The organism is Serratia odorifera (assembly GCF_041448735.1).
In the GTDB taxonomy this organism is placed as follows: domain Bacteria; phylum Pseudomonadota; class Gammaproteobacteria; order Enterobacterales; family Enterobacteriaceae; genus Serratia_F; species Serratia_F odorifera.
In genome coordinates this window covers 115343-173013 of record NZ_JBGMUT010000006.1, presented here as the reverse complement: position 1 = coordinate 173013, position 57671 = coordinate 115343, and the positions used below count along the sequence as shown (strand labels likewise).

The window sequence follows — 57671 nt, the reverse complement described above, 5'->3', positions numbered from 1 at the left end:
GGAAGCACGCAGAATAACCTGCGGCAAACAGCTGTTCCGGGTTGGTGACCTCGCCGCCGGCGCCGCCCATTTCCTTCGGTACGCCGAGTTTGACATCCAACACGCCGTCAGATGACGTCGCACGACCGTCACGGCCACCGGTGGCTTTTGCATGAGCGCGGTAAACGACTTTTTCAATAGACATGCTTGATTCCTTCTTTCGAGTGGGTGGTTACCGTCGACGGGAAAAAGCCCGCGCCGGTCATTAAATTTGTCACGATTAAATCGCGCGCTATATATATCCAGAGCCTATTTCAGTGTAGACGACGATTGACCATCGTGCGTTCTACACCGGCGGTTAGCTCAAAGCTGGTTGATTAACCTGTTGCGCAGCTTTTCCAACTGCTGCTTGATGCTGTTCACTTCGTCCAGACTGCAGTCGGTGGCACACATCACCGCTTCCGGTACCGCATGGGCCTTTTCGCGCAGCGCGCGCCCAGCGTCAGTCAGCGCGATGATCACCTGCCGTTCGTCGTTAACCGCACGATAGCGCAGCAACAGGCCGGCGGCCTCCAACCGCTTCAACAGCGGCGTCAGGGTGGCGGAATCGAGAAACAGGCGTTCGCCGATATCCGACACCGTGATTTCATCCCGCTCCCACAGCACCAGCATCACCAGATATTGCGGATAGGTGAGATCGAGCGGGTTCAACAGCTTGCGATAAACCTTGTGCAACGCCAAATTGGCGGAGTACAGGGCAAAACACATCTGCTGATCCAGCAGCATGTTTTTCGCCTTGAGTGGGTCGTAGTGATTATCTTTCATGGTTCGACTATAGATAGTGCACTATGTAATCGCAAGCTATTTTTTTGCCACTGTGCTATTTTTTAATCATGGAACCGCAGCGCACGGCGCTAGAGGAGGAAAGGATATGTCGAGCACACTGGTAGAACGCGCGCGCCGCTATGCCACCAAGGCGCATGCGGCCATCGATCAACGGCGTAAATACACTAACGCCCCGTATATCGTCCACCCGCAGGCGGTGGTGGAAATCGTTCGCAGCGTGCCGCACACCGACGAAATGCTGGCGGCAGCCTGGCTGCACGACACGGTAGAAGACACCCCCACCACGCTGGCGGACATCGAAAGCCATTTTGGCCAACCGGTAGCGGAACTGGTTGGCATGCTGACCAACGTCAGCGAAGCCGGCAGTGGTAACCGCTTTGAGCGCAAGAATCGCGATCGCCGCCACAGCGCCAAGGCGTCGCCGCCGGCAAAAACCATCAAACTGGCGGATTTGATCGACAATACCCGTTCGCTGCTGACCTATGACAGCCATTTCGCCCGCACCTACCTGATCGAAAAACAGCGGCTGCTCGACGTCCTCACCGAAGGCGATGCCACGCTGTGGCGGCAGGCCAGCCATATTGTCGAACACGGGCTGGCGATGCTGCGACTGCCACCGCACAACGTGCCCGACAGCTGGTTTGAACATGCGCGTCAGCGTTATCTGGACAGCGAACACGCCGAAAGGGGCTGAGCGTTTAGCCGCCAGATGTCAGACTAGCGCCGTTGCTGCGGATGACATCCCGATACCAGTAAAAACTCTTTTTGCGGCGACGCACCAGACTGCCTGCCCCGCTATCGTCACGATCGACATAGATAAAACCGTAGCGTTTGGACATTTCGGCGGTTGACGCGCTGACCAGATCGATCGGCCCCCAGCTGGTATAGCCCATCACCTCGACGCCATCGTCAATGGCTTCGCCGACCTGCACCAGATGATCGTTGAGATAACGGATGCGATAATCATCGTTGATGCTGCCATCGGCTTCGACCTGGTCTTTGGCGCCCAGACCGTTTTCAACGATAAACAGCGGTTTCTGATAGCGGTCATACAGCTCATTGAGCAAATAACGCAGCCCAAGCGGATCGATCTGCCAACCCCATTGCGAACTGGCCAGATGCGGGTTCGGCACCATCTTGAGAATATTGGCGCGGGCGCTGTGGTTGTGCGCCTGGTCGGCGGTGCTGCAACCGCTCATGTAATAGCTGAAAGAAATGAAATCGACGGTTTCACGCAGCGCCTGGCGATCGTCATCAGTGATCTCCAGCTGGACGCCGTTTTCACGGAAATAGCGCTGCATGTAGGCCGGATAATAGCCGCGTGCCTGCACATCGCCAAAGAACAGCCAATCCCGGTTTTGACGCTGGGTTGCCAGCACGTCCTCTGGCCGGCAGCTCAGGGGATAGACGATACCGCCAAGCAGCATATTGCCGATTTTGCCGTCAGGTATGATGTCATGGCAGGCCTTGACCGCCTTGGCGCTGGCCACCAGCTGATGGTGGATTGCCTGGTAAATCTCGCTTTTACTGCTGTCCTCCGGCAACCCGACGCCGGTGAACGGCGCGTGCAACGACATGTTGATTTCGTTGAACGTCAGCCAGTGCTTGACCTGGTGTTTATAGCGTTCAAACACCGTGCGCGCATAGCGTTCAAAGAAACCTATGGTCTGGCGGCTACCCCAGCCGCCGTATTTTTGCGTCAGGCCATACGGCATTTCGTAATGCGACAGCGTAATCAGCGGCTGAATGCCATATTTCGCCATCTCGTCAAACAGCCGCTGGTAAAACGCCAGCCCTTCTTCGTTCGGCGTATCTTCATCCCCTTGCGGAAAAATGCGCGTCCAGGCGATGGAGGTACGCAGGCAGGTAAAGCCCATTTCGGCAAACAGCGCGATGTCTTCCGGGTAGCGGTGATAAAAATCGATCGCCACGTCTTTAATACCGCTGTCGCCGGCAACGCGCGGCGTAATCCCGCCAAAAATGCCCTGCGGTTGGGCGTCGGAGGTCGACAACCCTTTGCCATGCGCCTGATAGGCGCCTTCTACCTGATTGGCGGCCACCGCGCCGCCCCACAGAAAGTGCTGAGGGAATTTACTGGTCATTGCATTCTCCTGTTAACGTAATAACGTCAGCAACGGTGCCTGTTCCGGCACCGCAGCGGCGTCAGTGGCCAGCACGTCAACGTAGTCATCGCTGTTGCTGATGATGATTGGCGTGGTGGTGTCATAGCCGGCGGCGTGGATCGCCACCTGGTCAAATTCAATTAGCAACTCGCCCTGCCTGACGCGATCTCCCTGCTTCACCCGTACGCTAAAATGCTGCCCATCGAGTTTCACCGTATCGATACCGACGTGGATCAGCACCTCGATACCGTCGTCCGAGGCGATACCGATAGCGTGTCCGGTGCGAAACAGCGAGGCTACCCGCCCGTCAACCGGAGCCACCACCCGCCCGCAATGCGGCACGATAGCCACACCTTTACCCAATAAGCCGCTGGCGAAAGTGGCATCATTGACCTGCTCGAGCGGCAGCACATCACCGGCCAGCGGGCTGGCAACGGTCTGCTTACGCTGCAGCGGCGCGGGATGGAGCGGTGCATCGGCGGTGGCCGGTGGTGGTGTCGGCACGCCAAACAGGTAACTGGCGGTAGCGGCAATCATGAACGACAGCAGCGAACCGATGATTGCCCCCCACACCGTCGCATCCAGGCCGCCGCTCGGGATGATTTGCGCAAAGGTAAAAACGCTCACCAGTCCGAACGAATAGGTCGCGGTATGGAAATAACCCACCACCGCACCACCGATCGCGCCGCCGACGCAGCCAAAAATGAACGGGCGTCGGTTCGGCAGGTTAACGCCATACACTGCCGGTTCGGTGATGCCGAAAATACCGGCGCTGACCGCCGATCCTGCCAGCACCCGCAGCCTGGCGTCACGAGTGCGCAGCATCACGCCAAGCGCTGCGCCGGTTTGCCCCATCACCGCCGGTAGCAGCAACGGAGCCAGCGTATCGCGGCCCAGCACGCTCAGGTTGTTGATCATCAACGGCACCAATCCCCAATGCAGACCAAAGATCACGCACACCTGCCACAGCGCCCCCATCAATGCACCGGCCACCAGCGGGTTAACCGCGTACAGGCTTTGATAACCATTGGCCAGCAGGTGGCTGAGCCCGGTCGCTACCGGCCCGATCAGCAGAAACGTCAGCGGCACGACGATCGCCAGACAGAGCATCGGCGTGGTGAAATTGCGCAGCGAACTGAACACCAGCCGGTTGAACCACGGCTCCAGCTTGCACGATACCCAGGCGGCAAAAATGATCGGGATCACCGACGAGCTGTAGTTGATAAAGGTAATCGGCACGCCAAAGAAATATTCCCGGGCAGCACCAGGCAACTGGCTGCCCTCAAACGCGGCGAGCATCAACGGGTGAGTCAAGGCTCCACCAATCGCCATGGTGATGAACGGATTACCGCCAAATTTTTTACCGGCGGTATACCCCAGCATGATCGGGAAGAAGTAAAACAGCGCGTCGCTGGCGGCAAACAGCAGGCGATAGCTGCCGCCGTCGGCCTGTAACCAGCCGACGGTCAGCGTCAGTGCCAATAAGCCTTTGAGGATGCCAGACGCCGCCATGACGCCGATTAACGGGGTAAAAATGCCGGACACCACGTCGATAAAGCGGCTGAACAGACCGTCCTTTTTCTCCTTCGGTGCCGCTGTGGCGTCGCCATCGAGGCCCGCAGCCTGCTCCAGTGCGGCGTAAACCTCGCTGACGTGATTGCCGATCACCACCTGAAACTGGCCGCCGCTCTCCACCACCATGATCACCCCGCTATTGTTCTTCAGCGTCGCCGCGTCCGCCTTGTCGCGTTGGTGCAGTTTGAAGCGCAACCGTGTCGCACAGTGTTCCAGGCTTTTCACATTGTCGCGGCCACCGACACCGGCCAAAATCTCACTGGCTAACTGTTGATATTTCATAAGGTTATTCCTTGATTTCTGATATCACCCGGCCGCCAATACGCTGTTGGCCAAACACGGCGGCGGAATTCGGCGCAAAAAAAAACCTAAACCTCGTCGCCTCTGCGCCCATTCAAAGGGCAACAGAAGCACGAGATTTAGGTTTTGCCTGCCGAAGCAGTAACAACCCTAACGCGGCTGAAAAATGACGTTAACACCGTGTTTTTGCCGCGACAAGCGTTTGTGGCGGCAAAGCGCAAAAATGTGATCCGCTATGCAAAACGCCGGTTAATGGGCGAAATAGTGCATGCCGCCGTCCACCGGGATCACCGTGCCGGTAATGTAATGGGCCTGTGGCGAGCACAGGAACGCCGCTAACCAGGCGACGTCTTCGGGTTCACCAAAGTAGCCCATTGGAATGTGTTGCTTGCTATAGGCTTGCCGCGCTGCCTCGGTCGGATACAGCGTTTCGCAGATCTGCTCACTGTTGATCCGCCCCGGCTGCAAGGTATTGACGGTAATGCCCTGCGCCGCCACGTCGCTTGCCAACCCTTTGGCCCACAGGTGGATTGCGCCCTTGGCCGCGCTGGCGGCATTCAGGTTACGGGGTTCCATCGAGCCACTGAGATTGATGATGCGCCCCCAGCCCTGCGCCTGCATCCCCGGCAACAGCGCCTGGGTCAATCGCCGGGCAGGGGTGAAGTTCAAGGCAAAGGCTTCTTCCCAGACGGCATCGCTGGCGTCAAGCGCGGTCGGTCTGGCCCCGCCCATCGCGTTGATCAGAATATCGCAGTGGCCAACCTGCGCCGCCAGAGCGGACAACTGCGCAGCGTCGGTGAGATCGGCGCTTATCACCGACGGCCGTTCAGCGCCCTGCCTTTCGACCTGGTCGGCCAGCGCCAATAGCCTCTCGGTACGCCGTGCGGTGGCGATCACCTTTGCACCCTGCGAGGCAAACACCCGTACCATGCCGGCACCGATGCCAGCGCTGGCGCCGGTGATTAACACGGTGCACCCCTGCAAGCGTAAATTCATAAGATATCCTAATTGAACAACTCACTTTAATGACTGAACAATGGCATTGAACCACACTCCTTTGTGTGTGAATATTCCACAAAACCGCAACGGTATTGTGCAGGAATTCACTGATGATCGATTGGCAGGATTTAAAACATTTTGTGGTACTGGCCCGTAGCGGTTCATTGAGCGCCGCGGCGCGTGAACTGGGCTGCGATCATGCCACCGTCGGGCGTCGGGTGGCGGCGCTGGAAAAATCCCTCGCCCTGCCGCTGATTACCCGCCTGCCGCGCAGTACGCCGCTGACCCAACATGGTCGGGTGATTGCCGGCCTGGCGGCGGAGGTCGAACAACAGACGCAGGCCATCGAACGCTACGTGCGTGCCACGGCGGAAACCCGGCAGGCGACGGTGCGCGTCAGCGCGCCACCGTCGGTGGCCGCCCGGGCGATCGCGCCACGCATGGCCGAATTTCAGCAGGTTTATCCGCATATTACGCTGGCGCTATCCGGTGAGGCCCACCTTGCCGAGCTGGATCGCGGGGCGGCCGATATTGCCGTGCGCATGGTTCGGCCACAGCAGCCGGATCTGCTGACCCAACGCATCGGCATCATGCGCTATGCGCTTTACGCCGCCCCTGACTACGCCAGCTTACCCGAGGCGGCGCACCGTTTTCTCACCTATGACGCCCGCTACCGGCAACAGCCGCATCAGCAGTGGTTGCAGCAGTTAGTGAACGATCGGCCGGTGGTGTTTCAGGCCAGCGATCTGTTTTCCCTGATCGAAGCGGCACGTTCGGGGCTGGGTGCTACCGCTTTGCCGACGTTCGTTGCCGATGACGACCCACTATTGATAAAACTGCCCACCGCCATACCCGCGCCAACGCGCGAACTGTGGCTGGTGACCTACCCCGATCTGGCACGCGCGCCAGCCATTCGGGCGGTGATGACGCTGTTGTCCGACAGCGTAGCGCAGAGTTGCCCAATTTCGCTCTAAAACATCAGAGAAATTAATATTAACTGGACAAGGATAATGCAGCGGGCTAATACTGGGCCTCTGCGTAACTTGTTTAGGATTGAAGCGCCATGGCATTGCGTTCTGAGATGGGCAGGATTTTGATCACCGGCGCGGGTGGCCGCGTTGCTACAGCATACCGGGCGGCAATGGCAGGCCGTTATCCACTGCGGCTGGCGGAGCGGGACATCGGCCTATTGCACGATATCGGTGCCAACGACCAGGTGCTGGCCTTTGACATCACCGATCTGCAAGCCTGCCGCGCCGCCTGCGCCGGCATCGATACCGTGCTGCATCTGGCGGCAGATCCGTCACCGGACGCGAATTTTTGCGACTCGTTGAAAGACAACAACATTCTCGGCACCTTTAATATCTTCCGCGCCGCCAAGGATGCCGGCTGTCGGCGCGTGGTATTTGCCAGCAGCGCCCAGGCGGTAGAAGGCTATCCGCTGGATTATCAGGTACGGCCGGACGATGCACCACGACCAAAGAATCTGTATGGCGTCAGCAAGGCGTTCGGCGAAGGCATCGCCGCCTACTTTGCCCACCAGGAAGGCCTGTCCGCCCTGTCGGTACGCATCGCCAACTTCACCACCCTGTGCGCCGGTCAGCAGCTCAGCGCCCGCGACATGAGCGCCTTTCTCAGCCACCGCGACGCCGCCGATCTGCTCGATCGCTGCATTCGCGTTACCGACGTCTCCTACGCGGTGGTGCACGGCGTTTCCAACAACCGCTATCAGCGCCTGTCGCTGGAAGAAACCCGCCAACTGCTCGATTACCAGCCGCAGGATGATGCCTTTGCCCTGCTCGGTTTTGTCTAAAGCTTGCTGTCGATACGCTGCAACAGGTACGGGAAGAACGGGTTGGAGGCAAGACGCATCAGCGAATCCATATCGACCACCAATACCGAACGCTCCCCACGCGCGGCAATGGTGCCGAGGCTGATGCCAAATTCGGCACGCTGCGCCGGGAAACGGCCGTAAAGCGAATCGTCGATCGGGAACGGCAACGCCACATGCGACAACGAATAGATATCCGCAGGGTAGGCAAGGCCGAGCGGCTGTTGGCGTTCCGCCACCGCTCCGGCCTCGGTAATATGCGCTACCGCCTCGCTGCTTTCCGGCGATCGGTTGGTGATTACCGTGGCGCGGTAACGACGCGGCGGCGGCGGCAACAGCTGGTTTACCGCATCGGCGGCATTGGGCCGCAGCAGCGGCCCGAAATTCACCGTGCGATTGACGTCAAACAGCACCAGTTCGCTGCCGTTGGCCGGCAAGACATTATACAGCGCGCGGATCACCGCCCGGGTACTGACGGTGGAGTCCATCACCGATTGGAAGGTCAGCACCGGTGGCAATGCCGCCAGCTTGCCATCACGGCCAAGCCGGGCGATCTGCTGTTGCAGCGCATTGCTGAGCAAATAGGACTGGCGCGCGCCGTTGACCGGGAACGAGTTGTATTTAAACGGATTGAATTCCGGCAGTATGCCGAGCCACGCCGCTTTGGCGAACGCCGGGAACACCGCCGGCCAACCGGCGATGCCCGCAAAGCGGGCGAAGTGGGTGACGCCTATCATCGGCGAAATCAAAATCAGCCGCTGCGGCGGTGCCAGTTCGGGATCTTCCAGCGCATCCAGCGCATATTTCATCGCCAAGGCACCGCCGTTGGAAAAACCGACGATATGCAGCGGCTTGTCCGCGCCGATACGCTTACGCGCTTCGCGCACCGCCAGTCGGGTGGCCGCCAGCCAGTCCTGCCATTCAATGGCAGTCAACGCGCCCGGTACCGTGCCATGCGCCGGCAAGCGAATGCCAACGGCGACAAAGCCGTGCTGCCGGTAATTGTCGGCAATATGCCGCAGGCTATACGGTGAGTCGGTCAGCCCATGCAACAACACCACCGCGCCACGCGGTTCCCCCGCCGGTAACAGTTGATAAGAACGATTCCAGTCACGGGCAAAATGCGCGGGATAAATCGGGCTGCCGCTAAAATAGCGGTTCAGGGGAATACGTTCGCCAGCCTCCAGCCGATCGCTGACGTTGGTTTTCACCTCGGCAAACACCCGCTGTTCAGCGGCCAGATAGGCCGGCCAGTCGGCACCGTCCACTTCGTCGCCGCTCATTTCGTGTGGCACAAAGGTATGCCACGGTTCCAGCGCCGGACCTCGCTCGGTGTCGTAAACTCGCACGGCAAGCAGCGTGATCAGGATCGTCACCAACACCAGCGTCAGTCGTTTGAGCCATTTAGCGATCGCCTTGGAGGGCATGGGTACTCCTGATACGGGGTTTACGGATATTCGCGCTGATTATATACAAGATTAGCGCCAAGGGGGCGGCGGCGGGCGGCAATGACGCGCAAACGCGCCAGCGGTCAGATCGGCGATTGGCGCAATGCGCGCAGATGGGTGGCGATGCCCCAATGTTGCAGCGCCAGTTCGCCGTCGGTGGCATCAATAATCGAATAACCACAGTTGGGATGGCCATATTTGCCGGTTTCTTCGCGCGGATTGGCCCCCTGTAAATGCCAGATCAGCGACTGTAGCGCATGGCTGTGGGTTACCACGCCGACGGTGGCATTGCCGCCAAGTGCAAACTCGCCAAAGAACGACAATAAACGCTGCACCACCTGCAGCGCCGACTCGCCCTGCGGCGCAGCCGCTGTCGGCACGCCGGTAAAAATACGCTTGACCCCATCGGGGTCACAGGAAAAAGCCTGATGATAAGGCCGCCCCTGGTAACAGCCGAAATGCTGTTCACACAAGCGCTCGTCGCTGCTGACGACACAGTGGCAATGTGCAGCCAGCGCCTGCGCGGTGGTCATCGCACGGCCGGCCGGTGAACTGACGATGTGGGAAAAGGCGCAATCTTTCAAGGTGGCCATTAACGCGGCGATCTGCCGATGGCCGTCGGCTGTGACCGGGCTATCCAGTTGCCCCTGGATGATCCCGTCCCTGTTTCCTTGCGATTCAGCATGCCTGACGACGATAAAGCGCATAGCCCCTCCTCCGTGATGAAGGTAACTATAGACCATGCGGATAAAAATGCGGGGGTGATGACCGGCGGTGTTTGGCAACCGACGCCAACGCAAAACCGCCGGTGCTGAATCAGCAGCAACCTTAGCGTGCGGAGAAGGTTACCGCCACGCTGTGCCTGCCAACGGCGGTTGCCAGCGCGAGCGATAACATACGACGCTATTTCATCACTACGCGCCTCAGTGAAATCGGCCACGCCCGCTAGGGCGCGGCCGGATCGGATTACTGCAAATTGCGGTTAAAGAACGTGCTCAGCTTGGCAAACGGGATCAGATCGGTGCGGTCGTACAGGTCAACGTGACCGGCTCCCGGCACGATGTACAGCTCTTTCGGCTGGCCGGCACGCCGGTAGGCATCTTCGCTGAACGCCTTCGAATGCGCCCGATCGCCGGTAATAAACAGCATTGGCCGCGGTGAAATGCTCTCGATATCGTTAAACGGATAGAAGTTGATAAACTTCACGTTGCTGGTCAGCGTCGGGTGCGTTGTCAGCAGTGCCGAGCTGCCCTGCGGGGTAAACTCACCGCGCGCGGTACGATAGAAATCGTAGAACTCTTTCTCGATGGCGGAAGCGTTGTCGTCGATTTTATGCACCGAGCCGCTGGTGTATTGGGTTTCGCCACCGGTGAACTCCACGTAACGCTGCTGTGCCGCATCGGCGATGATTTTTTTGCGCTGTTCCAGCGTTAGTGAATGGTTCAGCCCGTTGCGGTTGGCCGAGCCCATATCGTACATGCTGACGGTGGCAATCGCCTTCAGACGTGGGTCGATCTTCGCCGCGCTGATGGCAAAACTGCCGCTGCCACAGATACCCAGCACGCCAATACGGTCGCGATCGACGTACGGACGCGTACCGAGATAATCCACCGCGGCGCTGAAGTCTTCCGCATAGATGTCCGGTGAAACCGCGTTACGCGGCTGGCCGGCGCTCTCGCCCCAGAAGGACAGATCGATCGCCAGCGTGACAAAGCCCTGCTCCGCCAGCTTTTGCGCATACAGATTCGAACTCTGCTCCTTTACCGCTCCCATCGGGTGCCCGACGATAATCGCCGGGTGGCGGGTTTGCCGATTCAGATCGTTCGGCATGAACAGATTGCCGGTAACCGTCATCTGGTACTGGTTCTTAAAGGTCACCTTTTGCTGGCTGACCCTGGTACTTTTATAAAAATTGTCTGCGCCGTTAGACATATCGGCGCCTGTTGCCGCAAACGAGCCGATCAACAGCCCTAACAGCAGGGAAAGTCTTTTCATCAGTAGATCCTCAGTGGGTTTGATGGGTATCTTTACGCGACGTCAACAACGTCAGCATCGCTGCCAGCAGCAATAACGTGCCGCTGACGGTGAAAGTGCTTTGATAACCAAGATGGTCAAATGCCAGTCCACCGACGGTGGAACCCACGGCAATCGACAGCTGTACCATGGCCACCATCAGACCGCCGCCCGCTTCGGCGTCGTTCGGCAAGGTCCTGGCGATCCAGCTCCACCACCCGGTAGGGGCGGCGGTGGCGATCAGCCCCCACAGACCAAGCAGCGGCGCGACCACCCACAGGCTGTGGCCAAAGGCGATCAGCGTGGCGGCAATTGCCGCCATCAACAGCGGAATGGCTATTAGCGTCGGGTAGAAACCGGCATGCAGAAAACGGCCGATCAACAGCGTGCCAATAACGCCCATCACGCCGATGGCCAGTAACATGAACGACAGGGTGGCGATATCCACCCGGGTGACCGTTTCCAGGAACGGCCGCAGGTAGGTGAATAACGCAAACTGCCCCATAAAGAACAGTCCGCAGGCCAGCAGGCCCACCGCCACCAACGGGTTGGCAAACAGGCGGAAAACGCTGCCACGGCGCTTGGTGTCGTGATCCACGCTCATCGTCGGCAGGCTGAACCACTGCCAGATAAAGGCCAGCGCCGCCACCGGCACCAGGCAGAAGAACGCGCCACGCCAGCCGATAACCGAACCCAGATAGCTGCCGAGCGGTGCCGCGATCACCGTAGCCAGCGCGTTGCCGCCGTTGAACACCGCCAGCGCGCGCGGCACCTGATGCTGCGGCACCAGGCGGATCGCCGTAGCGGCCGACAGCGACCAAAAGCCGCCGATGGCGACGCCGATCAAGGCGCGGCCCATCATGTAAATCGCATAGTTGGCCGCCAGTGCGATCACCGTGCCGGACACCGCCATCAATGCGGTCATGCCCAACAGCAGCAGTTTGCGGTTAACAGTGCCGGCCAGCGTTGAAATCGACAGGCTGGTCAACACCGCAAACGCGCCGGAAATGGCAATCCCCTGTCCTGCCAGCCCTTCGCTGACGGATAAATCCCCGGCGATCGGCGTCAGCAGACTGACGGGCATAAATTCCGATGCCACTAATGCAAATACGCACAGCGTCATGGCAAACACCCCACTCCAGCAGGCATGCCGGTGATGGCGCGGCGCGTCATTCGATAATGTGGACATAAAACGCTACCTCCGAATCAGCCTGCGGCCGTTTTCAGACAAGCCGGGGCCGGACGCTATTCACGGGAATAACGTCAAACAATGAATGTAAAAAGGAAGACGTGGGCCAGGGCGTTTATTTGCCGTCACGTCATGCTGATTGGAATTTTTACACGCGGGGAGTAGGCTGACTAGCTAATGAATACTTAATGAGCTTATAAGCTATAGTTATTAATAACCCGGGAGATAGCCGATGAAACGCAACCTCAACGATCTGCTGTATTTTGTCACCGTCGCCCGTGAAGGCAGTTTTACCCGTGCCGCCGCGCAATTGGGCGTGACCCAGCCCGCCCTCAGCCAGGCGATCTCGGGGCTTGAAGAACGTATGCAGATCCGCCTGCTGACGCGCACCACCCGCAGCGTGTCGCCCACCGCCGCCGGAGAACGGCTGTTGCAGGCCATTGGTCATCGCATCGATGAAATTGAAACCGAACTGGACATGTTGACCGAACTGCGCGACAAACCGGCGGGAACGGTGCGTATCACCTGCGGGCCGGATGTGCTGCGCACCACGCTATTGCCGAAGTTGACGCCGCTATTGCATCAATATCCGGACATCCATGTCGAATTCGACGCCAACCACGGGTTTCGCGATATTGTCGCCGACCGTTTTGATGCCGGTGTGCGTCTTGGCGATACCATCGATAAGGATATGATCGCCATCCCGATCGGCCCCAAGCTGCGCATGGCCGCCGTGGCGTCGCCGGACTATTTTTCCCGCTATCCACTACCGCAGACCCCGCAGGAACTGACACGGCATCAGTGTATCAACCAGCGCATGGTCCGGTCCGGTGGGCTGTACGTCTGGGATTTTGATCAGGACGGCGGCGATCTCAACGTGCGCGTCAGCGGGCAACTGACGTTCAATACCTCGGAGCATATTGTCGATGCCGCACTGGCCGGACTCGGGATCGCCTTTCTGCCGGAGGAGGAGTTTGGCACGCATATCGCCGACGGACGTCTGATCCGCGTGCTAGAGCCGTGGTGTCGGCCGTTTCCGGGATATTACCTGTACTATCCCAGCCGCAAGCAGCCTTCGCCGGCGTTTTCACTGGTGGTTGAGGCGCTGCGCGTCAGGCAAAAACGTCAACCTGCCGCCGGCGCCAGATAAGCATCGCTTGGGCGTCAAGGCCGCCGCATAACGCGGCGGCACCGGGCTTAACCAAGACGGCGTTTGATCTTTTCCACCATCATGCGAGTGGAAATGCCATAGCGATCGTGCAGCGTCGGCAGCGCACCGGCCAGCAGGAACTCATCGGGCAGGCCGACGCTATCCAGCTCGCAGCGCACGCCTTGACGCATCAGTAGCGCCGCCACCGCTTCGCCCAGACCGCCGATACAGGTATGATTTTCTGCGGTAATCACCAGACGACCCGGCTTCGATGCCTGCTCAATAATGGTTTTTTCATCCAGCGGTTTGATGGTCGGTACGTGCAGCACCGCGACGGCGACGTTGTCGGCACGCAGTTTCTCCGCCGCTTCCAGGGCGCGCATGGTCATCAGACCGGAAGAGATGATCAGCACATCATTGCCATCCTCCAGCAGTTTGGCTTTGCCCAGCTCGAACTGATAGTCATATTTATCCAGCACCAAAGGCACTTTGCCACGCAGCAAGCGCATATATACCGGGCCACGATGATCGGCAATCGCCGGTACCGCCTGCTCTATTTCCCGCGCATCGCAGGGATCGATGATGGTCATGCCGGGGATGCCGCGCATGATCGCCAAATCTTCCGTTGCCTGATGGCTAGGCCCGTAACCGGTAGTCAAGCCAGGTAAGGCCGCGCAGATCTTCACGTTCAAATGCTCTTCGGCGATCACCTGATGGATAAAATCATAGGCTCGACGGGTGGCAAATACCGCGTAGGTGGTGGCGAACGGGATAAATCCCTCTTTCGCCATGCCACCTGCCGCGCCCATCAGCAATTGCTCCGCCATCCCCATCTGGAAGAAGCGCTGCGGGAACGCCTGAGCAAAAATATGCATATCGGTATACTTGGACAGGTCGGCCGACATGCCGACGATTTCCGCACGTTCAGCCGCCAGCTTCGCCAGCGCAACGCCGAAAGGTGCGGCGACGGTCGGCTGGTTTTCATCGGCAATAGACGCGATCATTGCCGAGGTTTTTAAACGGGGTTTTTGCGTAGTCTGGTTCATTGCAGCGCTCCTTCCGGTTGATTGGCATCCAGTACCGCAATCGCCTGTTGCCATTCGTCGGCATCGACGCGAATAAAGTGGTTTTTATCCCGGGTTTCAAGGAACGGAACGCCTTTGCCCATCAAGGTGTCGCAAAGAATCACCCGCGGCTGTTCCCCCTGATGATCTTTCGCCTGGTCAAAAGCGCGGATAACCGCGGCCAAATCGTTGCCGTCAACCCGCTGTACATACCAGCCGAAAGCCGCCCATTTGTCCTGCAACGGTTCAAAACCGAGGATCTGGCGCGAATCCCCGTCGGCCTGCTGTTGGTTAACGTCGACAATATTGATCAGATTGTTCAGGCCATAGTGCGCCGCCGACATCGCGGCTTCCCAGGTCGAGCCTTCATCCAGTTCACCATCCGACATCGAGTTATACACCCACGACCGGCTGTGCTTTTGCCGCAGCGCCAACGCCATGCCGACGGCGATCGACAGCCCCTGCCCCAGCGATCCGCCAGACATTTCCATCGCCGGCGTATAGGTGGCCATACCCGACATCGGCAGACGGCTGTCGTCGGAACCATAGGTTTCCAGCTCCTCTTCGGGAATGATCCCTGCCTCCAGCAACGCCGCGTAGTAGGCGATCGCGTAGTGGCCATGAGAAAGCAGAAAACGATCGCGCCCCTCCCAGTCGGGATCGGCTGGCCGATAGGTCATGGCATGGCTGAAGGCGGTCGCCAGCACATCGGCATAGCCCAGTGCCTGACCGATATACCCCTGCCCCTGAACTTCTCCCATGCGCAGGGCATAACGGCGAATACGCCATGCCGCCGCCGCGACCTGTTGCAATGCTGTCATCTTCATCCGATCCTCCTCGCTTAATGGATTAACATGCCGCCGTTAACGTCCAGCGTGATACCGGTGGAGTAACAAGACAGATCGCTACCGAGGAACAGCGCCGCGCGCGCGATATCCACCGCGTCTCCCAGGCGGTTCATCGGGATCCCCGCCAGAATGGTGGCCGTCATCTCATCCGTCAGCTTACCGGCGGTAATATCGGTCTGAATCAGTCCCGGCGCGATGCAGTTGACGCGCACGTTGTCTGGCCCCAGTTCACGCGCCATGGCGCGCGCCAGCCCCAGCACGCCGGCCTTCGCCGCACTGTAGTGTGGACCGCCGAAAATACCGCCGCCGCGCTGGGCGGAAACCGAGGAAATGCAAACGATACTGCCGGATTGTTGCGCTCGCATCTGCGGGATCACCGCCTGCGACATCAGCAGCGTGCCGCGCAGGCTGACATCCAGCACCGCGTCATAGTTTTCGCGTTTAATGTCCATCAGCTTTAACGGTTGGGTAATGCCGGCGTTATTGACCAGCACATCTATCCGGCCATATTTCGCCATAACCTGTTCGATGGCCGCCTGCACCTGCAACTCATCGCTCACGTTCGCCGCCAGGCCAAGATGCCCCTCACCCAATGATTGAGCCGCAGATTTGCTGGCTTCGCCATCAAGGTCGAGAATGACAACTTTTGCGCCATGTTCAGCAAACAATTTGGCCGTTGCAAAACCTAAACCGCGTACGGAAGCCCCGCCGGTAATAACGGCGATCTTATTTTTTAATAACATAATATTACTCCACAAGATTAGAGCAGATTAATTAACAGGATTATTTAGCGTTATTGTGGCTCATCAAGAAAAAGAATCACCACCAGACCTATGGCGGCACAAATACCGAAATAGGTGAATACCGAATTAAAGCTGCCGGTGGTATCTAACAGAAACCCGGCCACCATTGGCGATACAAACCCACCCAGGTTACCGCCGCTGTTAATAATTGATGAGGCAATGGGGTAGATTTTCGCATCTGAAACCGCCATGCCGTAAGCGGTAAAGGCAGGCCAGCCAATATTCAGACACAGGCCGACAAAGAATAATCCGACGCACACCGCGAAGGTGCTGGCGGGAATATTCAACATAATTAACATCATGACCACGGTGGAGACGGCCGTAAATATCATCGTCGGCTTGCGGCGGCGCCCAAGCAGCTTATCTGAAATATAGCCACCGCCAATCGCACCGACAAAGCCACCGATGCAGGGCATACTGGCAACCAGCCCCATACTGATAAAATCAAAACCTTTCTCTTTAACCAGATACAGCGGGATCCAGGTCAACAGGCCGTACAGCACGCTCACCATCATAAAATAGGCCAGGCAATCGCCAAGAATATTTCTTGAGGTAAATAATCCCTTTGCCGTATTAATCGGCGGCATTTTTTTCACACGGATAATTTTATCCAGCGTGGCGAATTTATCGTCCAACAGAATATTTTCACGCAGCGCTTTTGGCTCATCCTGGCCGGCATTGATTTCCGCCAGTTCACTCGGTGAGACAAAGCGGCTCTCGGCAGGCGTTGATTTGACCAGCAGATACCAGGCAATCGCCGCCAGGATGCCGGGAATGGCGAAGGAGAAAAAGACCCAGCGCCACCCCCATGTCACCGCGATCCACACCGCCAGCGGCGGCACCACAATCGGGGCAAACATGGTCGCGGCGATATACACGCCGGTGGCGGTGGCTTTTTCTTTGGCAGGAAACCAGTTGTTGATGGTCGAAGCCAGCCCCACCGGACATGGTCCTTCACTCAGCCCCAGCCCCAGACGGGCCATTTTCAAGCCGAATACCGAGCTCACGGTGCCCATAAGCCAGGTAAAGGCAGAAAAGCCAACAATAGAGAGCGACACCAAGCCCCGGGTACCGCGCTTAGCGATAAAGAACCCCGCCGGTATCTGGCTGACGGCATAACCCAGAAAAAACATGCTGGCGATCGCACCGGCTTCAAAGTTGTTGATATGAAACTCTTCGATGATAAACGGCAATACCGCGCCGATATTTGTCCGGTCGGCATAGTTGATGGCATAAACCAGGAAAATCATCATCAAAACGACAAAACGATACTTTGTTTTCCTGGTGTCGCTACAGATAACGGCATCTATACGTGACATAGGCTTTCCTCTTTATAGTTTTATCTTTTCAGCGCATGTTGCCGCAACACGCTTTATCCTCAGACCACGAATGGCAATATAACAACCAAGAAAAGAAAGCCTATGTAAATTACCTCAATACTGATTGAGAAAAATTTGCGTCGTGACTTAATTCAAACTATTCGCCGCAAGCTCGGTGGATTTGTTTAGCAAAAAAATGAGATGTGCATCACGAATTATCATAAGAAAGGGGGAGCTATTATGTTAATCTGGCAAGCAATCCGTTCTGAACCCGATGTTTTTTATCAGCTTAAGGTCCCTCTCCTTTTGGACTTTCGTTGGTTATCAGGAAGCGCATTATGCCTCAGTCAATACCAAACAAAACGCTGCCGGTTCCCTCGTTGCGCAACGTTCAGGCTTTTATTGAAGTCGCAGATAGCGGCAGCATCAATCTGGCGGCAGAAAACCTCAACGTCACCGCCTCGGCGGTCAGTCACCAGATCGCCAGCCTGGAGAATTATCTCGGGAAAAAGTTATTTTCCCGCAGCAGTAAAGGGGTGCAACTCACCGCCATCGGTGCGCGTTATCTTAAAGAAGTTTCCGGCGCATTAAATATTATTGGCCAGGCCACTAATCAGGTGATACATGATATTCACCAAGATTATTTACGCATTCATTCTGCACCCAGCTTTGGCCTATTATGGTTAATGCCAAGATTGGATCGGTTTCGCCAACGTTGGCCAGAGCTAAAAATCAGTTTGAGCTGCTCATATGAAAGTATTCAATTTTCCCGGGATAATATTGATATCGATATTCGTCACGGGCTTTCACAATGGCCTACGCTGATGGTGAAAACCATCAAGAACGAGAGAATGCTGCCTTACTCGTCAGCCGCTTATCTGGAAAAACACCCGCTCAACGCGGTTAACGATCTGCTGTCCTGCGATCTGATTCATTCTGACAGCACGTTAATAAACTGGAACAACTGGCTGTCGTGGCACAAGGTACGCGGGTGGAATAAAAACTTTATTTTCACCTTCGACCGCTCGTATATGAGCATTGAGGCGGCCAAAATGGGCATGGGCGTGATCCTGGAAAGCAACCTGCTGGCGGGAGAAAGCCTGCGCCAACATCATCTGCGCCCGGTGTTTGCCGAGGATGTCAGCATGCCGGTAGCCGCCCACCACTTTGTGTTGCCACATGCCAACGAACAGAAAGAAAAGGTAAGGATCTTTTTTACCTGGGTTGCCGCAGAACTGAACGCAGCCGGCTTCCATATCTGACGACGGCACGCCGTCGATTGACCCAAACCCATCGTTATTTGACCTTCGGGCCACTGACGCCCCACGGCCACCGTTCCTATACTCAACTCCATGGTAATGCGCCGCCTGCCGTCTGGCACCGCGGCGGCATAGTAAAACCCTTTACTGGAGCAATATAGATGAAACTGACCCAAATCCGTAACGCCACGCTGCTGCTGGAATACGGCGGCAAAAAATTCCTTATCGATCCGATGCTGGCTGACAAAGCAGCCTGGCCCGGCTTCCCGAATACCGCACGTTCGCACTTGCGTAATCCGCTGGTAGCATTGCCGGTGGCGGTTGATGCGCTGCTGGATGTCGATGCCGTCATTGTCACCCATACCCACCAGGATCACTGGGATGAAGCCGCACAGCAGGCCATCGGCAAAGATACGCTGATTTTTACCCAGCATGCCGACGATGCCGCGCTGATCCGCGCCCAGGGCTTTAACCAGGTTCGCGTGCTGGACGACAGCAGCGAATTTGCCGCTATCACCATCGTAAAAACCGACGGCCAGCACGGCAGTGACGACGCCTATGCCAATCCTCAGCTTGCCGCCCTGCTGGGCGATGCCTGTGGCCTGGTGTTTCAACATCGTGATGAAAAAACGCTGTATATTGCCGGCGATACCATCTGGGTGCCGCCTTACGTCGACAGCCTGACGCGCTGGCAGCCGGAGATCGTGGTGCTGAACACCGGCTTTGCGCAGATTGACGGCTTCGGCGCGATTATCATGGGCAAGGAAGACGTTCTGCGGACTCATCAACTGCTGCCGCAAGCGACGATTGTGGCCTCACATATGGAAGCAGTGAATCACTGCATCCTGAGCCGTCAGGAACTGCGCGAATACGTTGAACAACACGGGATACAGAACAGCGTATTGATCCCGGCCGACGGCGAAAGCTGTATATTCTAAAACAGGCGAACGGCGCGCATCGCCGGGTGCAGACGCAGCGTGATATAACCCGCGTGGCGCATCCGGCGGTCAACGCGCCTTGCCGACAAACCAGGGTCTGCCGATTGCAAACAGGACATTAAGACATGCCTACTCTCTCCGTTGCCGTTATCGCTACGCCGGGCTTCAGTCCGTTTCACTTTTCAGTGCCCTGCATTATCTTCGGCCACGGGATGCCGGCCCCCAACCTGGTTGAGCTGCACATTTGCGCCGAGCACCCCGGCGTGGTGCATTCAGATATTGGTATGTCAATCACGGTGGAAAAAGGGCTGGAGACGCTCGAGGCAGCAGATGTGATTATCGTGCCATTCTGGAATCACCCGGAGGTCAGGCCCTCGCAGGCGCTGCTGGATGCGCTGAACGCCGCCTATCGGCGCGGCGCAGAAGTGGTGGGACTCTGTTTGGGCACCTATGTTCTGGCCTATGCCGGCCTGCTCGATAACCGCCGTGCGGCAACGCATTGGGAATTCGAGCGCGATTTTATCCTGCGTTTCCCTACGGTACAGCTGGATACCAATGCCCTGTATATCAACGACGATCGGCTTATTACCTCAGCCGGCACCGCCGCCGGTATCGACTGCTGTCTGTACATCTTGCGCAAACATTACGGCAGCGCGCTGGCCAATCGCGTCGCCAGACGGATGGTGATGCCGCCTTATCGCGAAGGCGGCCAGGCGCAGTATATTGAACGCCCGGTGCCGGCAACCACCCGCGACGGCCGAATTAACCATCTGCTGGACTATCTGCGGCGCAATCTCGACAAAAACCACTCGCTGGACGCACTGGCCAGCTTCGTCAGCATGAGCCGCCGTACCTTCACTCGGCATTTCATCAAGGCAACCGGCGTTTCGGTCGGCGAGTGGCTGAATGCAGAGCGGCTACAACGCAGCCAGGAACTGCTGGAAACCACCGATCACAGCATCGAGGCGGTGGCGGAGCTGGCCGGTTTTCACTCCCCGGTGTCGTTTCGCCAGAGCTTCAAAGCCAGGTTTGATATCAGCCCCAGCGAATGGCGGCGGGCGTTTCGCGGCACGCAGGGCGTGGATTGAAGGCCGTTTTTGCACACCCTTGGTTCCTCTGCCTAACCTGGTTTTATAAATGCTTGATAAATTTTGTCTGGCCATCTTCCTGCTTGTTGGATGCTAGCCAGCCAAGGTGGCGGTAAAAGCCGTTTGCGCGCACGTTGCTATCGCTGTCTGTTTCCAGCCAGGCCTGGGTACAGCCCCGGCCCCTTAACCATTGCTCGGCTGCCGCCATTAAACCGCGACCTATACCCTGTCCTTCAAACGGTGGGTCGACAAACAGGGCAAAAATTGTTGCGTCACCGGCATCAGCCATCGCGAATGCGACAACTTTACCGTCTTGTTCTGCCACCCAACCTTGGCCGTCCCCAGAGAGCATCGCGGGGAGAGACTCTGGCGTAATGCCGTATTCGGCCAATTCCGCCATGGTCATCTTGTTTTCATGGACGCCAATACGGATCCGAAACATATCAGCCACATCGCCCGAGGTAGCTATCCTGATTTTCATTATTCATTCCTTGTCGCAGTTCAGGTAATTTTATGATTACCTACGCCAGCTTCGCTGCATTTTTAGCAATGCGCTTTTCCATACCCGTTTATTTAGAACCAACCTCTGACACCTGTGGATGACCGATCACAGGAGTCGCATTTGATAGCCATTCCAATTGAATTTACTTGGTTTTACCTAGTTCTATTTTGACCCATGCCCCCTATTATGCCCCCAAATGATTTTGCTTGTGGGGAGCATGATCTCCCCCCTGAAAACAGTACCAGGCTAAACTGGAGTATCCGGTCCTTCTTTTATCGAACAAAGAGGCCATCCTGCCATGAAAAAGACCCGTTATACCGAAGAACAGATAGCGTTTGCCCTGAAACAGGCCGAAACCGGCACCCGTGTCGGGGAAGAGTGCAGAAAGATGGGGATTTCTGAAGCCACTTTTTATAACTGGAAGAAGAAATTTGCCGGTCTGGGTGTGACGGAACTGCGTCGCCTGCGCCAGCTCGAGGATGAAAATCAGCGGCTCAAAAAACTGGTCGCCGATCTGAGTCTGGATAAGGAGATGCTGCAGGAGGTACTAAAGCAAAAGTTCTGAGGCCGACTCAGAAGCGCCAGGCGGTGCATTTTCTCCGGGAGGCTTACCGTATCAGCGTTCGTCGTGGATGCGAACTGCTGATGCAGAGCCGAACCGTGTACCACTGGCAGAGTCGGCGTGATGACAGGGCAATAACGTACGCATTCGTGAGATAGCAGAAACCCGGATACGCTACGGTTGTCTACTTGTCGTGCTGTTAGCTTCATTGGGGGCATCTCCAGACTAGCATCCATTCCATGCCCCCCATAATCGTATTGATTCCAGTTGACGTCGGTTGACACTCGTAGATGATAACGGTCTATTTATCTAGTGTTAGCAAGGGTTTGTTGATTTTAGGAGACTTCAGAAGAACTCGGATGGCGGAAGATCACAGGAGTCGAACCTGCCCAGGACCGCTGGCGGCCCCAACCGGATTTGAAGTCCGGCCGCCCCACCGGGGACGAGGATCTTCCCTTGGCACGAGGAAGCAAGGCGCTGATTATAGCGCGGATTACGCTGTGCGCTAAGCAAGAAATGGCTTCCCATTCACCTGCCCGGTTGCGGTGGCATTGTCGCCCGCCCACCGGCACACCGCGTCAAACGCATGGCGCATAGCGCCGTAGCATCCATGCCATGCCAGGTGCTAGCGCCGCCGCTCGCGAGGTCGACTATGCCATCGTGCTTTGCCGCAACCAGTAATACAGCTCGCTATTACGCTGAAATCCCATTTTGCGCATCACGTTCATTTTATGGTTGCTGGCGGTTTTTACGCTGATGGCCAATCGGCGTGCGATGTCGCTGATGCGCATTTCCTGCCGGAGGCACACCATGATTTCCCGTTCACGCTGGGTGAGCAAATACTGCGAACAAACGCACTTCTGGTCGCTGCCACAGGGTTGCGCCGGCTGACTGCGCCGTTGCTCCAACGCCAGCGACACCTTGCGCAACACCGCGGCCACCGACATATCATGATAAATAATGCCGCTTTCCAACAGACAGCTGGCGTGCAGCTCACGCTTGCGGCGATTTTCCGGTCGGCGTAGCGCAAAGTACAGCGGGTAACGCGGTTCGGCGAGCGCCGCGCAATGGCAAAAACAGCTGCGGCTGCCAGAGGGAACAGACTGAAAAACTAGATCGGCCTGATGCATATGCTGCCGGTCGACCCGGCGCGTCTCGATGCCACGGGCATAAAAATGCGCGCTCAACGCCTTGGTTAGCCCTTTGGCAAAATAGATATTCTGGTCAAGCACGGCTAAGGTCATCACTGAATTCATCTTGGCTCTCCCTCTGCTGCCGTATTACGGTTCCTGACTGTTATCGATGCGCAACTGATAAACCATGGTGGCATTCGGCGGCACTTTTGGCGGATAACCGGTTTCGCCATAGGCCAGCTCCGGCGGAACCACCATCGTCAACGAACCGTGATTATTCAGTTGGCTTATTGCTTCTCTAAATAGCGGCGGATAGGCTGATAACGGTTGCGCAAGCACTTTGCCGCTCAGTTCCATATCCTGCACGACGCTGCCATCCGTCAGTTGCTCCTTCACCACAACCTCAATCACCGCATCCTTGGCCAGCGGCCGATCGCCGGCGTAGTCCACCCGATACCAAAAGCCCATCGGCGAACGTTTTACGCCTTTTTGCTGGCTGAACTGCGCCACATACTGCCGATCCTGCTGCGTTCGTTTTTTAACTACCTGTTGCCGTGCGGCATTGGCCATGCTGTCCGCCTTGGCCATCAATACCGACAATTCTCCCGGCGGTAACAGCGGCCGGCCGGATACCGTATCCAGTACCCCCGCCAGCAAGCTGTTGCGATCGACCGGCACCCCCCAGCTCTGGCGTTCGCTCATCAGTTGCTGAATATCACCTCCCAGCGCGCTGCCGGCCGCGTAGGAAAGACGGTTAGTCTGGTCCTTCAACTGCTCCGGCGTCAGCGTCCACTGTTGCAACGCCGCGATTTGCCGCTGCCAATCCTGTCGATCGCGGGCGTAGCGCGCCCGATCCTCGGCATGTTGCCGCTGCAGTTGGGCAAGCTGTCCGCTGGCCTGCTGCAACAGGGTCGCGCTGCGTTGCGCGTCCGGCGATCCTTGCCAGGCTTGGCGTAAACCGCCCAGCCATTGTTGCAACAGCGTCAGATCCGGCAATGCCGGCTGTTTTGGCGCGGCTGCCAGCGCTTGTGCACGCAACGCTGCCAGTTCCTGCTGTAAGGCATTCAGCGCCGCCCGCTGCCGTGCCAGCTGTTCATCGCGCTCCTGCAGCGTACGGCGCAGCACAAACGCCGTTGACGTTGCCGCTGGCGGCGTCGGCGATTTGCCAACCGCAGGGCGATTTTCGGTGGTTTTTCTCTCCGTGGCGGCACGGCTCTGTTCCACCTTGGCCGCCGGGGCGCGCTGCTGTTGGTATTGCTCGGCAAATTGCAACAGCGCCGGCACGCCGTCGTCTGCCCGCAGCTCACCGTCCACCGCCAGCAAGACCACCAGCCCCGCTAACGCCAAACGCAACGGCCGTTTCATTTAACCTGCTCCGCGCGATCGGCCAGCCCTGCCAATACCGCTTGATCCACTTCTGCGCACAGGCGATTGACCTTGTAGCGATACAGCGCGTCGACCATTTCCTGGGTATCGCCGTTCACCTTGGTACGTACCCCGGCGTACAGCGAAGCGCCGCTCATCAAGTGATCGAAGCCCTGCTTCAATTGCTGATGCTGCTGCTGGTTAATGGCGCGCAGCGCCCCCAGCTCCTGCTGACACAGCTGTAACCGCTCCGCTTCGCGCTGTTTACGCAACGCGTCTTCCGACGGTTGCTGCTGGTTTTCTGCATTGGGCCGTACGGATTTGCTGGTCTTGCCGTTTTGGCACGCCACGCTTGCCAGCAGGACCAGGCATATCACGCTCGCCCGAACGGATAATGGCATAGGCTTTTTGATCATCTTCGACTTCCCTTTTCTTTAGAGTTTTTATGCTGGAAAAAAACGCCGATCTGCAGGAAACAGCAATGCGGCGCTGTTGCGATAACGCTCCGCCTCGGCCCATTGCTGCCGGTGACGCAATATGGCGATCAGATTGGCGTAAACGTTGGCATCAATGCGTAACCTCAGGTAATCACGAGCCCACGCGGCATAGCCATCAAGCAGGGTTTCGTCGTGCGTTCGGTTGTAGGCCAGCAGCTGAAACGTCTGTAAATCAAAGCTTCTGCGCTGCTCGAATCCCCAGGCGGCCAGCGGCGACATGGTCAGCAACGGGCGCATATCCCGCAACCCACTGCGTTCAACGTGGGTTAACGCCATCCCGCCGCGCAGCATCACCAACATCATTGCCATGCCGCACAGGCACAGTAACCCGACGCCGGCGCGCAACGCCGTCAGGCCGTGATGGTTACGCCCAACGACGCAGGCCTGACGGCAGCAAAGGCGATCCAGCGTGGCCAACATCAGGGCAAATACCAGCCAATGCAGCGCCGAGACATAAAACGGATATTCCAGTTGGCAATGCAGCACTATCGGCAGCATGGCCAGACACAGTGCGCTCGCCTCACCGGCACTGCGGCGTCCGGCGGCAAAGGCCCGGCGATCGTGGTGCCATGCCTGCCACAGCACCCAGCCGGCCCCGCAGGCGATAGCCACCATGCCAAGCAGCGCGGTTACCCCGCCTTCCACCCACCACAACAGCACTTCATTATGCGGATGACGGGTGATTTCCAGCACCGGCGTCGGGGGCTGTTGGCCGATACGGAAATGCTGAAACGCCACTTCAAAACTGCCGTAACCCCAGCCGGTCAGCGGATGAATGGCGATCATCTTCAGCGTATCTTGCAGCATGCTCAGCCGTGCCTGATTTGACAGCGCATGCGATAACGGTGCCCCGTCGCCGCTGGCGCCCAGCAGTACGGCGATGCCCAACCCACAGCCAAATAACATCAGGCCGCTGGTCATCATCAACCGGCGCGTCAGGCGTCGCCCAAACAGTAGCCAATAACCCATCAGCAGCAACCCGCCGGCCAGCCAGCCGGTGCGCGACTGCACCCAGACCAACAGCGCAGCGAGCAACACCAACAATGCCGCCAACGCCGTTTGCCGCCCCCTCTCGCCGCCAACCGACGCCAGGGCGTAGCCCGGCAACAGCATCAGCATAAATACCAGCGCCAGACCGGTGGCCAACAGGCTGCCGAGAACATTAGGCTGCTGGAAGATGCCGTACACCCGAGGGCCGCGCTGCGGCACCCAGCTCCACGCTGGCCAGAACAGCTGTAGCAACGCCAGCACCGCCTGACCGCTGATAAGCAACAACAGCCAGCCCACCCACGCATGGCGCCAGCGGAAGTTCAACCGCAGTTGCAACCAGCAACAATAGATCCCCCACCCGGCCAGCAGACCGGCAACGCGCCAGGCCGCGACATCACTGCCCGCCTCGCTGGCGAACGCCAGCGGCAGCGCCAGCAGCGCCACGCCCAGTGTGAAACACACCGCACCAGGCGTGACCAGCCAGCCGCGACGGCGGAGCGGGCGCCAGAGGATCGGCAGCATCAGGGCGCCCAACAGGGTATACACCAGCGTGTTGAACGGTAATCCCAGGCCGACGCCGCCCATATTGGGCAAGTAAAGCAGCGACGCCATCAACAGTGCGACGAAGCAGACAACCAGCGCGTTACTCGTATTCCAGGCTGAACGTGGCTGTCGCACTGAACTCTCCGCGGCCGATGGTTTTATTACGAATCGCTTCCGGCTCACCTTGCACATAGGCCTGCAGGGCGATCTGGTTACTGCCCGCCGCCAGACGGTATTTGTCACTGGCGCTGTTCAACGGCAAGGCGGTGCCATCGCGGTTTTCCAGACCGATAGCAATGCCCGACGCGCTACTGCCGCCATCCAGCGCCAGTAATCCGGGCAGGTTGGCGTTTTCACTACCGCTGAAGGTGACCGACACCGTATTGCCCAGACTCAGATCGCATTCCGCCAGATGCAGCGTAAAAATCTGGCTATGGGTGCGCGTATTCAGGTACAGGTATTTGTCGACAATGGTGCCGAAATCAAGCTGGATCCTCTCTTCTCCCGGCAGGATCACGCAGGGTTCCGCCACCAATGCCCCATGGAAACGCATATTTTCATCCGCCGCCGCCGGCTGAGTCATCAGCCCCGCCAGCACGATCCCGACGCCCAACAGCGCGCTGCCGCGTCGGCTGGTTTGTTTTGCGCGCATCATGACACTCTCCTTTATTGGCATTGCGCTCACCGCTCCTTGCCGCCGTTCGGCGATCAGTCGTAATACAGCCGAAAATCAATCACCGCGCGGTAGGCGCCGACGCCCAGCGTTGCCGGCGTGCGCACCGGCGTCACCGTATAGCTCAGGGTATTTTGCCCCGGCGACAGCAGCCGTGGTTTATTGCGTACGCCGAGGCGCACCGGCTGCCCGCCGCTGTCCGCCAGCTGCAATCCCAGTCCGCTGACCCCCGTCACCTTGACCAGCATCGGCGCGTCGGCATCGGTTGGCGCCATAAAAGCCACCGAGACCGCCGGCTGGCTGCCGCTCCATGCCAGCGCACCGCTCCAGGCGTCGCGACTGCTGGCCGGCGCACGCAGGCAATCCTTCAACGTCAGTTCGAACGCCACTGGCGTACCGCGATCGCCCGGCTGCTGAAAATGCGCGCTGCCGGTGTTGCCCAGCCAGACCTCTTGCCGCGCCGAGACCATCTCCAGGCTACAGGCGCTTTCGGTCAGTTCGCCGTGGACATGCAACATGCCGGTGGCGCCCTCTACGTCCCAGTTGTCTACCGCTCGCGCCTGTGGCATCAGCATCAAAATCATGCCGGCCGTCAGCGGCACCATCAGCGCGGCCGCCGCCGTCAGGCCAATCTGCCGTCGCTGATAGCGATCAAGGGGGGTTCCGGGGCTGTTGTGCATGGTTCTTCTCTCCGCTGTCTGTTGACTGCCGTTACCGGCTACTTCCTGTCCGGCACCACGTGGCAGTTACCGCCGTTGCAGCTGAACACCAGCTGTGGGCGGCCGCCGTAATCGTTGATATAGGTCAGTACCGGGCTGGCACCCAATGCAGCCGCCGACACGCTCAACGGCGCGCTGCCCTTCGGCGCAATCATCAGCGGTTCAAAACCGGCCACTCCCTTGCCCTCTTTGCGCGTACTGGCGTCCACCAGCGTCACGTAATACGGCGTCGGGTTGTTCACCTGATAGCGATCGCCCCGTTTGGTCAGCGTCAGCGCTTCCTGGCTCGGCGCCGCATTTTTCTGTGGCGCGATCGCCGCCGGGCGATAAAACATTTTTATCCGCGTTTGCAGCGCAATTTGCAGCGTATTGGGCTTATCGCTGCGTGGCGGGATCTCGCGCAGGTTGAAGTAATAAAGCGTCTCGCGATCCTGCGGCAACTGCCTGGCCACCGGCAGCGCCTGGATCTTCACCTGGCTCGGTTTGCCCGGCTCAATGCGCTGCACCGGCGGCAGAACGGTAAACGGACTTTGGATCTTGTTACCCTGGGCATCTTCAATCCATCCCTGCGCCAGATACGGCAGTTGCTGGTTCTGGTTGCTGACGTTAAGACTCATGGTCTTTTGGTCACCGCTGAAGATCACACGTGTGCGATCCAGCGCGATGGCCGCCTGGGACGACGTGGCGACCATGCCCGCCGACAGCGCCGCCATGGCGGCAAAAGTGCTCAACAGGGAAAATCTTGCTGTGTTCATCATCGGGTTTATCTTCTTCACGGTTAACAATCATTCACGAACGATCGGCCACCGCATGCTGGGCGGCCGGTGCGGGCGTATTCACCGTCACGGGGTGACATGGCAATAACAGGGTATTCATCAGCATGTCGGGCGGTAGCGGCGTCGGCAGACGGATTTCACACTGCGGCCCGCCATTCCAGTGCACGCTCATCACCTCACCGGCATTGATGCCGGACAGGTAAACGCTGCCACCGTCGTTGACGATACCGGTCTGCTGCTTGCGCGAGTTGATTACCGTCGCGCCGAACGGCGGTTCGCTGCCATCGGCCAGTTTGACGATCGCCATCGCCTTCTCGCCGGCGATCACGTCGAACTTGCGATAGCCGATCGCCCCTTCGGTCAGGGTGGCCTGCACCACCGAACGCGTGGCTTCCACGTTGTCATCCAGGCGGTTGAGATCGATGCTGGCCTTGTTGCGGTAATAGCTGTTGACGTCGGTGACCACCGCCTTGCCAAAGCGGTTGGTCATGACCGTGCTGCCATAGCCACGCACCGGCACATCCGCCACGCCATCGGTATCGAGCAGCAATCGGGTGCCACCCGGCGTGGTGATGCGGTGCATTACCGCACCTTCTGCCGTCAGCGTCATACCGCCCTGCGCCGCCAGCCCAACCGCACTGTAGCGGCCGGCCTGATAGCTGGCATTGGCGTTGATCTGCGCCAGATCGCCCTCATGGCTGTAATAGCCGCTCATGGTTGCCCCGCTGCGGGCGGTACCGGCGTTCAACTGATAGTTATTGTGTTCATCGATTCGGTCGTAATAGCCCACGCGATGCGAGCTGTCGTCGCGATCAACCGTCATGTTGTAGCTGAGCGTGGCGGCGTTGCCCCAGGGCACCGACAGCGACAGATACATACCGTCATCGTTGCGCTCGTTGTAACGGTTGCGATAGGCCGACAGCGACACGCTGGCGTTTTTGAAATCGCCGAAATCGAAGTAACGCGACAACATCAGGTTATAGCGATCGTTGGCAGCCCGATCCCAGTAGGTTTGGTGGCTATAGTTGAGATAGGCGCTCAGCCCCAGTTCACGGAACTGTTTGTTGAAGGTGATGGTGTACATCTCCTTGCTCTTGCCGCTGCGGCTGCCTTCGTAACGTTCGTCCAGGTATTCCCCCATGCTCATAAAGTCTTCCTGGGAGAAGCGGTAACCGGCGAACGTCACCTGACTGTCGTACTCATCAAAGTTCTTTGAATAACTCAGGCGATAGGAACTGCCGCTCTTGACGCCGTCCTGCGGTAAGCTGGCACGCGATTGCGTGGCGTCGAACGACAGCGCTCCCAGCACCATCAAATCGCGACCGATACCCAGCGACAGGGCGTTGTAATCACCACCGGCGATCACACCGCCATACAGCGACCAGCCATTGCTGATCCCCCAGGAAAATTCCCCGGTACCGAACAGCGGCCCGCGCAGATGATGGCCCCATTCCGACGGTTTACCCGCCGCCAGCTTGTAACGCACGCTACCCGGCCGCGTCAGGTACGGGATACTGGCCGTGTTCATCTTGAACGCCTGCACGCTGCCGTCCTGTTCCTCTACCCGCACGTCCAGCTCGCCGGACACCGCATCGTTGATGTCCTGGATACGGAATGGCCCGGCAGCGACCTGGGTTTCATACAACACACGTCCTTGCTGGCTGATCACCACCTTGGCGTTGGTCTTGGCCACCCCGCTCACTTCTGGCGCATAGCCACGCAGATTCGGCGGCAGCATATTGTCGTCCGAACGCAGGCTGGCGCCGGTGAAGCGCAGGCTGTCGAACAGGTCGGAATTCAAATAATCCTCGCCCATGGTCAGGCGGGAACGCAGCGCCGGGATCGCCCGATAGGCGTAATAACGGCTCCAGTCGAACTGGGTGTTGGTCTGCTGGCCCGAGCCGGTCTGGTGATTAAGATTCGCCTGCCAGTCGGCGCGCAGCCGCCAGGCACCGAGGTTGCCGCCGGTGGTGCCGTTACCGCTCAGGCTATAACCGCTGCCACCTCCCTTTAGGTTCTTCTGACTTTGGCCGTTGACGTTATAGTCAAATAACAGGCCCGGAATGCCGTTGTCCCAGCGAGAAGGCGGATCCCAGCTCTCCGAGCTGTACTCCAGATACGCCTGGGGAATATTGAGGTACAGCGATGAGGTACTCAGATCGCCGTGTGCTTCCATGCCTTTCAGGCTGGTCAGATCCAGACATTGGCCGTCGTGCGACCAGCGCAGCGCCGTGGCCAGCTTTTCTTTCAGCCCCAATTGGCCGACCAGCGTCGGTGATAAACACACTTCGCTGCCTTTGGCATCGTTTTCCGGCGCAACAAAACGGATTGGCTGTTCTGGCAGGTCAGTTTTGTTAACGTGTACCACCAGGGTATAAGCGCCCGGCATAATATAGCCACTGCGCGTAAATTGGCTTAGATCGATATTTTTTCGATCGTTGATATCTAACACATCGGTGTTGAACTGGATTTCGTCCGCGGCGTAAGCCCGCATAATCGGATGGCTTAACGACAAGGCAATGCACAGTCCCAAGACTTGAAGACGAAATAATTTCCCTGCCGGTGAAAGCATAATAAAAATCCCTTTTAAAAACCCATTAACCGCCAAAACGAGAAAAAATTAAAAATAATCCAGTTTAAAACGCAACGTGGAAAAATAGGCCCCGGCCTTGAGCGGTTGGTGATTGGGCATCAGCGTCATGGAATAATTAAGTGTGCTGTTTCCCGGTATTATATTTTCCAGCGCCAAAGGTTTGCCTGGTATCACCTGATTACCGACACCGTCGTTTATTTTTAGCGCCACGCCACGGGCTTCACCCTGCACGCCAAAAAGACCGTCCTCGGCAGAGCCGTCAAACGTCACCTGAAAAAATCGCCAGTCCGGTTTATTTCCTGGTCGTTCTAATTGACAGTTCACCAATTCAATACTGAAGTTTTTGGTCAGTCCCCGACCGTCACGAATGATTTGCCCAAGTGGAATGGTATCCATGTCGATGGTCTGGTCGCGGCTGCCAGCGGCGATCGCACAGGCGGTATCAATAATCGCCCCCTGCATATTGACGCGTCCCCATCCCTGAATGACAGGCGCGGCGTCACACGCCGCAGTAGCCAGCGCCAATATCCATACCCACGATTTCACGCCATGATTCCCTTGTAAAAACATCGCGGCATTCCTTTTGACAGGAGATTAACCAGACATGCGGCTCGCGGCATGTCTGGTGTATTTATACCTGCGGAGTTACTTACTGATAGGCCAGCGTGAAGTCGGCTACGGCGGTGAAATCACCTGGAACCACGGCAGATGAAGCGCCTTCGCCTTGCAGATAAGCGGCAAAGTGCAGGGTGTTGTTGTTGTTATTCAGGTTCTGAGACGGTGTTGCATCACCCAGGGTGATAGGTTTGCCGTCATAGGAAATGGCGATGCCAGCGCCTTTGGCAGTACCTGCGATCGCCAGCAGATCCTTGTTGCCGGTAGACTCGGTGCCGGTGAAGGTCACGCTGACGCTTTTCAGCGTAGTGGTATCACACTGCTCCAGTTTGATGTCAAAGGGACGTGGGTTGGAGGTGCCGCCATCTTTCAGCGCCACGTTGGACACCTGACCCAGATCGACGGTCTGATCGATCGATTCTGGTGCAATAGAGCAAGGTGCATCAATAATAGAACCGATGAAATTTACTTTACCGTGACCCTGATCTTTAACGGCAGCGTGAGCGAAAGAAGTAGCGCCAAATGCAATCACTGCTGCCATCATGACTTTATTAAGTTTCATAAAACCTATATTCCTTATAAGAAAGTAATGCGTATTCCCGTAAAGATCGTGTCAGCCTAACGCGTAACCGCGCATAAATAGGCTGCTGTTAATCTTTAGCATTTTGAGAGTAGTAAACTTGCCAGAGCCAGAGAGATGACGACGATAAAGCCTCCCTTTAATAGCGGGAAAATGATTTGATTCATTAATAAACCTAACAATATAAACAAGCGTTTAATTAGTGAATAAAACCCCATTTACCCAAGCTAGCCCTCATGGCCGGCGATGAATATTCTGGCAAAAGCCCCGCTTTAAACAAAGACTTTTTTAACGCCATTTAAATATTCGCAATATATTTCCTTTATCTGGGTAATTTCCCTCTATTTTTAGCCTCATAGATCGTAAAATATTCAAAACTAGAACAAAATCCTGTTTTTTGTTATTTGCCAAACAGTGAGATCGCAAACTTGGGTTTTGTGAATATAATAATCCAAAAATAGGCCTAATCTTATGACTTCGGCTCCCGGCAAACGCCCATAAAGTAAGGCGGAAAAAATCTAAACATTTCAGGCAGTCAACAGAGTTAGTCATTTGCTTTCTCTCGGTTTTATCCTAGACGCAGCATATAGAGAAAATGAATTTCTCCCAGGGAAAGCAGCAACGGAATACAGAGGATGTATTATGGAAGCACTATCTCCTAAAAAGCAGGAAATACAACAACTTCAGCGAGCCCTGCGGCAGGCGTTACTCACGCTTTCACCCCCTCCAGAATGCGGTAAACCTCCGTCAAATCAGCATGAATGGCTATCAACGAGACAATTGGCGGAATATATCGATGTCGGCGTGTATCGTGCCAGAAATTTATTATTGGATATGGTGGAAAAAGGCGAGGTTATTGTTACCTGCGGCTCGGTGAAAAACTCACTGCGCTGGTACCCGGTGTTGCCTACCACAGCGACCAGCCATACCAATATTATGCCTCTTTCAACCTCTCCGCCGGCAAAATAAGGAAGTGCGCGCCTGATTGTTAACTGCTTCAGGCGCTGCCGTTAGTCACTCATTATTGGGATATTACAGTGAGAAAATTAGTTTTCCTGGTCAACAGTGGCCTGATGTTAGCCGCCCTTTTACTGGCGGGAAATGCCTCTGCTTTTACCTGCAGAACCTCGGACGGTGGCCTGATCCCGCCTGGTGGCTCCACCACACCGGTCGACGTGCGGGTACGCATCGGACCGCAGCTCTCCTACGGCAAGAATGAAATCGTCAACGTCAGCCAGGTCACCTGTAAAAATGACGTCTCCAGCTGGACGGATTATTTAAAGACCGACAGCCCGGCGTTAAGCATGAATAGCGCTATTTTTGGCGGTATCGGCAGCGGCATGACAATTAACGGCCGCGATTATCCTTCGCCGGTGTCCTCCGGCATTAGCGTCGTAACGCTGACCAACCTGAATTCGCAGTCGATCGCCATTCGGGTATACATCGTGCTAAACCGCTTCCCGACCCCTGATATTAAAATTAATAAAGGTGACGTTATCGGCCAAATCAATTTCTCCCAAACCAACGACCGGCCGAATTGCCCACAGTGTGGTCCTTATCGCTGGCGGCTGATTGCCGATAATGATGCATATTTTGTCACTACCACCTGCACCATCAATAACGGCCGGCAGATTGACGTCAACTTTAACCAGATTCGGCAGGATTATCTGACGACAACGGTCAATAATGCGCAGATCAAACAGGACAAGGCGTTGACATATCAATGTGACGATCTGAGCGCCACGCAGGATATTCTGATTCGTCTGGTCAGCGATGCCAGCGGATTTTCAGCGGATTACATCAAGACCACCAATAGCAATGTCGGCGTGGCGATGATGTATAAAGACGCAGTGGTTAAACCCAACGATGCCTTTCGAACACGCATCACCAACGGCGTCGGTAGCGATACCATCACCTTTGTGCCGGTAAAAAATAATGTACCTTATACCAGCATTGCCACCGGGCCATTATCCGGATCGGCAACGCTTATTTTCAGTGCTCCGTGAGGCAGGGTTAACGATTATGTTCAGCATAAGCAAAGGGCTGAGAGGCGGCATACTCGTCGCCCTGTCGGCAGCCTGCGGTGGTGTTTTGGCCGCTGACCAGGGCACGCAGGTAAATATTTCCGCCACCATAGTGGCACCGCCGCCGTGCGTGATTAATAAAGGAAAAGTGATTGATGTTGATTTCGGAGACGTTGGGGTAAACAGAATTGACGGCAATCGTTATATGCAACGGCTGGACTATACCGTCGAATGCGAATTTCTCGACGGCTCACGTCAGTTGAAAATGAAAATCGTCGGCAGCGGCGCCGCGTTTGACGCCAATGTGCTGCATACCAGCGTCAATGGCTTGGGGATTAAGCTGTTGGCGGACGGCAAGGCGTTGAATATCAATAGCGCATTCAGTATTGATTACGCCAAGCTGCCCAAGCTGGATGCCGTGCCGGTGAAAAATGCCGCCAGCACGCTAACCGAAGGCGAGTTCACCAGCGGCGCAACCATGCTGGTGGACTATTTCTGAAACCATGGGGGTCGGTTCCGCGTCTGCCTGCCGCGCCGGCGAGCGGTTCCCCCCACGCCAGCAACCCGCCCCAACTGGCTAGCGCCAGAACAAAGGCAAGGTTCTACCTGAGAACTCAATCACCAGGACACCGCTATTTTCCATTTCGATAGAGATTGTCAGTTGGGGGATTAACAATAACTCGCCGACCATGCAGAAACTGCCAACCCGCTGGCAATCATCAGTCAGTGGGTAATAGGCGCCGAGTGGTCGGCGCCGTGGCATTACGGTTTTAATAACTGCGGCACATTTAACAAAATAAATTCGTTATCATCTGCCACGTTAGGCTGGCGGCTGGAAGAAAACGGGAAATTATTGTCATTGCCCACCACGATATGGCTGTCATCTACCACATCGACGTTTTCAATGGTGAAGAACGGAAAGGTCAGCACGCCGTTATTTAACGGCTTGCGCGCCAGTTTGTTTGGATCCTGAATATTCAGCAGGTCGATATAAGCCTGTTTTTCTACCGGCTTGCCGACATTGTCAGCCGAGAACGCGATACGGTATACCCGTTTGAACTTCGCCAGCTGACTAAAGCAGTTACCGGTCGGCGCCCCACTGGCGCAGGCTTTATCCGCCGTGCCCTCGCCGTTGTCACGTTCGATCACCAATCCATGAGTCGCGTCGATCATATTAAAATCACCAATGGCATGACCGTTGTCCTCCAGCAGATACTGCCAGCTGCGGCCGGTCCATTGCTGCTGTTTTACGTCAAATTCCAGCACCCGCAGGTAGCGCTTGCCGCCGATATTCTCAAATTTCTCGCCGTCCCACAGCGCACCTTCCAGCAGCGGGTAGAGCATCGTACCGTCTTTGGAGGCAGCCATGCCCTCAAAGCCCTTGGAACGCGCCACCTGGAAATTTTGCTTGCCATCCGGCGCTCCTGGCAGGGTCAGGGTCGGGTTATCCGGCGATTTCACCGTTTTGCCCTCCACCTCGGTGGCAAATACCGCCAGGATCTTGCCGTCCAGATCGGCCTTGATCAGGTAGGGACCGAACTCATCGCCGATCCACAGCGCATTGTCGGCAAACTGGAAGCTTTCCGGGTCAAAATCGCTGCCGGTCAGATAACGCTTTGCGCTGCTCTCGTTAACGATATGAAACGGCACTTTTTTATCCGGATCGTGTAAAAACACCGTTTTCAAACGACTGACGCCGCCGGTTTTAAAATCAATCTGGTAATGGTTGAGATACAGCATGGCGTCCGGTGAATTGGCCTTGCTGCCGAAGCCGTTGTCGGTCAGTACCCAGTAGCTGCCATCCGCCATGTGCTTGATGCCCGAATGCCCTTGCAGCGGCTGGCCGGCGATCGGTAAGCCGATGCCCGTCAGGCGATCGGCGGACTTGCCCGCCACGCTGCCCAGCTCGCCAACGCGCTGGCCACTGGTGTATTTGCCGCTGTCGCGTAAATCCGACGGCGCATCCTCTGGCGTGGCAACGGTGGATTTCACCGGCAATACCGCGTGCCCCGCCAGCTCGGCGGTCACCGCCTGTTGCGCCAGCAGCGGCGTACTGAACGCCAGGCAGCCGGCCAACAGCGCCAGACGGGATTTTTTAAAATACATGTTCTACGCTCCCTGATGATGATGATGCCCAAAGGTAAAAAGCAACGTCACTATAGGGAGCCGCAGTGACAAAATTATGACTCGCCGAAGGCACGCCGGTAGCTGCGCGGGTCGAAGCGCCGGGTCAGCGCCATCAGCGCCAGCACCAGCAGCGCATGGATCTGCCAGTCGAGCACAAAACTGCCGCTGTAATCGCGCAGCAGGCCGGAGAGGTAGGGCGTCACGCCCGCCAGTAAAAAGCCGATGCCCTGCATAAAGGCCACCAGACGCCCCGCCATCGCCGGGTGCGCGATATGATCGAGCGCCAGCACCAGACACAGCGGGAACGCGCCGCCCAGCCCCAGGCCGGCCAGCAACGCCCACAGCCACGGCAGCGTTTGCGGCTGATAAATCAGGCCGATCAACCCGACCAGTTGCATCGCCAACGCCAGCAACAACAGCGGTCGCCGGTCTGTCGATCTCGCCAACGCCGGCAGCAGCAATGCCCCTGCCACCTGTCCGGCGGTCATCAACGCCAGCAGTGCGCCGCTGGCCTGCGCTTGCCAGCCCAGCTGCATATAATACGGCGGTAGCCAGGCTATCAGGCTGGTATAGCCGCCATTAATCAAGCCGAAATACAGTCCCAGCAGCCAGGCGCGAGGATTACGCAACATGCGGGTTGCCTGCACCCACTTTGGCTGCGGCAAACGGCCAAGACCACGACTGACCACCAGCCAGACCATCGCTGCCAACAGCGCCGGCAGCGCCCACCAGGCCAGCGCGCGGTGCCAGTCCGCACCGCTGGAGGTCAGCCATGGAGTAATCGCCGCCCCCAGCCCACCGCCGCCCATAGGCCGGCCACCAGCGCCATCTGCTTGAGAAAGTGCTGCTTGATGATGCCCGGCATCATCGCCTGTATCACGCCAATGCCCAGCCCACCCAGCACCGCGCTCAGTAACAGCTGCGTGCTGCCCGGCGCCAGTTCGCGCCACAGCGCCCCCAGGCCAATTGCCAACAGGCTCAGCAGGATACCGGCTCGCTCACTGCAACAACGGCTGATGGCGCCGCCGGCCAACGCCATCAGGCCCATCATCAGCACCGGCAAGCTGGTCAGCAGCGCCGCGCCACCAAAGCTCAGCCCGGTGGCCTGGCGCAACGTCGGCAGCAGCGGGCCGATAGACGTCAGCAGGGGGCGCATATTCAGGCCAATCAGCACTAATGCGTACAGTAGAGGATTAAACCAGCGCCGCGCGATCATGGCATAACCCCTTGGTTACAAAAACGATTTAACACGATAGATCCTGAGATTTGCTAATAGGGCGAGCCGCGTCACAGCAACCATCCGCACGCTGCCACAGAGGTTGCGCTACTGTAGAAAATACAATTAGTATTGGGAAATTAAATAATAAAATGGTCAGCAGTGGAAAAATGAATCGCTATCCGATGTTCAACCCGCAGCTACTGCTCAGCTTTGTGGCGGTCTGCGACAGTTGCAGCTTTACCCGTGCTGCACAGCGGGTATTTCTTTCGCAATCCACCGTCAGCCAGCAGGTACGTCGGCTGGAGGAGATGCTCGGCAAACCGCTGTTTGAGCGTTCATCCCATCAGGTATTGCTGACCGAAGAAGGCGAGAAGCTACTCAGTTATGCCCGGCGCATCATTGCGCTGAACGAAGAGGCGCACGATGCGCTGACCGGCATCTGGCGCGACGGCGTGCTGCGGCTCGGCATGCCTGAGGATTTTGCCGTGCCGACCACCCAACTGCTGGCGCAGTTCAGCCGCCAGCATCCGCACCTACGGCTGGACGTCACCAGCGGTTTGAGCGCCGATCTGCACCATGCGTATGCGCGCGAGGAACTGGATCTGATTCTGGTCAAACAGCGCCGCAGCCAACCACCGCGTGCCGCACGACCGGAGCCGCTGCTGTGGCTGGACAGCCAGGCGTTTCCCGCCATTGAGCAAACGCCGGTACCGCTGGCGGTGTTTCCGCTGAACGGCCTGTACCGTGAGCAACTGTGCCAGGCATTGGACAATCTCGGCAAACGCTGGCGGATTAGCTACAGCAGCGCCAGCCTGGCGGCGCTCACCGCCGCCAGCGCCGCAGGGCTTGGCGTCACGCTGCTGCCTGCCGGTTGCCGGCTGCCAAGCCACCGCATCCTTGGCGCCGCCGAAGGCCTGCCACTGGTTAATGACTTCGAACTGGCGCTGTATTACCGTGACGGCGCGCCACCCACCACCGAAGCGCTGGCACAGCAGCTGGCAGCGTTTTGCCAGCTGGTTTGAGCCTCGGCTAGTGGTGATATTTTGCGGGCGGTTCAGCCAGTGTGAAGACGAACTCCCCGCCCAAAGCGCTGGCATCTGGCAAAATCATCATGCGCCATCGGCGAGCCTCCTCGTTAACACCTGCATTCTTTCGCGGGCCGGTGTCAGTACCCCACCTCGCCGTATTTCTCGCGGTATTCCCTCGGCGTCATGTCGTAGCCTTTCTTGAATACCGAATAAAAGTATTGCAGCGACGGGTAGCCGCACATTTGCGATATTTCGTTGATCGACAACGACGTGGCGGTCAACAGGTTGCGCGCGCGGTCGAGTTTTTCTTCATGAATCACGTTGTGGATGGTCTGGCCGGTTTCATCCTTGAAGCGTTTTTCCAGATTGGAACGCGACATGCCGACCGCATCCAGCACCTGTTCCACCTTGATCCCCTTGCAGGCGTGGTGGCGGATGTAATGCATCGCCTGGATCACCGCCGGGTCGCGCAGTGAGCGGAAGTCGCTAGAGCGGCGCTCAATCACCTTGATCGGCGGCACCAGAATACGCTGCAACGGCATTTGCCGCTGGTTGAGCAACTGGTGCAGCAGTTTGGCGGCGCGATAGCCCATCTGGCGCGTTCCCTGCGCCACCGACGACAGCGCCACGCGCGACAGGTAGCGCGTCAGCTCCTCGTTATCGATACCGATCACGCACAGTTTTTCCGGCACCGCGATATCCAGATGTTCGCAGACCTGCAGTAAATGCCGCGCCCGCGCGTCGGTCACGGCGATGATGCCGGTTTGCTGCGGCAGAGTCTGTACCCAATCCGCCAGCCGGTTCTGGGCGTATTGCCAGTTTTCCGGCGCGGTGGCCATCCCCTGGTAGATCACCCCCTGATACTGCTCTTGCGCCACCAACTGGCGAAAGGCGTGCTCACGCTCCTGCGCCCAGCGTTTGCCGCCTTCTGCCGGCAAGCCATAAAACGCGAAACGGTTCAGGCCCTTTTCCTTCAGGTGCATAAACGCCGCTTCCACCAGCGCATGGTTGTCGGTAGCGATGTAATGCACCGGCGGGTAGTCTTCGTCGCGATGATAGGAGCCGCCCACGCCGACGATCGGCACCTCGACGTTATGCAATAACTGTTCGATTTCCCGATCGTCGAAATCGGCGATCACCCCGTCGCCCAACCAGTCTTTGATATTATCGATGCGGCAGCGAAAATCCTCTTCGATGAAAATGTCCCAATCACACTGCGATGCCTGTAAATACTCTCCGACGCCCTCCACCACCTGCCGGTCGTAGACTTTATTGGCGTTGAACAGCAACGTAATACGGTAACGCTTTTCGAACATGTGCTTTCCCCGAAAAACAAGCTGCTCCCTGAATAGCACAGCCGTTCAGAGAGCAGTAAAAATGCGGCAAGATTTGTGAGGTAGCGCGCTTATGCCCGGCGTTTGGTCGCCGAGTCCATCCACACCGCCAGCAGCAGGATTGCGCCTTTCACGATGTATTGCCAAAACGTCGGCACATCCAGCATGCTCATGCCGTTATCCAGCGACGCCATGATAAACGCCCCCATCACCGCCCCGGCCACGCTGCCGATACCGCCCGCCAGACTGGTGCCGCCGATCACGCAGGCGGCGATGGCGTCCAGTTCGGCAATGTTGCCTGCCGAAGGTGAACCAGCACCCAAGCGTGAACTGAGGATCAGACCGGCTATCGCCACCATCAGACCGTTGATGGCAAACACCGCCAGTTTGGTACGCTCCACGTTCACACCCGACAGTCGCGCCGCGTCGATATTGCCGCCGATGGCGTAAATGCGCCGGCCAAATGCGGTGCGAGTCGCCATAAACATCCCCGCCAGCATCAACGCCGTCAGGATCAGTACCGGCGTAGGCACGCCGCGATAGTCATTCAGCAAATACACCGCACCAAGCACAATCACTGCGGTAATGCTTTGCCGGGTCACATCGCCTCCCGCCGCCGCGACCGGCAGACCCAACTGCACACGTTTGCTGCGCCGCCGCCATTGCCAGGCGACAAACAGCATCAGACCAAGCGCGCCAAAGCCGAAACCCAGGCCATCCGGCAAATAACTCTGACCGATTTGCGACATCGCGCTACTGGTCGGCGCTACGGTGGTGCCGTTGGTGATGCCGATAAGAATGCCGCGAAACGCCAGCATGCCGGCCAGCGTGACGATGAACGACGGCACCTTGCGGTACGCCACCCACCAACCGTTCCACGCGCCGAGCAGCAGACCGGCGAGCAGGGTAACCACGATAGTCAACGGCAGCGGCCAGCCGAGCCAGACGTCAAAGATCGCCGCGGCACCGCCCAGCAACCCCATCATGGAGCCAACCGACAGATCGATTTCCGCCGACACGATAACGAACACCATGCCGACCGCCAGGATGCCGGTAATCGCCGTCTGGCGCAGCAGGTTGGAGATATTGCGCGCGCTGAGATAGGCGCCCTCGGTGGTAAAGGTAAAGAACAGCATGATCGCCACGATCGCCGCCAGCATCACAAAGACTTGCAGATTAAGCGACTTGAGCGGCAGTAACGATTTTTTCTCGACCATTGGCGGCAGGCTCGCCTCAGACTGGGTATTTTTCGACATGCTTTTCACTCCTCAACGCGGCTTCCATTACCTGTTCCTGGGTCAAATTACGGTTTTCCAGCGAAGCCTTGATCTTGCCCTCGTGCATCACCAGCACCCGATCGCTCAACCCCAGTACTTCCGGCAGTTCGGAAGACACCACGATCACCGCAATGCCCTGCTGAACCAACTGATTGATTAATTTGTAGATTTCGTATTTCGCGCCGATATCGATGCCGCGCGTCGGCTCATCGAGAATCAGGATTTTCGGCTTTAACAGCAGGCACTTGGCGAGGATCGCCTTTTGCTGATTGCCGCCGCTCAGGCGACCAATCGCCAGTTCCGCCGAGGCGGTTTTTACCTTGAGCCGCGCCAGCGACTGCTGGATGGTGGCCTGTTCCTGCGCGTCGTCCAGCATCGACAGCGGGCCGCTAAACTGCCCCAGCGCCGCCAGCGTAATATTGGCGCCGACGCCCATCACCGGCACGATGCCATCCCGTTTGCGATCCTCCGGCACCATGGCGATGCCATGACGCATCGCCTGACGGCAGTTGCCGAGAGTCACCGCCAGGCCGTCAATGCGAATGCTGCCCTGCCAGCGGCCGGGATAGGCGCCGAACAGGCATTGCATGGTTTCGGTACGGCCAGAGCCGACCAGGCCGGCAACCCCCAGGATCTCGCCGCGCCTCAAGGTGAAAGACACCTCATCCACCCGGCGGATATGCCGGTTTACCGGGTGCCAGGCGGTCAGTTGATCAACCTGCAGCACCACCTCGCCAATGTCGTGCGGCGCCTGTGGATACAGTTCGGTCAGCTCGCGACCTACCATCATGGCGATAATGTCATCCTCGCTCATGGTCGCCGCCGAACGGGTGCCGATCGGCTTGCCGTCGCGGATCACGCAGATCAGATCCGAAATCGCCTTGACCTCGTTCAACTTGTGCGAAATGTAAATGCAGGCGATGCCGTGATCCCGCAGATCCTGAACGATCGCCAGCAGCGTCGCGGTTTCGCTCTCGGTCAGCGAGGCGGTCGGTTCGTCCAGCACCAGCAAACGCACCTGCTTGTTCAACGCCTTGGCGATCTCCACCAGCTGCTGCTGGCCCAGTCCCAGCTCACCGACGCGGGTATTGGGATCCACCGCCAGCTTGACCTGCGCCAGCATCCGCTGGCAGCGCAGGTACATGGCATCGTAATCCATCAGGCCAAAACGCCCCCATTCACTGCCGAGAAACATGTTTTCCAGCACCGTCATCTGTTTGACCAGCGCCAGTTCCTGGTGAATGATGGCAATGCCCTTTTGTTCGGTATCGCGAATATTTTTCGCCGTGATCAGATCGCCGGAAAAATAAATTTCGCCCTGGTAACTGCCGTGCGGATATATTCCGCACAGCACTTTCATCAAGGTTGATTTCCCCGAACCATTTTCACCACATAATGATAATACCTGGCCAGCATCCAGCTGCAGGCTGACATTGTCGACCGCTTTAACTACGCCGAATTGCTTGGTGATATTTTTCATTTCCAATAGGCAGGGCATTATTACCTCCGCGCAATGACTCGATACGGTTTATTTATCGAGATCGCTCTTTTTATGGAAGCCATCGGCAACAATGGTGCTGTCGATATTGGTCTTATCGACGGAAATTGGCGTTAATAACCAGGCTGGAACGTCTTTGCTGCCATTATTTAATTTGGCGTTGGACTTGGGTTGTTCACCGTTGCCCAGTTGCACCGCGATGCCGGCCGCTTCGTCCGCCAGCTTGCTGATCGGTTTATACACCGTCATGGTCTGGGTGCCGGCGATAATGCGTTTCACCGCTGCCAGATCGGCATCCTGGCCGGATATCGCCACCTTGCCCGCCAGCCCCTGTGCAGACAGCGCCTGAATCGCACCGCCGGCGGTCGCATCGTTGGAGGCCACCACCGCATCAATATGGTTGTTGTTGGCGGTCAGGGCGTTTTCCATGATTTTCAACGCGTTTTCCGGCAGCCAGGCGTCAACCCACTGGTCACCGACCAGCTTGATCTTGCCGCTGTCGATCAGCGGCTTCAGCACGTTCATCTGCCCCTGACGGAACAGTTTGGCGTTGTTGTCCACTGGCGAACCCCCCATCAGGAAATAGTTACCCTGTGGCACCCGCTGCACCAGGCTCTGAGCCTGCAATTCGCCCACTTTTTCGTTATCGAACGAGATATAAAAATCGATATCGGCGTTGTTGATCATGCGATCGTAGGCCAGCACTTTAATCCCTTCGCGCTTGGCCTCGCTGATGACGTTGCTCAGTACCTGGCCGTTGTAGGGGATGATCACCAGCACGTCGACGCCGCGGTTGATCATGTTTTCAACCTGCGCCATTTGGGTTTCTTCGTTGCCATTGGCGGACTGGACAAACACGTCCGCGCCCAGCGATTCGGCTTTTTTCACAAAGATGTCGCGGTCTTTCTGCCAGCGTTCCAGACGCAGGTCGTCGATCGCCATGCCGATTTTAATCTCTTTCGCGAATCCTGGTTGGCTGGCCAGCACCAGCATGGCGCAGGCAGAGAGGAATAAGTGCTTAAATTTCATCTTATATACCTTCTTTATTGAATTGTAGGGCAATAATTGAAAGGCGTTTTTATCGATTAACCTCCAGCGGATTGTTGTCGCTTATTTGTACTTCGGCAATTACTGATTTTTACCTGCTAATTACGTTTTTTGGTTTAATGTTGGTTTTATGATAGCGATCATGTTTTAACCCTGTAACATTCATCTACCGCAAATGAAAACGCCTGGCACATTCCCGCCAAGCCAAAATAATTGTCAATATGAGATCCGCCGCACATTTAATAATTCTCTGAATTTGAGTGTGAAATAACGTAATTGTGACCTGCGCCATGAACTCCGAAGATTAACGCATCCCGTACGCCGGGCCCCGTTACCAAGGAGTCGAGAATGCAACCCTATTTTGATCAACTTGAACAAGTTCGTTACGAAGGCACCGGCAGCAGCAATCCGCTGGCGTTTCGCCATTACAACCCCGATGAAATCATCCTCGGCAAGCGTATGGCCGACCACTTGCGCTTTGCCGCCTGTTACTGGCACACCTTCTGCTGGAACGGCGCCGACATGTTTGGCGTCGGCGCATTCGATCGTCCATGGCAACAGCCGGGTGACGCGCTGGCGCTGGCGAAGCGCAAGGCCGACGTCGCCTTCGAGTTCTTCCACAAGCTGAACGTGCCGTTCTACTGCTTCCATGACGTGGACGTGTCGCCGGAGGGCGCGTCGCTGAAAGAGTACATCAACAATTTTGCGCTGATGACCGACGTATTGGCGGAAAAACAGCACAGCAGCGGCGTGAAGCTGCTGTGGGGCACCGCCAACTGCTTTACCCACCCGCGCTACGGCGCCGGCGCCGCCACCAATCCGGATCCGGAAGTGTTCAGTTGGGCCGCCACGCAGGTGTTCACCGCGATGAACGCCACACAGCGTCTCGGCGGTGAAAACTACGTGCTGTGGGGCGGCCGCGAAGGTTATGAAACCCTGCTGAATACCGATCTGCGTCAGGAGCGTGAACAGATCGGCCGCTTCATGCAGATGGTGGTCGAGCACAAACACAAAATCGGTTTCCAGGGCACGCTGCTGATCGAACCCAAACCGCAGGAGCCAACCAAGCATCAGTATGATTACGATGTGGCAACGGTGTACGGCTTCCTCAAACAGTTCGGCCTGGAAAAAGAAATCAAGGTCAATATCGAAGCCAACCACGCTACCCTGGCCGGCCACTCGTTCCATCATGAAATCGCCAGCGCCATCGCGCTCGGTATCTTCGGCTCGGTCGACGCCAACCGCGGCGATCCACAGCTGGGCTGGGATACCGATCAGTTCCCGAATAGCGTGGAAGAAAACGCCCTGGTGATGTTCGAAATTCTCAAAGCTGGCGGCTTCACGACCGGCGGGCTCAATTTCGACGCCAAGGTTCGCCGTCAGAGCACCGATAAATATGACCTGTTCTACGGCCATATCGGTGCCATGGACACCATGGCGCTGGCGTTGAAGGTGGCGGCAAAAATGGTCGAAGACGGCCAACTGCATCAGCAGGTCGGCAAACGCTATGCCGGCTGGAACGGCGAGCTGGGCCAGCAGATCCTGCAAGGAAAACTGTCGCTGGAAGCCTTGGCGAAGTACGCCGAACAGCATAATCTGGCACCGGAACACCGCAGCGGGCATCAGGAGCTGTATGAAAATCTGGTAAACCGTTACCTGTTCGGTTAATTGGTGACACGCGGCGGCCAGGCGGCCGCCGTTAAGCAAAAGGATCCCCTATGTACATTGGCATCGATCTCGGCACCTCCGGCGTGAAGGCCATTCTGCTCGATGAGCAGGGACAGCTGCTGGCCAGCCACAGCGAGGCGCTGACGGTTTCCCGCCCGCAGCCGCTGTGGTCTGAGCAGGATCCGCAGGCCTGGTGGCACGCCACCGATCGCGCCATGCTGGCGCTCGGCAGCCAGCACGCGCTGCAACAGGTACGGGCTATCGGCCTGACCGGTCAGATGCACGGCGCCACCCTGCTGGACAAGCAACAGCGGGTGCTGCGCCCGGCCATTTTATGGAATGACGGCCGCAGCGCCGAGCAGTGCCAGGCACTGGAGCGTGCGGTGCCGCACTCGCGCGCCATCACCGGCAACCTGATGATGCCCGGCTTCACCGCGCCAAAATTGCTGTGGGTGCAGCAGCACGAGCCGCAAATCTTTGAGCAAATTGATAAGGTGCTGCTGCCAAAGGATTACCTGCGTTGGCGCATGACCGGTGAGTTCGCCAGCGACATGTCCGATGCGGCCGGCACCCTGTGGCTGGACGTGGCGCGGCGCGACTGGAGCGACGACTTGCTGGCCGCCTGCGGCCTGAGCCGCGAGCAGATGCCGACGCTGGTCGAGGGCAACCAACTGACCGGGCAACTGCACGGCGAGCTGGCACAACGCTGGCAGTTGCCGCCGGTGCCGGTGGTGGCCGGCGGCGGCGACAATGCCGCTGGCGCCATCGGCGTAGGGCTGTATCAACCGGGACAGGCGATGCTGTCGCTCGGTACCTCTGGCGTCTATTTCGCCGTCAGTGATGGCTTCCTCAGTAACCCGGCCAGCGCGGTGCACAGCTTCTGCCACGCGCTGCCCGAGCGCTGGCACCTGATGTCGGTGATGCTCAGCGCCGCTTCATGTCTCGACTGGGTATGCCAACTGACCCGGGTTGACGATGTCGCCACGCTGCTGCGCAACGTCGAACAGGCGCCGCCGGCGGAAACGCCAGTCTGGTTCCTGCCGTACCTGTCCGGCGAGCGCACCCCGCATAACAATCCGAACGCCAAGGGCGTTTTCTGGGGGCTGACCCACCAGCATGGCCCAAATGATTTGGCACGCGCGGTACTGGAGGGCGTTGGTTTCGCGCTGGCTGATGGCATCGATGTGCTACACGCCAGCGGCCTGCAACCCAGCAGCATCACGCTGATTGGCGGCGGGGCGCGCAGTCCGTTCTGGCGGCAAATGCTGGCAGACATCAGCGGCCAGCGGCTGGAATACCGCACCGGCGGCGACGTCGGCCCGGCGCTGGGCGCGGCGCGGCTGGCGCAGATCGCCCTCAATCCGCAGCGTCCGCTGGCCGAACTGTTGCCCGCCCTACCGCTGGAGCAGCTCCACACGCCGGATGCCGAACGCCATCAGCACTATGCCGCACGGCGCGACACCTTCCGCCAACTGTACCGCTGCCTGTTGCCGTTGATGTAACCGAGTCAGGGTCGCATCCCGGCCCTGCCTCTGCCGATGCCCGGCTGGCGATGAGCACGGAAGCTATCATTGCCAAATCGAATAATCACCAGTGATAAATGTCACTGCCAACCGGCGCATTCCTTTCTTAGATTGGTGGCTGTATTTGCAGCACTTCACCTCTGGATTAAGGAATTGAACGTGGAAAACACCCAACAAAGCCGCAGAGCTTTCCTGGCGCAGACCGGGAAGATCACCACCGCCTGCGCGGTGATTGGCCTGACCGGCGGCGTCGCTCACGCTGCCGAGCCGACCGCCGCCCGCGGCGAGGCACCGTCCACCGCGGCGCCACTGACCGCGCGCCATTACCTGCTGAGCAATGTCCGGCTGGAAGACGGCTTTGAATACGACGGCGATACGGTGATTGGCACCCGCACCGCGCTGTATACGCTGGAAATCAACGACGGCAAGATTGCCGCGATTCACCCGGCCAATGCGCAACTCGACGCTACGCTGCCACGCTATCAGGCCAACGGCCTGTTACTGCTGCCGGCCATGCGCGATATGCATATCCATCTCGACAAAACCTTTTACGGTGGCCCATGGCAGGCACCGCGCCCACGTCAGGGCAAAACCATCATGGATATGATTGCGCTGGAGCAGAAACTGATCCCAACGTTATTGCCAACCTCGCAGCAACGGGCCGAAGGGCTGATCGCGCTGCTGCAATCAAAGGGCAGCAGCGTCGCGCGCAGCCACTGCAACATCGATCCGGTCAGTGGGCTGAAAAGCCTGGAACACCTGCAACGCGCGCTGGAAAAACACCGCGACGACTTCAGCTGTGAAATTGTCGCTTTCCCGCAGCACGGCCTGCTGCACTCCAAGGTTGACGGTCTGATGCGCGAAGCCATGCAGATGGGCGTGCAGTACGTTGGCGGTCTGGATCCGACCAACGTCGACGGCGCAATGGAAAAGTCGCTGGATGCCATGTTCCAGATCGCCCTCGACAGCGGCAAGGGCGTGGATATTCACCTGCACGAAACCAGCCCGGCCGGCGTGGCGGCGATCGATTACATGATTGCCAGCGTAGAAAAAAACCCGGCGCTGCGCGGCAAGGTCACCATCAGCCACGCCTTCGCGCTGACCACCCTCAGCCCGGGAAAACTGGCGGAAACCGCCACTCGCCTGGCCGCCCAGCAGATCACCATTGCCTCCACGGTGCCGATCGGCAGCCTGATGATGCCGCTGCCACAGCTGTCGGAAAAAGGGGTATTTGTGATGACCGGAACCGACAGCGTGATCGACCACTGGTCACCGTTTGGCAGCGGCGATATGTTGGAAAAGGCCAATCTGTATGCCCAGCTGTATCGCGGCTCGGATGAGTATCATTTGTCGCGTGCCATGGCGATCGCCACCGGTAACGTGCTGCCGCTGAACGATGCCGGCCAGCGCGTCTGGCCGCAAGTGGGTGATGACGCCGGTTTTGTGCTGGTCCACGCCAGCTGCTCCGCCGAAGCGGTCGCGCGCTTGCCGCCACGCAGCGCCACCTTCCATCAGGGGCGTCTGGTGTACGGCAGCCTCGACAAGGCGTAACCCACACCGGCGCTAGCGGGCGGCTATCGGCGCAGCTGCCGCTGCCCGCCCGCTATCATGACACCAGGCGGCGCTTGTCCAGCCTCTGCAAACCAATGGACAACAGCAGGCTCAGACCGAGCGCGACGCCAAACACCCACAGAATATCCAGTAGCGGATAGCGGCTGATGACCCAGCCCTGATTACGCATAACGTTGACGATAATGGCGTGAAAACCGTATATCGCCAGCGAATGTCGGGAAAAAACGCTTAACCAGCCCACCGGCTGCGACAGGTGGTTTTTGCACCACACCAGCATCGATAGCGCGGCGATAAACACCAGCGGACCGCTGTAGATGTAATAGGTGTCGGCGAAGTTACCGTTAATCTGCGTCTGGTGCCCGGTGCCAAACGCGATCAGCGCCACGCAGGCAACGAACGCCACCACCGCCAGGGCGCTGATGCCACGGTATTGCGTGTTCATTATGCCAATCGCCCGACCCGCCAGCGCGTACAGCAGGTAGTAAAAGGTGTCGCCATGGATATAGAGATTCACCGGCAGCAGGCGCACATTATCGGCAGTCAGCGTCGGGGTGTTCGGGTTGGCGACGACCGCCAGGATCGCCATCGCCGTCGCCAGATAACCGCCAGAAACCGCTTTGACGCCGATCAGCGGCGAAAGCAGGTAAATCACCACAATGGCATAAAAAAACCACAGGTGATAAAACACCGGCTTCAGCAGTAGGCTGCGCAGCGACGGCCAAAAGCCGATCTTGGTGAAAAAGGCGATGTAAATCAGCGCAATGATGCTATAGAACAGGATGCAGCAGCCGATGCGCACAAAATGCTTACGGTTGGCGCTGCGCTCGCCAAAAAACAGAAAGCCGGAGATCATGAAGAACAGCGGTACCGCGACGCGCGAGAGGGAATTCAACAGGTTGGCGCTGTCCCACACCGACGGTGCCACCGTCAGTGGGTTGGTCACGTAGTAGGTGGTGGCATGGATCATCACCACCATCATGCATGCCATGGCACGCAAGTTATCGATCCAGCCTATTTTATTGCTCATCCCCGCCCTTGTATGGTGTTTAACGTCAACAAATTAACCACGCAGGGTATAGAGTGCCAAAGCGGGCGACAAGTCAAAAACGCAATATCAGATTCGGCTTAACGGCGTTGATCAAACACAAACGCAACGTGCTGGTCATCCAGGTATCTGATCGTCACCTCGCTGCCTTGCTGCACTTTTGAGGAGTAAAAAGCCGGAATGGTGTCCTTGCCTTCCACCTCGCGGGTAACCCCCTGTTCCTGCCATGACAGCCGGTAGCGGATATTGACGGTGCCGTTATCGTTGGAACTGCGGTAATGCACCTCTTCTACCCGCGCCAGCAGGGTGCGCCCCTGCGTTTCTATCTTGTGATCGCGGTAAAAAAGATGCGCCAGATAGCCAAAAAAACCCGCAAAAATAATCACCGAAATCAAAATCGCAAACTTCATCAAAACGTTCCTCAACTGAACATGGTCAGGCCGTTAAACGACGACATTATCTGCCCGACGTGTGCCATTGCGTTAACGAACTCCACCCGCCCTTCGCTGGTCGACAGGTCAAAGGCCGTCTTGTCGAACTTGATATTGGTCAGCCCCAGCTTGCCACTGGCGGTTACGCTCATCGAATAGCCCTCGGTCACCACTTTTGCCGCCGTGAAATCAAACGAGAACATCGAGGCGGTTTCCTTATGATCCTTGTATTCAAACGCCGCCGGCGTCTTGATGCTGACTTTCTCCGCACTGTCGATGGTGATTTTCTTTGGTGAGGTAATGGTCACGCCACCGTCGACCGTCTGCGTCCAGCTGCCAAGAATGTGCGTATCGGCATTTTTGGTCACCGTCTGGTTCAGATTACCGCGCAGCTCGTCCGTGACGTCCTGGGTGACGACGTTATGGCGCTTGCCGGTGATTTCGTCATAGCGATCGCCGGTCAGGTATGAATCCATGCCTGCGCCGTATTTGCGCGTCACCTTTTGCGAAACGTGATGCTCTTCTTCACCCACCGTTTCCGCAAAGCGCTTGCCGGTCACCTTGACGTTTTCCCCGCCGCTGGTCACTTCGGCATTGCGCCCGTTGGTGATGGTGACCTTTTCGCCCTGTTTGAAGGTTTTGCTTTCCAACTTATCGACGGTGGTGGTGCGGGTGCCGTGATAGTCGAAAATGGCGTTGCCAACCACCTCATCCTTCTGCTGTTTCTGGATGGTGGTGGTGCGATTGCCGTCCACGGTGACCGTTTGATCGTTTTCCACCGAAATGTTCATGTCTTTTTCGGCGTGCAGCTGCACCAGCTCCGACCCCGCCTTGTCTTCAAAGAACAGGTGGCTGGAGTTGTCGATATGGCCATCTTTCGAGCGCGTCATAAAGCCCATCATGGTGGCGCCAGCGGGCAGCGCCCACGGTGGCATGCTTGCTTCGTTATACACCCGACCGGTGACGATCGGCCGATCCGGGTCGCCGTTGATAAAGTCAATCACCACCTCGTCGCCGACCCGCGGGATCTGCACGCCGCCGAAGCCCTGACCGGCCCAGGCGCTGGATACCCGTACCCAGCACGAACTGGTGTCATCCCCTTTCGCCAGACGGTCCCAGTGGAACTTCACCTTGATGCGCCCGTATCTGTCGGTCCAGATGGATTCGCCCTGCGGCCCGACTACCCTGGCCGTCTGTGGGCCGTGGGTGCGCGGCCATGGCGTGCGCTGCGCGCAACGGAACGGCGTGGCCGCCGGGATCACCGCCAGGTCAATGCGGTGCAGCGCGTCCTCACCGCCGCTGGCATAGCTGTTTTCCTCCAGCTGATAGCGCGCACTCAGCACCAGATACTCGCCGCCGTCGCTGACAAACGGCGGATTGGTCAGGGTAAAGGTGCAGCCCGGCACAATGCCCAGTGCGGTCGCGGTGGCGTCGATACGCTGGTGCTCCGCCTGCCACTCCTCCTGGCGCACCCGAGCGTAGAATTCGCCGTGGCTGTGCTCGACGAAGTGACCGGGCCAGTCGTAGTAGTCAATCTGGCCCGGCGCCGGCGAGGCGGGATTCTGCCGCGCCTGAAACAGCCACGCATGCGGTTTGCGAAAATCGTAGTCGTCGATGCTGTAGATCCCCGGCGTCACCCGCTCGGAGATCGCCCACTGGCCGATGCCCTCCTCGCCGGTACTGCCGCCGGACGGCGTGGCGTGATAGGGAATGGTTTCATAACCGCTGAACGGCCGGTGCTGCTGGGGCGCGTCATACAGCACCAGCGTGTGTTTATCCGCCTGGTGGCGAAAGAAGAAATAAATGCCTTCCAGCTCCATCAGACGCGAGATGAAGTCATAGCTGCTTTCCTGATACTGCACGCAGTATTCCCAGTTGCGATAACTGCCGGACAGCTGGCTTTCCAACTGCACGCCGTACTCGTCGAGCAGCGTTTTGACGATCGCCGGCACGCTCTGGTTCTGAAAGATGCGTTGGTTGCGGTCCCGCTTCAGCGGCCACAGGTCCGATTCCATCGTCAGCGTGTAGACCGCGTAACGCTCGCCGTTGATATCCGCGCTGTGCACGTTCACCGAGGTGATCTTGCCGTTGAGGTAGCGCGGCGCGGCCAACAACCGCGGGCTGGGAATGGTCAAGGCAATCGGCTGGCCGAGCATCGCCCGGCGATCGAGTCGGGCATCGCGACTGAGCAGCGTCACGTCCAGTTCAAACGAGCGCGAAACGCCTTCCGTTCCGCTGAGCTTCCAGAATTTCAGTGCGCCGTCGCCTGCCGGCGTGGTCACGGTGATACGATCAAACATGGGCTTTTATCCCTATGACTGGATTGCAATGTTTTACTGCGGCGCTCAGGGCGCCAGCATCAGCACCTTGAACTGGCTGGGGACGGTACGCATCCCGACGGCATTGGTCGAATTCTGCAGGCTGACGCTGGTCAGACGCGTGGCCGGCGTGCCTTTCAGCAGCACGGTAAAGGAGCCGGTAAGATGGCGCGATGGCCCCATCACCGTTCCGGATGCCACGCCGGTGGCGACGCCCGGATTATCGCCGTTGGTCAGCGGCGTCACGGTGGCCATGTTATGCGCCGGCATGCCCATAAACAGGATGTTCAGCGCGTTGGGAATGGCGGTCGGCCCGAGCGCGATGTCCGGGTAGGGGATCGGCGTCGGGGTGGGGGTCGGCGTCAGACAGACATCGGGAAACGCCAAATCCATTCCCATCAGTTGGCAGTTGGCAAACATCGCAGGCTCCTTATCCCATATGGATCTGTTCGGCATCCACTTTGGTGATGGCCGTCGAGGTGATCACGGTATTTTGCGCGTGCAGGCGGGCATAGCCGTCGGCCTGCATATCCAGTTGACCGGCGCGCACCTGCTCGGTCTGCCGCGTGGTGCGCAGCAGGTTATGGCTGACCTGGGTAATGGTCTGCCAGACCGATTCGGCATGTTTGCCTACCGTGCGCGACAGGCTGACCCAGGCGGAGAGTTTGTCGCCGCTGTACTGCATGTCGCTGATATGGCAATCGCCCTGGCTGGCGCTGACGCGCAGCGTCTCGCTGCTGAGGCTGATCTCGCCGGCGCTGCGGATATGCAAATCGCCCGGCACGCTCAGTTCCGCCGCCGTCGAATTGGCGCGTTCCAGCACCGCCAATAGCCACACCCGATCGTCTACCCCGGCGACCAGTACCCGATCGCCGACCTGCGGCGCAATCACGCAGCTGGCCGCGCGCTGACAGTGCCAGCCACGCCCTTCGCTTTCCACACTCAGACTACCGTTGGCAAAGCAGTGGGTCACTACCCCCGCGCTCTGTAGCGGCGGCGTCACCGCCTGCACCAGCCTATGGTTGATATTGTTCATCTACTCTCTCCTTAACGGCGGCTCTGAAGCTGAATGCTCCATGCCTCAGCGGCCAATAACTCTTCATCATAGTCGAGGATGCCCCGACGGTCGGTAAAACGGGCCCCTTCCTGCTGCGCCCGGTGAAAACGGCTGCGGGAAAAACGGGCGTTGCGGAAATCGGCACGCAGCAGCCGCGCGCCGGTAAAGTCGCTGTAGGTCAAATCACAGCCGGCGAAGCGGGCCTCCTCGGCGTTCGCCTGCTGCAATACGCTCTGAAACAGGCGGCTGCGGGCAAAATCGGCCTGCCGCAACAGCGCGCCAACCAGCAGCGCCTGATCGAACAGGCTGTCCTGACAGTGCGCACCGGTAAGATCCGCGCCCATAAACAGCGCCTGGCTGGCATTCACCTTGCACAACCGCGCCTTGCGCAGCGACGCCCCCTTGAAATTGCACTGCGTCAGTTGAGCGCCGCTGAAATCGACCTCATCCAGCCGGTTATCGGTAAATTGACAGCCGCTAAAGCGCTGCTGCGCATAGCTTTTACCGCGATGATCGCAGTTAAAGAACACCGTCTGTTCGAACTGGCCCTGACGCAGACAGGTGGTACGCAGATCGATAGCATAGAAGGTGGCCAGCAGGCCGTGGCATTGCTCCAGCTGCGCCTCATCCAGCTCGCATTCAAAAAAGGTCGTGCGCTCCAGCCGCGCCTGGCTGAAACGGCTGTGTTGCAGCGGGCACTGCATGAACTGCGTGGCGTCGCACCGGCTGCGGGAAAAATCACTGCCGCCGAGCGCGCACTGGTTAAAGATGCACTGCACCAGCAGGCTATCGCCGACCTGCAACCGCGACAGATCGCCGTCGTGAAACACCGTTTGCCGCAGGTTGGCGCCGCTCAGCGTCGCCCCCCGCAGCGAGCACTCGTTGAACACCGTCTCATGCAGGTTCGCTGCCTGCAGGTTGGCACCGTTCAGCGATACCTGCTGAAAAACGCCGCCGGACAGATCGCACCCTTGCAGATCCAGGCCATCCAGGTTGCAGGCATCAATCATCTGGCCATTGCGAATTTTCTGCTGTAGCTCCGCCGCGCTCAGCGTCGTCATATCCGTTCCCCGTCATGCTTCGGCAGCGTTTTTACCCGCTGGGTATAGGCGTTATCCAACCGCGTGGTCATGCTAGTGGAAGATTGTGACAAATCGGCGCGGAACAGGTTGGCGCCGCTAAAATCGGCACCGCCCAGTTGGGTTTTCTGCAGCAGTGCGCCCATCAGATTGGCATTGGTGAAATTTGCCTGGCGGAAATCGGTACGGATAAACAGGCTGCCAACCAGATTGGCGCGGATAAATCGCGCCCGCTGGCAGTTTGCTTCACTGAGATCGCTGTTTTCCAACTTCGCCAGGCTAAAATCCGCCCCCGCCAGCGACGCCTGCCGCAGGTTGCTTTCGATCAGCGTCGCATTGCCGAAGTTCGCGCCACTCAGATCGCTGTCCATCACTACCGCGCAGGTGAGCAGCGTCGCGCCGTTAAACTGCGCCTGCGGCAGCGCGCTGGCCACCCAGTTGCAGCTCTCCAGGCGCGCGTCATTGAACAGCGCGGCCTGCAAGTCGCAGTGCTGGAACACCGTTTTATGCAGTTTTGCCGCGCTGAAGTCGGGCTGTGGCAACGTCAGGCCGATAAACACGCAGCCCTCCAGCGTGGCACGCTGGAAACGGCAGTGGCTGAAGCCGACCTGACGCAGCATCAGCGTTTTAAAGATGGCATCGCTGAAGTCGCACTGTTCAAACAGGGCGTTATCCAGTTGGGCCTCGCTCAGGTCGGCGCCGCTAAAATCGGTCTGCTGACATTGCGCCAGCGCCAGGCTGGCCTGTTGCAGGTTGCAGCCGCGCAGCGAGCTGTGGCGCAGATCGGCCCGTGCCAGCATGGCGTCGCTGAAGTCGGCGCCGTCCAGGCGACAACCGCTGAGATTGGCATTTTCCAGCAACGCCCGACGGAAGTTGGCACCACGAAAATCCATGCCGGAAAAATCGGCACCGGTGAAATCCAGCCCGCTGAAGTCCCCCCCCTGCGCCTGGGTCGTTTGCGCGCGCTGACGCATAATCTGCGCCATGTCGCCGGCCATGCGCAACGCCGGTGGCTGGTGTTGTACCGCCATCAGGTACATGCGGTGCAGCGACTCGCGGCTTTGCGTCAGTTTTTTTTCCGTCATGCTGTCCGCATGCTGATACAGCAGTTCCTGCATACGGTACATCGACTCCGGGCCACGCGGTCCGTCGTCCGGCCTCACGCCGCGCCGGGTTTCCATCTCGGCTTTACGCGCTGCGGCCTGCGCCTGCAGTTCATCGGCCTGGCGTTCCAGCGCCTCGACAAACTCTGGCAGTTCATCCAGCGTGGGCATTGGCGGCGCCGGGCACTGCGCCAGTAACCCATCAATATCGCTATCGCTGCCGCTGTCTTCAAGCCTGGCACGATGCAGCTCACGCAGCCGGCTGACCCGCCGCTGCATATTGTCCTGCATCGGGCTGTTGTGCTGCTGCACCTCGCTGTCAATCCACGGGCCAATCGTCTCTGCGGGCAGCAGATCCTGTTCCCGGAAGGCGAACAGCGCCCCCTTTTCCTTGTCCAGACGCTGGGTCAGCACTTTGCGATAGTGGTTGAGCGAACGGCTGGCACCGGTTTTTTCCAGTGCCGGCATCAGTTGCAGCACGTCTGCGGCGTCGTCTTGGTTAATCCGTTGACTGCCCTGCCAAATCAGCATCATCTGTTCAAGGTGCGGGAAGAACCACAGGGTGGTGGCACGCAGCGTCATTTCCTCAAACAGCGTCTCCTCACCGCGCTGGCGATGGATAAAGCAACGCGCCTGCCATGGCGGCAAGGTTCCACTCTGCAGCGGCTTGCTCGGGTGCATGTTCCAGATGCGCCATGCGGCCTCGGGCGGCAGCGCATCCTGTTCCGGCCACCACTGGTCCGGGCTGGCGGCATTGAATACCCGCCAGTCGGCGTCGCGCGCCAGTCCGGGGAAGTCGTGTTGCAACCAGTGGGCGTCATAAGCCCTGCCCAGGCGTTTGCTACGGCGCGGCCAGTTGATGTCCAGCGGGCCAAAGCTCACCGGCTCCGGTTGTTGGCGCGGTGACGTCATGCGGGCCTGCGCTGACTCGATATTCGGCAGGCGGCGATAGGTCGCACCGTCGTGCTGCTCTTCGCTGGCCCCGATGCCATGCGGGTTTTCCTCATGGCCCGCGCCGCCAAACGCGCGACTCCAGTCGAGGCGCATCGCGTCAAACTTGCGTGGCGGCGTCGGGTGCGAGCCAGACCAGACGCGATCGCCATACACCGTCAGGCGCTTACTCAGCCTGTCGACGTCAATACGCACCGCGCAGGCGGTTTTGTCCGTCTGATGGTGGGTGTAAGCGTGGCCGGTGGCGAGGAATTCGGCGCGTGCCTTGGGCATCGCCAGATCGATGACGCCGCCGCTGGCCTGCAACTCCGCCGCCGCCAGTTGCCACAACTCCACTTCGGGGCGTAGCTGTGGCGTCGGCCCCATATCCAGCAGCGCAATTACCGAGACGCCAAGATGGTTTTTACCCTGAAAACGGAAAGGCCGATGTAATACGCTCAGACGCAACGGCTTAATAATCTTCATGTCATGCGCCCTTGGACCGCGGGTTAATGAATGTGCTTAATAAGTGTGGTAGTGCATCTATTGAATCAACCGTACGCGACGGGCAGCGCGCACGGCGCCCACGCAGGCGCGTGCAGCGTCACTGTAGCCGCAAGCGTTGGCCAAGAACAACCGTGATTGTCACAGCATGGTTATAGTATTGTTAAAATAATACTTATAAAACAACGCCACCGTGCAATGTCGGTGACGAAAAAATCAGCATAATCCTAGAGCAGGGGGATTTCGGCGGCAGGGAAACAGAGCCAGCGCCCGTCTCGGATGGACTGCGCTGGCAGGGAGGTGGCCGCCAGAGGATGACGGCCGGCGGTTAGCCGCCAAACAGCCCGCTATCGCGCAGCAGGTGCTGATTGCCTTTGCGGCGGGTGAAGCCGCTGCGGTCAAAAAACTCCAATACCTGAATCGCCAGTTTGCGGCCCACGCCGAGCCGATCGCGGAAATCTGCCGCGCTGGCACTGCCTTGGCTGGCGTGCAGCTCGCGGATCAAGGCGGCGAATTGTTCAATGCGCTGGCTGCGGTAATAGCGATCGACCACCACCGCCGTCACAT

The 57671-nt window shown here is 58.1% G+C and carries 51 protein-coding genes, 1 tRNA gene and 2 pseudogenes (2 of these 54 running past the window's edge); 15 read left to right on the top strand and 39 right to left on the bottom strand.

The genetic code is table 11. From position 1 onward, the window contains the following. Positions 1-184: the start of an organic hydroperoxide resistance protein gene (locus tag ACCC84_RS16435; protein ID WP_004957233.1), read on the bottom strand. 242 nt of this gene lie to the left of the window's left edge; only the first 184 of its 426 coding nucleotides appear in the window; the start codon lies at positions 182-184; its stop codon lies off the left edge, out of view. Positions 185-342: 158 nt separating this feature from the next. Continuing rightward, entirely contained in the window at positions 343-804 is a 462-nt protein-coding gene (locus ACCC84_RS16430; protein ID WP_371902071.1) for a MarR family winged helix-turn-helix transcriptional regulator, read from the bottom strand. 106 nt (positions 805-910) lie between these two features. On the opposite strand from ACCC84_RS16430, the gene ACCC84_RS16425 reads away from it, so the two are divergent. Beyond that, positions 911-1519 (top strand): HD domain-containing protein, encoded by a 609-nt coding sequence (locus ACCC84_RS16425; RefSeq protein WP_004957229.1) that lies wholly within the window; start codon positions 911-913, stop codon positions 1517-1519. Between the two features lie 4 nt (positions 1520-1523). On the opposite strand, the gene ACCC84_RS16420 is transcribed toward ACCC84_RS16425, so the two are convergent. From ACCC84_RS16420 to ACCC84_RS16410, 3 genes are all read right to left on the bottom strand, one after another. Beyond that, positions 1524-2927: a glycoside hydrolase family 1 protein gene (locus ACCC84_RS16420; protein WP_198773589.1), complete on the bottom strand. Its 1404-nt coding sequence runs from the start codon at positions 2925-2927 to the stop codon at positions 1524-1526. 12 nt (positions 2928-2939) lie between these two features. After that, positions 2940-4805, bottom strand: coding sequence for a PTS beta-glucoside transporter subunit IIABC (gene bglF / locus ACCC84_RS16415; protein WP_004957218.1), 1866 nt, complete (start codon positions 4803-4805; stop codon positions 2940-2942). Between the two features lie 267 nt (positions 4806-5072). Then, the gene (locus ACCC84_RS16410) at positions 5073-5819 is read right to left on the bottom strand and encodes an SDR family NAD(P)-dependent oxidoreductase (RefSeq protein ID WP_004957215.1); all 747 of its coding nucleotides are present in this window, start codon (positions 5817-5819) and stop codon (positions 5073-5075) included. Between the two features lie 113 nt (positions 5820-5932). Between ACCC84_RS16410 and ACCC84_RS16405 the strand changes: the two genes are divergently transcribed. Next, positions 5933-6796 carry a LysR family transcriptional regulator gene (locus ACCC84_RS16405; protein ID WP_371902070.1) on the top strand — a complete coding sequence of 288 codons (864 nt, stop codon included), beginning with the start codon at positions 5933-5935 and terminating at the stop codon, positions 6794-6796. 89 nt (positions 6797-6885) lie between these two features. After that, the gene (locus tag ACCC84_RS16400; protein ID WP_371902069.1) at positions 6886-7635 is read left to right on the top strand and encodes an NAD-dependent epimerase/dehydratase family protein; all 750 of its coding nucleotides are present in this window, start codon (positions 6886-6888) and stop codon (positions 7633-7635) included. Here ACCC84_RS16400 and ACCC84_RS16395 read toward each other — a convergent pair. The 4 genes from ACCC84_RS16395 to ACCC84_RS16380 all read right to left on the bottom strand — a co-directional run bounded on the left by ACCC84_RS16395 (position 7632) and on the right by ACCC84_RS16380 (position 12303). Then, positions 7632-9080, bottom strand: coding sequence for an alpha/beta hydrolase (locus tag ACCC84_RS16395; protein ID WP_371902068.1), 1449 nt, complete (start codon positions 9078-9080; stop codon positions 7632-7634). The genes ACCC84_RS16400 and ACCC84_RS16395 overlap by 4 nt on opposite strands. Positions 9081-9184: 104 nt before the next feature. Beyond that, positions 9185-9808 (bottom strand): histidine phosphatase family protein, encoded by a 624-nt coding sequence (locus ACCC84_RS16390; protein WP_004957201.1) that lies wholly within the window; start codon positions 9806-9808, stop codon positions 9185-9187. A 259-nt stretch (positions 9809-10067) separates the two neighbouring features. Next, a complete protein-coding gene (locus ACCC84_RS16385) occupies positions 10068-11096 on the bottom strand; it encodes an alpha/beta hydrolase (RefSeq protein WP_004957200.1) in 1029 nt (342 codons plus the stop codon). 10 nt (positions 11097-11106) lie between these two features. Beyond that, positions 11107-12303 (bottom strand): MFS transporter, encoded by a 1197-nt coding sequence (locus tag ACCC84_RS16380; RefSeq protein WP_198773585.1) that lies wholly within the window; start codon positions 12301-12303, stop codon positions 11107-11109. Between the two features lie 232 nt (positions 12304-12535). On the opposite strand from ACCC84_RS16380, the gene ACCC84_RS16375 reads away from it, so the two are divergent. Further along, positions 12536-13453 carry a LysR family transcriptional regulator gene (locus ACCC84_RS16375; RefSeq protein ID WP_004957191.1) on the top strand — a complete coding sequence of 306 codons (918 nt, stop codon included), beginning with the start codon at positions 12536-12538 and terminating at the stop codon, positions 13451-13453. 47 nt (positions 13454-13500) lie between these two features. Here the strand turns inward: ACCC84_RS16375 and ACCC84_RS16370 are convergent, their stop codons facing one another. From ACCC84_RS16370 to ACCC84_RS16355, 4 genes are read right to left on the bottom strand one after another with little or no spacing between them, the layout of a single operon-like run. Beyond that, positions 13501-14499, bottom strand: coding sequence for a transketolase family protein (locus tag ACCC84_RS16370; RefSeq protein ID WP_198773584.1), 999 nt, complete (start codon positions 14497-14499; stop codon positions 13501-13503). Next, positions 14496-15344: a transketolase gene (locus ACCC84_RS16365; RefSeq protein ID WP_004957186.1), complete on the bottom strand. Its 849-nt coding sequence runs from the start codon at positions 15342-15344 to the stop codon at positions 14496-14498. Before ACCC84_RS16365 ends, ACCC84_RS16370 begins: the two co-directional genes overlap by 4 nt. Before the next feature lie 14 nt (positions 15345-15358). Then, positions 15359-16108: an SDR family NAD(P)-dependent oxidoreductase gene (locus ACCC84_RS16360; RefSeq protein ID WP_004957184.1), complete on the bottom strand. Its 750-nt coding sequence runs from the start codon at positions 16106-16108 to the stop codon at positions 15359-15361. 50 nt (positions 16109-16158) lie between these two features. Then, on the bottom strand, positions 16159-17487 hold the full coding sequence (locus tag ACCC84_RS16355; protein ID WP_004957181.1) for an MFS transporter: 1329 nt from the start codon (positions 17485-17487) through the stop codon (positions 16159-16161). 338 nt (positions 17488-17825) lie between these two features. On the opposite strand from ACCC84_RS16355, the gene ACCC84_RS16350 reads away from it, so the two are divergent. The 3 genes from ACCC84_RS16350 to ACCC84_RS16340 all read left to right on the top strand — a co-directional run bounded on the left by ACCC84_RS16350 (position 17826) and on the right by ACCC84_RS16340 (position 20772). Then, positions 17826-18749 carry a LysR substrate-binding domain-containing protein gene (locus ACCC84_RS16350; protein WP_088499817.1) on the top strand — a complete coding sequence of 308 codons (924 nt, stop codon included), beginning with the start codon at positions 17826-17828 and terminating at the stop codon, positions 18747-18749. 158 nt (positions 18750-18907) lie between these two features. Then, positions 18908-19684, top strand: a complete 777-nt coding sequence (locus tag ACCC84_RS16345) for an MBL fold metallo-hydrolase (protein ID WP_004957175.1) — start codon at positions 18908-18910, stop codon at positions 19682-19684. A gap of 125 nt (positions 19685-19809) precedes the next feature. Continuing rightward, a complete protein-coding gene (locus tag ACCC84_RS16340) occupies positions 19810-20772 on the top strand; it encodes a GlxA family transcriptional regulator (RefSeq protein WP_004957173.1) in 963 nt (320 codons plus the stop codon). A 43-nt stretch (positions 20773-20815) separates the two neighbouring features. On the opposite strand, the gene ACCC84_RS16335 is transcribed toward ACCC84_RS16340, so the two are convergent. Further along, on the bottom strand, positions 20816-21253 hold the full coding sequence (locus tag ACCC84_RS16335; RefSeq protein ID WP_198773582.1) for a GNAT family N-acetyltransferase: 438 nt from the start codon (positions 21251-21253) through the stop codon (positions 20816-20818). Between the two features lie 319 nt (positions 21254-21572). On the opposite strand from ACCC84_RS16335, the pseudogene ACCC84_RS16330 reads away from it, so the two are divergent. Continuing rightward, positions 21573-22038 (top strand): annotated as a pseudogene (locus ACCC84_RS16330) (transposase); the annotation flags it as partial. 158 nt (positions 22039-22196) lie between these two features. On the opposite strand, the gene ACCC84_RS16325 reads toward ACCC84_RS16330, so the two are convergent. From ACCC84_RS16325 to ACCC84_RS16275, 11 genes are all read right to left on the bottom strand, one after another. Beyond that, positions 22197-22291 (bottom strand) — tRNA-Sec (locus ACCC84_RS16325). A gap of 195 nt (positions 22292-22486) precedes the next feature. Further along, complete coding sequence (locus ACCC84_RS16320) at positions 22487-23092, bottom strand: helix-turn-helix transcriptional regulator (RefSeq protein WP_198773573.1); 606 nt, start codon at positions 23090-23092, stop codon at positions 22487-22489. A gap of 24 nt (positions 23093-23116) precedes the next feature. After that, the gene (locus ACCC84_RS16315) at positions 23117-24334 is read right to left on the bottom strand and encodes an FKBP-type peptidyl-prolyl cis-trans isomerase N-terminal domain-containing protein (RefSeq protein WP_273868532.1); all 1218 of its coding nucleotides are present in this window, start codon (positions 24332-24334) and stop codon (positions 23117-23119) included. After that, entirely contained in the window at positions 24331-24750 is a 420-nt protein-coding gene (locus ACCC84_RS16310; RefSeq protein WP_004957164.1) for a YuaE family lipoprotein, read from the bottom strand. Before ACCC84_RS16310 ends, ACCC84_RS16315 begins: the two co-directional genes overlap by 4 nt. Before the next feature lie 27 nt (positions 24751-24777). Further along, a complete protein-coding gene (locus ACCC84_RS16305) occupies positions 24778-26499 on the bottom strand; it encodes a PglL family O-oligosaccharyltransferase (protein WP_337959361.1) in 1722 nt (573 codons plus the stop codon). Further along, complete coding sequence (locus tag ACCC84_RS16300; RefSeq protein ID WP_273868760.1) at positions 26465-27016, bottom strand: fimbrial protein; 552 nt, start codon at positions 27014-27016, stop codon at positions 26465-26467. Before ACCC84_RS16300 ends, ACCC84_RS16305 begins: the two co-directional genes overlap by 35 nt. Before the next feature lie 56 nt (positions 27017-27072). Continuing rightward, positions 27073-27717, bottom strand: a complete 645-nt coding sequence (locus tag ACCC84_RS16295) for a fimbrial protein (RefSeq protein ID WP_004957161.1) — start codon at positions 27715-27717, stop codon at positions 27073-27075. Between the two features lie 38 nt (positions 27718-27755). Next, on the bottom strand, positions 27756-28514 hold the full coding sequence (locus tag ACCC84_RS16290) for a fimbria/pilus periplasmic chaperone (RefSeq protein ID WP_004957160.1): 759 nt from the start codon (positions 28512-28514) through the stop codon (positions 27756-27758). A gap of 31 nt (positions 28515-28545) precedes the next feature. Then, positions 28546-31104, bottom strand: a complete 2559-nt coding sequence (locus tag ACCC84_RS16285; protein ID WP_371902067.1) for an outer membrane usher protein — start codon at positions 31102-31104, stop codon at positions 28546-28548. A gap of 48 nt (positions 31105-31152) precedes the next feature. Next, positions 31153-31695, bottom strand: a complete 543-nt coding sequence (locus ACCC84_RS16280; protein ID WP_004957155.1) for a fimbrial protein — start codon at positions 31693-31695, stop codon at positions 31153-31155. Between the two features lie 79 nt (positions 31696-31774). Then, positions 31775-32302: a fimbrial protein gene (locus ACCC84_RS16275; protein ID WP_039991505.1), complete on the bottom strand. Its 528-nt coding sequence runs from the start codon at positions 32300-32302 to the stop codon at positions 31775-31777. A gap of 660 nt (positions 32303-32962) precedes the next feature. Here ACCC84_RS16275 and ACCC84_RS16270 point away from each other — a divergent pair. The 3 genes from ACCC84_RS16270 (at position 32963) to ACCC84_RS16260 (ending at position 34843) form a co-directional block, all read left to right on the top strand. After that, complete coding sequence (locus ACCC84_RS16270) at positions 32963-33289, top strand: hypothetical protein (protein WP_050763096.1); 327 nt, start codon at positions 32963-32965, stop codon at positions 33287-33289. 104 nt (positions 33290-33393) lie between these two features. Continuing rightward, positions 33394-34326 carry a fimbrial protein gene (locus tag ACCC84_RS16265; protein ID WP_004957148.1) on the top strand — a complete coding sequence of 311 codons (933 nt, stop codon included), beginning with the start codon at positions 33394-33396 and terminating at the stop codon, positions 34324-34326. A gap of 16 nt (positions 34327-34342) precedes the next feature. Beyond that, positions 34343-34843: a fimbrial protein gene (locus tag ACCC84_RS16260; RefSeq protein ID WP_039991504.1), complete on the top strand. Its 501-nt coding sequence runs from the start codon at positions 34343-34345 to the stop codon at positions 34841-34843. Between the two features lie 263 nt (positions 34844-35106). Here the strand turns inward: ACCC84_RS16260 and ACCC84_RS16255 are convergent, their stop codons facing one another. Beyond that, positions 35107-36450 carry an esterase-like activity of phytase family protein gene (locus ACCC84_RS16255; RefSeq protein ID WP_004957140.1) on the bottom strand — a complete coding sequence of 448 codons (1344 nt, stop codon included), beginning with the start codon at positions 36448-36450 and terminating at the stop codon, positions 35107-35109. Positions 36451-36524: 74 nt separating this feature from the next. Then, a pseudogene (locus ACCC84_RS16250) lies at positions 36525-37687 on the bottom strand (cyanate transporter). A gap of 170 nt (positions 37688-37857) precedes the next feature. On the opposite strand from ACCC84_RS16250, the gene ACCC84_RS16245 reads away from it, so the two are divergent. Then, positions 37858-38712, top strand: coding sequence for a LysR family transcriptional regulator (locus tag ACCC84_RS16245; RefSeq protein ID WP_371902066.1), 855 nt, complete (start codon positions 37858-37860; stop codon positions 38710-38712). A gap of 143 nt (positions 38713-38855) precedes the next feature. On the opposite strand, the gene xylR is transcribed toward ACCC84_RS16245, so the two are convergent. From xylR to xylF, 4 genes are all read right to left on the bottom strand, one after another. Next, complete coding sequence (gene xylR / locus ACCC84_RS16240; RefSeq protein WP_039991500.1) at positions 38856-40034, bottom strand: D-xylose utilization transcriptional activator XylR; 1179 nt, start codon at positions 40032-40034, stop codon at positions 38856-38858. Positions 40035-40123: 89 nt separating this feature from the next. Continuing rightward, positions 40124-41308 (bottom strand): xylose ABC transporter permease XylH, encoded by a 1185-nt coding sequence (gene xylH, locus ACCC84_RS16235; protein ID WP_371902065.1) that lies wholly within the window; start codon positions 41306-41308, stop codon positions 40124-40126. After that, positions 41286-42827, bottom strand: a complete 1542-nt coding sequence (locus tag ACCC84_RS16230) for a xylose ABC transporter ATP-binding protein (protein WP_371902064.1) — start codon at positions 42825-42827, stop codon at positions 41286-41288. The genes xylH and ACCC84_RS16230 overlap by 23 nt, the downstream gene beginning before the upstream one ends. A 30-nt stretch (positions 42828-42857) precedes the next feature. Continuing rightward, positions 42858-43856, bottom strand: coding sequence for a D-xylose ABC transporter substrate-binding protein (gene xylF / locus ACCC84_RS16225; protein WP_004957128.1), 999 nt, complete (start codon positions 43854-43856; stop codon positions 42858-42860). Positions 43857-44222: 366 nt separating this feature from the next. On the opposite strand from xylF, the gene xylA reads away from it, so the two are divergent. From xylA to ACCC84_RS16210, 3 genes are all read left to right on the top strand, one after another. Further along, positions 44223-45542: a xylose isomerase gene (xylA, locus tag ACCC84_RS16220; RefSeq protein WP_004957122.1), complete on the top strand. Its 1320-nt coding sequence runs from the start codon at positions 44223-44225 to the stop codon at positions 45540-45542. A 50-nt stretch (positions 45543-45592) separates the two neighbouring features. Continuing rightward, entirely contained in the window at positions 45593-47044 is a 1452-nt protein-coding gene (gene xylB / locus ACCC84_RS16215) for a xylulokinase (protein ID WP_004957120.1), read from the top strand. Positions 47045-47224: 180 nt separating this feature from the next. Beyond that, on the top strand, positions 47225-48616 hold the full coding sequence (locus ACCC84_RS16210) for an amidohydrolase family protein (RefSeq protein WP_198773568.1): 1392 nt from the start codon (positions 47225-47227) through the stop codon (positions 48614-48616). Positions 48617-48671: 55 nt separating this feature from the next. Here ACCC84_RS16210 and ACCC84_RS16205 read toward each other — a convergent pair whose 3' ends face one another. The 8 genes from ACCC84_RS16205 to selB form a co-directional block, all read right to left on the bottom strand. Further along, the gene (locus tag ACCC84_RS16205; protein WP_371902063.1) at positions 48672-49664 is read right to left on the bottom strand and encodes an acyltransferase; all 993 of its coding nucleotides are present in this window, start codon (positions 49662-49664) and stop codon (positions 48672-48674) included. Between the two features lie 98 nt (positions 49665-49762). Continuing rightward, on the bottom strand, positions 49763-50092 hold the full coding sequence (locus tag ACCC84_RS16200; RefSeq protein WP_004957112.1) for a DUF3592 domain-containing protein: 330 nt from the start codon (positions 50090-50092) through the stop codon (positions 49763-49765). An 11-nt stretch (positions 50093-50103) separates the two neighbouring features. Continuing rightward, a complete protein-coding gene (locus ACCC84_RS16195) occupies positions 50104-52413 on the bottom strand; it encodes a type VI secretion system Vgr family protein (RefSeq protein ID WP_004957111.1) in 2310 nt (769 codons plus the stop codon). Positions 52414-52458: 45 nt separating this feature from the next. After that, positions 52459-52851 carry a DUF4150 domain-containing protein gene (locus ACCC84_RS16190; RefSeq protein WP_004957110.1) on the bottom strand — a complete coding sequence of 131 codons (393 nt, stop codon included), beginning with the start codon at positions 52849-52851 and terminating at the stop codon, positions 52459-52461. Positions 52852-52861: 10 nt separating this feature from the next. Next, a complete protein-coding gene (locus ACCC84_RS16185) occupies positions 52862-53467 on the bottom strand; it encodes a DUF3540 domain-containing protein (RefSeq protein WP_004957108.1) in 606 nt (201 codons plus the stop codon). Between the two features lie 11 nt (positions 53468-53478). After that, complete coding sequence (locus ACCC84_RS16180; protein ID WP_371902062.1) at positions 53479-54549, bottom strand: pentapeptide repeat-containing protein; 1071 nt, start codon at positions 54547-54549, stop codon at positions 53479-53481. Then, positions 54546-57086, bottom strand: coding sequence for a DUF2169 family type VI secretion system accessory protein (locus tag ACCC84_RS16175; RefSeq protein WP_371902061.1), 2541 nt, complete (start codon positions 57084-57086; stop codon positions 54546-54548). The genes ACCC84_RS16180 and ACCC84_RS16175 overlap by 4 nt, the downstream gene beginning before the upstream one ends. A gap of 346 nt (positions 57087-57432) precedes the next feature. Further along, positions 57433-57671 carry the 3' portion of a selenocysteine-specific translation elongation factor gene (gene selB / locus ACCC84_RS16170; protein WP_004957102.1) on the bottom strand. The gene runs 1603 nt beyond the window's last position, so only the last 239 of its 1842 coding nucleotides appear in the window; its start codon lies off the right edge, out of view; the stop codon is at positions 57433-57435.

Bases quoted from the DNA above. Each gene is read 5' to 3' on its own strand.
- ACCC84_RS16430 (WP_371902071.1), bottom strand. From the start codon at position 804: ATGAAAGATAATCACTACGACCCACTCAAGGCGAAAAACATGCTGCTG.
- ACCC84_RS16425 (WP_004957229.1), top strand. From the start codon at position 911: ATGTCGAGCACACTGGTAGAACGCGCGCGCCGCTATGCCACCAAGGCG.
- ACCC84_RS16420 (WP_198773589.1), bottom strand. From the start codon at position 2,927: ATGACCAGTAAATTCCCTCAGCACTTTCTGTGGGGCGGCGCGGTGGCC.
- bglF (WP_004957218.1), bottom strand. From the start codon at position 4,805: ATGAAATATCAACAGTTAGCCAGTGAGATTTTGGCCGGTGTCGGTGGC.
- ACCC84_RS16410 (WP_004957215.1), bottom strand. From the start codon at position 5,819: ATGAATTTACGCTTGCAGGGGTGCACCGTGTTAATCACCGGCGCCAGC.
- ACCC84_RS16405 (WP_371902070.1), top strand. From the start codon at position 5,933: ATGATCGATTGGCAGGATTTAAAACATTTTGTGGTACTGGCCCGTAGC.
- ACCC84_RS16400 (WP_371902069.1), top strand. From the start codon at position 6,886: ATGGCATTGCGTTCTGAGATGGGCAGGATTTTGATCACCGGCGCGGGT.
- ACCC84_RS16395 (WP_371902068.1), bottom strand. From the start codon at position 9,080: ATGCCCTCCAAGGCGATCGCTAAATGGCTCAAACGACTGACGCTGGTG.
- ACCC84_RS16390 (WP_004957201.1), bottom strand. From the start codon at position 9,808: ATGCGCTTTATCGTCGTCAGGCATGCTGAATCGCAAGGAAACAGGGAC.
- ACCC84_RS16385 (WP_004957200.1), bottom strand. From the start codon at position 11,096: ATGAAAAGACTTTCCCTGCTGTTAGGGCTGTTGATCGGCTCGTTTGCG.
- ACCC84_RS16380 (WP_198773585.1), bottom strand. From the start codon at position 12,303: ATGTCCACATTATCGAATGACGCGCCGCGCCATCACCGGCATGCCTGC.
- ACCC84_RS16375 (WP_004957191.1), top strand. From the start codon at position 12,536: ATGAAACGCAACCTCAACGATCTGCTGTATTTTGTCACCGTCGCCCGT.
- ACCC84_RS16370 (WP_198773584.1), bottom strand. From the start codon at position 14,499: ATGAACCAGACTACGCAAAAACCCCGTTTAAAAACCTCGGCAATGATC.
- ACCC84_RS16365 (WP_004957186.1), bottom strand. From the start codon at position 15,344: ATGAAGATGACAGCATTGCAACAGGTCGCGGCGGCGGCATGGCGTATT.
- ACCC84_RS16360 (WP_004957184.1), bottom strand. From the start codon at position 16,108: ATGTTATTAAAAAATAAGATCGCCGTTATTACCGGCGGGGCTTCCGTA.
- ACCC84_RS16355 (WP_004957181.1), bottom strand. From the start codon at position 17,487: ATGTCACGTATAGATGCCGTTATCTGTAGCGACACCAGGAAAACAAAG.
- ACCC84_RS16350 (WP_088499817.1), top strand. From the start codon at position 17,826: ATGCCTCAGTCAATACCAAACAAAACGCTGCCGGTTCCCTCGTTGCGC.
- ACCC84_RS16345 (WP_004957175.1), top strand. From the start codon at position 18,908: ATGAAACTGACCCAAATCCGTAACGCCACGCTGCTGCTGGAATACGGC.
- ACCC84_RS16340 (WP_004957173.1), top strand. From the start codon at position 19,810: ATGCCTACTCTCTCCGTTGCCGTTATCGCTACGCCGGGCTTCAGTCCG.
- ACCC84_RS16335 (WP_198773582.1), bottom strand. From the start codon at position 21,253: ATGAAAATCAGGATAGCTACCTCGGGCGATGTGGCTGATATGTTTCGG.
- ACCC84_RS16320 (WP_198773573.1), bottom strand. From the start codon at position 23,092: ATGAATTCAGTGATGACCTTAGCCGTGCTTGACCAGAATATCTATTTT.
- ACCC84_RS16315 (WP_273868532.1), bottom strand. From the start codon at position 24,334: ATGAAACGGCCGTTGCGTTTGGCGTTAGCGGGGCTGGTGGTCTTGCTG.
- ACCC84_RS16310 (WP_004957164.1), bottom strand. From the start codon at position 24,750: ATGATCAAAAAGCCTATGCCATTATCCGTTCGGGCGAGCGTGATATGC.
- ACCC84_RS16300 (WP_273868760.1), bottom strand. From the start codon at position 27,016: ATGCGCGCAAAACAAACCAGCCGACGCGGCAGCGCGCTGTTGGGCGTC.
- ACCC84_RS16295 (WP_004957161.1), bottom strand. From the start codon at position 27,717: ATGCACAACAGCCCCGGAACCCCCCTTGATCGCTATCAGCGACGGCAG.
- ACCC84_RS16290 (WP_004957160.1), bottom strand. From the start codon at position 28,514: ATGATGAACACAGCAAGATTTTCCCTGTTGAGCACTTTTGCCGCCATG.
- ACCC84_RS16285 (WP_371902067.1), bottom strand. From the start codon at position 31,104: ATGCTTTCACCGGCAGGGAAATTATTTCGTCTTCAAGTCTTGGGACTG.
- ACCC84_RS16280 (WP_004957155.1), bottom strand. From the start codon at position 31,695: ATGTTTTTACAAGGGAATCATGGCGTGAAATCGTGGGTATGGATATTG.
- ACCC84_RS16275 (WP_039991505.1), bottom strand. From the start codon at position 32,302: ATGAAACTTAATAAAGTCATGATGGCAGCAGTGATTGCATTTGGCGCT.
- ACCC84_RS16270 (WP_050763096.1), top strand. From the start codon at position 32,963: ATGGAAGCACTATCTCCTAAAAAGCAGGAAATACAACAACTTCAGCGA.
- ACCC84_RS16265 (WP_004957148.1), top strand. From the start codon at position 33,394: ATGTTAGCCGCCCTTTTACTGGCGGGAAATGCCTCTGCTTTTACCTGC.
- ACCC84_RS16260 (WP_039991504.1), top strand. From the start codon at position 34,343: ATGTTCAGCATAAGCAAAGGGCTGAGAGGCGGCATACTCGTCGCCCTG.
- ACCC84_RS16255 (WP_004957140.1), bottom strand. From the start codon at position 36,450: ATGTATTTTAAAAAATCCCGTCTGGCGCTGTTGGCCGGCTGCCTGGCG.
- ACCC84_RS16245 (WP_371902066.1), top strand. From the start codon at position 37,858: ATGAATCGCTATCCGATGTTCAACCCGCAGCTACTGCTCAGCTTTGTG.
- xylR (WP_039991500.1), bottom strand. From the start codon at position 40,034: ATGTTCGAAAAGCGTTACCGTATTACGTTGCTGTTCAACGCCAATAAA.
- xylH (WP_371902065.1), bottom strand. From the start codon at position 41,308: ATGTCGAAAAATACCCAGTCTGAGGCGAGCCTGCCGCCAATGGTCGAG.
- ACCC84_RS16230 (WP_371902064.1), bottom strand. From the start codon at position 42,827: ATGCCCTGCCTATTGGAAATGAAAAATATCACCAAGCAATTCGGCGTA.
- xylF (WP_004957128.1), bottom strand. From the start codon at position 43,856: ATGAAATTTAAGCACTTATTCCTCTCTGCCTGCGCCATGCTGGTGCTG.
- xylA (WP_004957122.1), top strand. From the start codon at position 44,223: ATGCAACCCTATTTTGATCAACTTGAACAAGTTCGTTACGAAGGCACC.
- xylB (WP_004957120.1), top strand. From the start codon at position 45,593: ATGTACATTGGCATCGATCTCGGCACCTCCGGCGTGAAGGCCATTCTG.
- ACCC84_RS16205 (WP_371902063.1), bottom strand. From the start codon at position 49,664: ATGAGCAATAAAATAGGCTGGATCGATAACTTGCGTGCCATGGCATGC.
- ACCC84_RS16200 (WP_004957112.1), bottom strand. From the start codon at position 50,092: ATGAAGTTTGCGATTTTGATTTCGGTGATTATTTTTGCGGGTTTTTTT.
- ACCC84_RS16195 (WP_004957111.1), bottom strand. From the start codon at position 52,413: ATGTTTGATCGTATCACCGTGACCACGCCGGCAGGCGACGGCGCACTG.
- ACCC84_RS16190 (WP_004957110.1), bottom strand. From the start codon at position 52,851: ATGTTTGCCAACTGCCAACTGATGGGAATGGATTTGGCGTTTCCCGAT.
- ACCC84_RS16185 (WP_004957108.1), bottom strand. From the start codon at position 53,467: ATGAACAATATCAACCATAGGCTGGTGCAGGCGGTGACGCCGCCGCTA.
- ACCC84_RS16180 (WP_371902062.1), bottom strand. From the start codon at position 54,549: ATGACGACGCTGAGCGCGGCGGAGCTACAGCAGAAAATTCGCAATGGC.
- ACCC84_RS16175 (WP_371902061.1), bottom strand. From the start codon at position 57,086: ATGAAGATTATTAAGCCGTTGCGTCTGAGCGTATTACATCGGCCTTTC.